This window comes from Luteimonas abyssi, from assembly GCF_001482195.1.
GTDB classification, from domain to species: Bacteria; Pseudomonadota; Gammaproteobacteria; order Xanthomonadales; family Xanthomonadaceae; genus Luteimonas; species Luteimonas abyssi.
Window position 1 is genome coordinate 2,359,268 of sequence record NZ_KQ759763.1, and the last position, 54,481, is coordinate 2,413,748.

General features: G+C 69.5%; 59 protein-coding genes and 1 pseudogene (1 of these 60 only partly in view). 12 read left to right on the plus strand and 48 right to left on the minus strand.

The genetic code is table 11. The features are described from left to right. Positions 1 to 14: 14 nt before the first annotated feature. The 10 genes from lolD to RG19_RS18370 all read right to left on the minus strand — a co-directional run bounded on the left by lolD (position 15) and on the right by RG19_RS18370 (position 7,340). Complete coding sequence (lolD, locus tag RG19_RS09960; RefSeq protein ID WP_058835141.1) at positions 15 to 791, minus strand: lipoprotein-releasing ABC transporter ATP-binding protein LolD; 777 nt, start codon at positions 789 to 791, stop codon at positions 15 to 17. A gap of 4 nt (positions 792 to 795) precedes the next feature. Beyond that, entirely contained in the window at positions 796 to 2,037 is a 1,242-nt protein-coding gene (locus tag RG19_RS09965) for a lipoprotein-releasing ABC transporter permease subunit (RefSeq protein ID WP_058835142.1), read from the minus strand. A gap of 44 nt (positions 2,038 to 2,081) precedes the next feature. Continuing rightward, entirely contained in the window at positions 2,082 to 2,498 is a 417-nt protein-coding gene (locus RG19_RS09970; RefSeq protein ID WP_238376618.1) for a hypothetical protein, read from the minus strand. Positions 2,499 to 2,636: 138 nt separating this feature from the next. Beyond that, positions 2,637 to 2,903: an FAD assembly factor SdhE gene (locus tag RG19_RS09975; protein ID WP_058835144.1), complete on the minus strand. Its 267-nt coding sequence runs from the start codon at positions 2,901 to 2,903 to the stop codon at positions 2,637 to 2,639. Then, on the minus strand, positions 2,896 to 3,330 hold the full coding sequence (locus RG19_RS09980) for an MAPEG family protein (RefSeq protein ID WP_082672600.1): 435 nt from the start codon (positions 3,328 to 3,330) through the stop codon (positions 2,896 to 2,898). Before RG19_RS09980 ends, RG19_RS09975 begins: the two co-directional genes overlap by 8 nt. A gap of 10 nt (positions 3,331 to 3,340) precedes the next feature. Next, positions 3,341 to 4,129, minus strand: a complete 789-nt coding sequence (locus RG19_RS09985) for a succinate dehydrogenase iron-sulfur subunit (protein ID WP_058835146.1) — start codon at positions 4,127 to 4,129, stop codon at positions 3,341 to 3,343. 63 nt (positions 4,130 to 4,192) lie between these two features. After that, positions 4,193 to 5,983 carry a succinate dehydrogenase flavoprotein subunit gene (gene sdhA / locus RG19_RS09990; protein WP_058835147.1) on the minus strand — a complete coding sequence of 597 codons (1,791 nt, stop codon included), beginning with the start codon at positions 5,981 to 5,983 and terminating at the stop codon, positions 4,193 to 4,195. A 301-nt stretch (positions 5,984 to 6,284) separates the two neighbouring features. After that, positions 6,285 to 6,701, minus strand: a complete 417-nt coding sequence (sdhD, locus tag RG19_RS09995; protein WP_058835148.1) for a succinate dehydrogenase, hydrophobic membrane anchor protein — start codon at positions 6,699 to 6,701, stop codon at positions 6,285 to 6,287. After that, positions 6,698 to 7,093 carry a succinate dehydrogenase, cytochrome b556 subunit gene (sdhC, locus tag RG19_RS10000; RefSeq protein ID WP_058835149.1) on the minus strand — a complete coding sequence of 132 codons (396 nt, stop codon included), beginning with the start codon at positions 7,091 to 7,093 and terminating at the stop codon, positions 6,698 to 6,700. Before sdhC ends, sdhD begins: the two co-directional genes overlap by 4 nt. Before the next feature lie 82 nt (positions 7,094 to 7,175). Further along, positions 7,176 to 7,340 (minus strand): DUF1674 domain-containing protein, encoded by a 165-nt coding sequence (locus RG19_RS18370; protein ID WP_082672601.1) that lies wholly within the window; start codon positions 7,338 to 7,340, stop codon positions 7,176 to 7,178. A gap of 39 nt (positions 7,341 to 7,379) precedes the next feature. Here RG19_RS18370 and ygfZ point away from each other — a divergent pair, with 39 nt between their 5' ends. Both ygfZ and RG19_RS10010 read left to right on the plus strand, forming a co-directional pair. Beyond that, entirely contained in the window at positions 7,380 to 8,237 is an 858-nt protein-coding gene (ygfZ, locus tag RG19_RS10005) for a CAF17-like 4Fe-4S cluster assembly/insertion protein YgfZ (protein ID WP_058835150.1), read from the plus strand. Between the two features lie 184 nt (positions 8,238 to 8,421). After that, a complete protein-coding gene (locus tag RG19_RS10010; protein ID WP_058835151.1) occupies positions 8,422 to 8,925 on the plus strand; it encodes an OmpA family protein in 504 nt (167 codons plus the stop codon). Between the two features lie 386 nt (positions 8,926 to 9,311). Here RG19_RS10010 and RG19_RS10015 read toward each other — a convergent pair whose 3' ends face one another. The 4 genes from RG19_RS10015 to RG19_RS10030 all read right to left on the minus strand — a co-directional run bounded on the left by RG19_RS10015 (position 9,312) and on the right by RG19_RS10030 (position 14,563). Further along, positions 9,312 to 11,621, minus strand: a complete 2,310-nt coding sequence (locus RG19_RS10015) for a thiamine pyrophosphate-dependent enzyme (RefSeq protein WP_058835152.1) — start codon at positions 11,619 to 11,621, stop codon at positions 9,312 to 9,314. Positions 11,622 to 11,799: 178 nt separating this feature from the next. Further along, positions 11,800 to 12,360, minus strand: coding sequence for a GNAT family N-acetyltransferase (locus RG19_RS10020; protein ID WP_058835153.1), 561 nt, complete (start codon positions 12,358 to 12,360; stop codon positions 11,800 to 11,802). 34 nt (positions 12,361 to 12,394) lie between these two features. Then, complete coding sequence (locus RG19_RS10025; protein ID WP_058835154.1) at positions 12,395 to 13,558, minus strand: acyl-CoA dehydrogenase family protein; 1,164 nt, start codon at positions 13,556 to 13,558, stop codon at positions 12,395 to 12,397. Positions 13,559 to 13,753: 195 nt separating this feature from the next. Beyond that, entirely contained in the window at positions 13,754 to 14,563 is an 810-nt protein-coding gene (locus RG19_RS10030) for a glycine zipper 2TM domain-containing protein (protein ID WP_058836539.1), read from the minus strand. Positions 14,564 to 14,824: 261 nt separating this feature from the next. Between RG19_RS10030 and RG19_RS10035 the strand changes: the two genes are divergently transcribed. Both RG19_RS10035 and RG19_RS10040 read left to right on the plus strand, forming a co-directional pair. Continuing rightward, a complete protein-coding gene (locus tag RG19_RS10035) occupies positions 14,825 to 15,073 on the plus strand; it encodes a DUF6116 family protein (protein ID WP_058836540.1) in 249 nt (82 codons plus the stop codon). Positions 15,074 to 15,077: 4 nt separating this feature from the next. Continuing rightward, a complete protein-coding gene (locus RG19_RS10040) occupies positions 15,078 to 15,839 on the plus strand; it encodes a TatD family hydrolase (RefSeq protein WP_157515232.1) in 762 nt (253 codons plus the stop codon). Between the two features lie 142 nt (positions 15,840 to 15,981). Here the strand turns inward: RG19_RS10040 and RG19_RS10045 are convergent, their stop codons facing one another. Then, positions 15,982 to 16,779: a tRNA threonylcarbamoyladenosine dehydratase gene (locus tag RG19_RS10045; RefSeq protein ID WP_058835155.1), complete on the minus strand. Its 798-nt coding sequence runs from the start codon at positions 16,777 to 16,779 to the stop codon at positions 15,982 to 15,984. Positions 16,780 to 16,920: 141 nt separating this feature from the next. On the opposite strand from RG19_RS10045, the gene RG19_RS10050 reads away from it, so the two are divergent. Both RG19_RS10050 and RG19_RS10055 read left to right on the plus strand, forming a co-directional pair. After that, complete coding sequence (locus RG19_RS10050; RefSeq protein WP_058835156.1) at positions 16,921 to 17,376, plus strand: hypothetical protein; 456 nt, start codon at positions 16,921 to 16,923, stop codon at positions 17,374 to 17,376. Between the two features lie 162 nt (positions 17,377 to 17,538). Continuing rightward, positions 17,539 to 18,015, plus strand: coding sequence for a glycine zipper 2TM domain-containing protein (locus tag RG19_RS10055; protein ID WP_058835157.1), 477 nt, complete (start codon positions 17,539 to 17,541; stop codon positions 18,013 to 18,015). A gap of 114 nt (positions 18,016 to 18,129) precedes the next feature. On the opposite strand, the gene RG19_RS10060 is transcribed toward RG19_RS10055, so the two are convergent. After that, positions 18,130 to 18,339, minus strand: coding sequence for a cold-shock protein (locus RG19_RS10060; protein ID WP_058835158.1), 210 nt, complete (start codon positions 18,337 to 18,339; stop codon positions 18,130 to 18,132). Between the two features lie 268 nt (positions 18,340 to 18,607). Here RG19_RS10060 and RG19_RS10065 point away from each other — a divergent pair, with 268 nt between their 5' ends. Then, the gene (locus RG19_RS10065) at positions 18,608 to 19,114 is read left to right on the plus strand and encodes a DUF456 domain-containing protein (protein WP_058835159.1); all 507 of its coding nucleotides are present in this window, start codon (positions 18,608 to 18,610) and stop codon (positions 19,112 to 19,114) included. 65 nt (positions 19,115 to 19,179) lie between these two features. Beyond that, a complete protein-coding gene (locus RG19_RS10070) occupies positions 19,180 to 20,331 on the plus strand; it encodes a phospholipase A (RefSeq protein WP_058835160.1) in 1,152 nt (383 codons plus the stop codon). A 40-nt stretch (positions 20,332 to 20,371) separates the two neighbouring features. On the opposite strand, the gene RG19_RS10075 is transcribed toward RG19_RS10070, so the two are convergent. From RG19_RS10075 to RG19_RS10115, 9 genes are all read right to left on the minus strand, one after another. Continuing rightward, a complete protein-coding gene (locus RG19_RS10075) occupies positions 20,372 to 21,661 on the minus strand; it encodes an FAD-dependent oxidoreductase (protein WP_082672603.1) in 1,290 nt (429 codons plus the stop codon). A 277-nt stretch (positions 21,662 to 21,938) separates the two neighbouring features. Then, the gene (locus RG19_RS10080; protein WP_058835161.1) at positions 21,939 to 22,145 is read right to left on the minus strand and encodes a cold-shock protein; all 207 of its coding nucleotides are present in this window, start codon (positions 22,143 to 22,145) and stop codon (positions 21,939 to 21,941) included. 90 nt (positions 22,146 to 22,235) lie between these two features. Continuing rightward, positions 22,236 to 23,009: an S-methyl-5'-thioinosine phosphorylase gene (locus RG19_RS10085; RefSeq protein WP_058835162.1), complete on the minus strand. Its 774-nt coding sequence runs from the start codon at positions 23,007 to 23,009 to the stop codon at positions 22,236 to 22,238. A 4-nt stretch (positions 23,010 to 23,013) separates the two neighbouring features. After that, positions 23,014 to 23,571, minus strand: a complete 558-nt coding sequence (locus RG19_RS10090; protein ID WP_058835163.1) for a hypoxanthine-guanine phosphoribosyltransferase — start codon at positions 23,569 to 23,571, stop codon at positions 23,014 to 23,016. Beyond that, a complete protein-coding gene (nagZ, locus tag RG19_RS10095; RefSeq protein WP_058835164.1) occupies positions 23,568 to 24,584 on the minus strand; it encodes a beta-N-acetylhexosaminidase in 1,017 nt (338 codons plus the stop codon). The genes RG19_RS10090 and nagZ overlap by 4 nt, the downstream gene beginning before the upstream one ends. 217 nt (positions 24,585 to 24,801) lie before the next feature. Next, entirely contained in the window at positions 24,802 to 25,320 is a 519-nt protein-coding gene (locus tag RG19_RS10100; RefSeq protein WP_058835165.1) for a CYTH domain-containing protein, read from the minus strand. A 35-nt stretch (positions 25,321 to 25,355) separates the two neighbouring features. Then, a complete protein-coding gene (gene rlmD / locus RG19_RS10105; protein ID WP_058835166.1) occupies positions 25,356 to 26,690 on the minus strand; it encodes a 23S rRNA (uracil(1939)-C(5))-methyltransferase RlmD in 1,335 nt (444 codons plus the stop codon). Positions 26,691 to 26,762: 72 nt separating this feature from the next. Beyond that, positions 26,763 to 27,347 carry a YdbL family probable chaperone protein gene (locus tag RG19_RS10110; RefSeq protein ID WP_058835167.1) on the minus strand — a complete coding sequence of 195 codons (585 nt, stop codon included), beginning with the start codon at positions 27,345 to 27,347 and terminating at the stop codon, positions 26,763 to 26,765. Positions 27,348 to 27,385: 38 nt separating this feature from the next. Continuing rightward, positions 27,386 to 29,329 (minus strand): translocation/assembly module TamB domain-containing protein, encoded by a 1,944-nt coding sequence (locus RG19_RS10115; protein WP_157515233.1) that lies wholly within the window; start codon positions 29,327 to 29,329, stop codon positions 27,386 to 27,388. A 96-nt stretch (positions 29,330 to 29,425) separates the two neighbouring features. On the opposite strand from RG19_RS10115, the gene RG19_RS10120 reads away from it, so the two are divergent. Next, a complete protein-coding gene (locus RG19_RS10120; protein ID WP_058835169.1) occupies positions 29,426 to 30,190 on the plus strand; it encodes a response regulator in 765 nt (254 codons plus the stop codon). Positions 30,191 to 30,330: 140 nt separating this feature from the next. On the opposite strand, the gene recO is transcribed toward RG19_RS10120, so the two are convergent. The 9 genes from recO to rpoE form a co-directional block, all read right to left on the minus strand. Further along, positions 30,331 to 31,080: a DNA repair protein RecO gene (recO, locus tag RG19_RS10125; protein WP_058835170.1), complete on the minus strand. Its 750-nt coding sequence runs from the start codon at positions 31,078 to 31,080 to the stop codon at positions 30,331 to 30,333. A gap of 68 nt (positions 31,081 to 31,148) precedes the next feature. Continuing rightward, positions 31,149 to 32,072, minus strand: coding sequence for a GTPase Era (gene era / locus RG19_RS10130; protein WP_058836542.1), 924 nt, complete (start codon positions 32,070 to 32,072; stop codon positions 31,149 to 31,151). A 156-nt stretch (positions 32,073 to 32,228) separates the two neighbouring features. Then, complete coding sequence (rnc, locus tag RG19_RS10135; RefSeq protein ID WP_058836543.1) at positions 32,229 to 32,897, minus strand: ribonuclease III; 669 nt, start codon at positions 32,895 to 32,897, stop codon at positions 32,229 to 32,231. A gap of 34 nt (positions 32,898 to 32,931) precedes the next feature. Then, a complete protein-coding gene (locus RG19_RS10140) occupies positions 32,932 to 33,312 on the minus strand; it encodes a DUF4845 domain-containing protein (RefSeq protein ID WP_058835171.1) in 381 nt (126 codons plus the stop codon). 111 nt (positions 33,313 to 33,423) lie between these two features. Further along, positions 33,424 to 34,215 carry a signal peptidase I gene (gene lepB, locus RG19_RS10145; protein WP_058835172.1) on the minus strand — a complete coding sequence of 264 codons (792 nt, stop codon included), beginning with the start codon at positions 34,213 to 34,215 and terminating at the stop codon, positions 33,424 to 33,426. Positions 34,216 to 34,322: 107 nt separating this feature from the next. After that, entirely contained in the window at positions 34,323 to 36,116 is a 1,794-nt protein-coding gene (gene lepA, locus RG19_RS10150) for a translation elongation factor 4 (RefSeq protein ID WP_058835173.1), read from the minus strand. Positions 36,117 to 36,260: 144 nt separating this feature from the next. Continuing rightward, positions 36,261 to 37,826 carry a Do family serine endopeptidase gene (locus RG19_RS10155; RefSeq protein ID WP_058835174.1) on the minus strand — a complete coding sequence of 522 codons (1,566 nt, stop codon included), beginning with the start codon at positions 37,824 to 37,826 and terminating at the stop codon, positions 36,261 to 36,263. Between the two features lie 70 nt (positions 37,827 to 37,896). Then, positions 37,897 to 38,952: a sigma-E factor negative regulatory protein gene (locus RG19_RS10160; protein WP_058835175.1), complete on the minus strand. Its 1,056-nt coding sequence runs from the start codon at positions 38,950 to 38,952 to the stop codon at positions 37,897 to 37,899. Then, entirely contained in the window at positions 38,949 to 39,563 is a 615-nt protein-coding gene (gene rpoE / locus RG19_RS10165) for an RNA polymerase sigma factor RpoE (RefSeq protein ID WP_058835176.1), read from the minus strand. The genes RG19_RS10160 and rpoE overlap by 4 nt, the downstream gene beginning before the upstream one ends. A gap of 232 nt (positions 39,564 to 39,795) precedes the next feature. Here rpoE and RG19_RS10170 point away from each other — a divergent pair, with 232 nt between their 5' ends. Next, on the plus strand, positions 39,796 to 41,850 hold the full coding sequence (locus RG19_RS10170; protein WP_058835177.1) for a 3-hydroxyacyl-CoA dehydrogenase NAD-binding domain-containing protein: 2,055 nt from the start codon (positions 39,796 to 39,798) through the stop codon (positions 41,848 to 41,850). Between the two features lie 51 nt (positions 41,851 to 41,901). Here RG19_RS10170 and RG19_RS10175 read toward each other — a convergent pair whose 3' ends face one another. Beyond that, positions 41,902 to 42,453 (minus strand): TetR/AcrR family transcriptional regulator, encoded by a 552-nt coding sequence (locus tag RG19_RS10175; protein WP_058835178.1) that lies wholly within the window; start codon positions 42,451 to 42,453, stop codon positions 41,902 to 41,904. A gap of 84 nt (positions 42,454 to 42,537) precedes the next feature. On the opposite strand from RG19_RS10175, the gene RG19_RS10180 reads away from it, so the two are divergent. Beyond that, entirely contained in the window at positions 42,538 to 42,801 is a 264-nt protein-coding gene (locus tag RG19_RS10180; protein ID WP_058835179.1) for a hypothetical protein, read from the plus strand. Positions 42,802 to 42,834: 33 nt separating this feature from the next. Here RG19_RS10180 and RG19_RS10185 read toward each other — a convergent pair whose 3' ends face one another. From RG19_RS10185 to RG19_RS10245, 13 genes and pseudogenes are all read right to left on the minus strand, one after another. After that, entirely contained in the window at positions 42,835 to 43,194 is a 360-nt protein-coding gene (locus tag RG19_RS10185) for a PilZ domain-containing protein (RefSeq protein WP_058835180.1), read from the minus strand. A 4-nt stretch (positions 43,195 to 43,198) separates the two neighbouring features. After that, a complete protein-coding gene (locus tag RG19_RS10190; protein ID WP_058836544.1) occupies positions 43,199 to 44,176 on the minus strand; it encodes a DNA polymerase III subunit delta' in 978 nt (325 codons plus the stop codon). Continuing rightward, positions 44,173 to 44,823 (minus strand): dTMP kinase, encoded by a 651-nt coding sequence (tmk, locus tag RG19_RS10195; protein ID WP_058835181.1) that lies wholly within the window; start codon positions 44,821 to 44,823, stop codon positions 44,173 to 44,175. Before tmk ends, RG19_RS10190 begins: the two co-directional genes overlap by 4 nt. Before the next feature lie 2 nt (positions 44,824 to 44,825). Beyond that, complete coding sequence (mltG, locus tag RG19_RS10200) at positions 44,826 to 45,878, minus strand: endolytic transglycosylase MltG (protein ID WP_058835182.1); 1,053 nt, start codon at positions 45,876 to 45,878, stop codon at positions 44,826 to 44,828. Positions 45,879 to 46,011: 133 nt separating this feature from the next. Next, positions 46,012 to 47,358: pseudogene (locus RG19_RS10205) on the minus strand (aminodeoxychorismate synthase component I); the annotation flags it as partial. Between the two features lie 252 nt (positions 47,359 to 47,610). Next, complete coding sequence (fabF, locus tag RG19_RS10210; protein WP_058835183.1) at positions 47,611 to 48,849, minus strand: beta-ketoacyl-ACP synthase II; 1,239 nt, start codon at positions 48,847 to 48,849, stop codon at positions 47,611 to 47,613. Between the two features lie 130 nt (positions 48,850 to 48,979). Further along, the gene (gene acpP, locus RG19_RS10215) at positions 48,980 to 49,219 is read right to left on the minus strand and encodes an acyl carrier protein (RefSeq protein ID WP_058835184.1); all 240 of its coding nucleotides are present in this window, start codon (positions 49,217 to 49,219) and stop codon (positions 48,980 to 48,982) included. Between the two features lie 131 nt (positions 49,220 to 49,350). After that, positions 49,351 to 50,094 carry a 3-oxoacyl-ACP reductase FabG gene (gene fabG, locus RG19_RS10220; protein ID WP_058835185.1) on the minus strand — a complete coding sequence of 248 codons (744 nt, stop codon included), beginning with the start codon at positions 50,092 to 50,094 and terminating at the stop codon, positions 49,351 to 49,353. Between the two features lie 134 nt (positions 50,095 to 50,228). Next, positions 50,229 to 51,176, minus strand: coding sequence for an ACP S-malonyltransferase (gene fabD, locus RG19_RS10225; RefSeq protein WP_157515235.1), 948 nt, complete (start codon positions 51,174 to 51,176; stop codon positions 50,229 to 50,231). A 209-nt stretch (positions 51,177 to 51,385) separates the two neighbouring features. Next, positions 51,386 to 52,183, minus strand: coding sequence for a BUD32 family EKC/KEOPS complex subunit (locus tag RG19_RS10230; protein ID WP_058835187.1), 798 nt, complete (start codon positions 52,181 to 52,183; stop codon positions 51,386 to 51,388). Positions 52,184 to 52,228: 45 nt separating this feature from the next. Continuing rightward, positions 52,229 to 53,227: a beta-ketoacyl-ACP synthase III gene (locus RG19_RS10235; protein ID WP_058835188.1), complete on the minus strand. Its 999-nt coding sequence runs from the start codon at positions 53,225 to 53,227 to the stop codon at positions 52,229 to 52,231. 131 nt (positions 53,228 to 53,358) lie between these two features. After that, on the minus strand, positions 53,359 to 53,553 hold the full coding sequence (gene rpmF, locus RG19_RS10240; RefSeq protein ID WP_058835189.1) for a 50S ribosomal protein L32: 195 nt from the start codon (positions 53,551 to 53,553) through the stop codon (positions 53,359 to 53,361). 66 nt (positions 53,554 to 53,619) lie between these two features. Continuing rightward, positions 53,620 to 54,129: a YceD family protein gene (locus tag RG19_RS10245; protein ID WP_058835190.1), complete on the minus strand. Its 510-nt coding sequence runs from the start codon at positions 54,127 to 54,129 to the stop codon at positions 53,620 to 53,622. A 145-nt stretch (positions 54,130 to 54,274) separates the two neighbouring features. Here RG19_RS10245 and RG19_RS10250 point away from each other — a divergent pair, with 145 nt between their 5' ends. Further along, positions 54,275 to 54,481, plus strand: the 5' portion of a protein-coding gene (locus RG19_RS10250) for a hypothetical protein (RefSeq protein WP_058835191.1). The gene runs 153 nt beyond the window's last position; the window shows 207 of its 360 coding nt (coding positions 1–207); the start codon lies at positions 54,275 to 54,277; its stop codon lies beyond the right edge, outside the window.

The window sequence follows — 54,481 nt, forward strand, 5'->3', positions numbered from 1 at the left end:
GACCTCAAGCTCCCTCAAACCGCCGAAGGCGCCATTTCCCGCAACTTCCCCTCGTGCAGCTCCAGCACCCGGTCCAGCCGACGGGCGAGGTCGCGGTCGTGGGTCACCAGCACGAGGCTGGTGCGCTGGGCGCGGTTGAGGTCGAGCATGAGGTCGAAGACGGTGCCGGCGGTGCGGTCGTCGAGGTTGCCGGTGGGTTCGTCGCCCAGCACGCAGGCGGGCTGGTTGACCAGGGCGCGGGCGACGGCGGCGCGCTGGCGTTCGCCGCCGGAGAGTTCGCCGGGCTTGTGCTGCAGGCGGTGGCCCAGCCCGACCGATTCCAACAGGGCGCGGGCCTTGGGTTCCACCTCGGCCACGGTGGGGGCCTTGGCGTGGCTGCCGCCGCCCACGGGCTGGCCGGCCAGCAGGGCGGGCAGCATCACGTTCTCCAGCGCGGTGAACTCAGGCAGCAGGTGGTGGAACTGGTAGACGAAGCCGAGCGCGCGGTTGCGCAGGGCGCCGCGGGCGCGGTCGGAGAGCGCGCTCATGCGGTGACCGTCGACGTACACCTCGCCACTGGTGGGCACGTCCAGGCCGCCCAGCAGGTGCAGGAGGGTGCTCTTGCCCGCGCCGGAGGCGCCGATGATCGCGACGGTCTCGCCCGGGTACACGTCCAGGTCGAGGCCGGCGAAGACGGGGGTGTTGAGCTTGCCTTCGCGATAGGTCTTGCCGAGGCCCTCGGCGCGGATGACGCTGTCGGCCGCCTTGGCGGCGGTGACCCCGGTATCGGGCCGGGGGGTGACGGTCGGCATCGGGTCACTCATAACGCAGGGCCTCCGCCGGTGCGGTGCGCGAGGCGCGCCAGGCCGGGTAGATGGTGGCGAGGAAGGCCATCACCAGGGCGACGAAGGCGATCAGGGTGATGTCGTCGGCGCGCAGCTCGGTGGGCAGGCCGGTGATGTAGTAGACGTCCGGCGGGATCAGCACCACGTTGAAGGTGGTCTCGATGGCGCGCAGGATGTGTTCGAGGTTGAGGGTGAGGGTGATGCCGGCCACCACGCCGATCACCGTGCCGATCACGCCGATCAGCGTGCCCTGCACCATGAACACCCGCAGGATGCCGCCCGGCGGCATGCCCAGCGTGCGCATGATGGCGATGTCGGCCTGCTTGTCGGTCACCAGCATGACTTGCGACGAGACCAGGTTGAACGCACCCATGGCGATGATCAGCGACAGCAGGATCGCGATCATGGTCTTCTCCAGGCGCAGCGCCCGGAACATGTTGGCGTTCTCCTGGCTCCAGTCGCTGACGCGGTACGGGCCCTGCAGCGCGATGGCGAGGTCGCGCGCGACCTCCCACGAGCGGTTCATGTCGTGCAGGCGCAGGCGTACGCCGGTCACGCCCTCGCCGATGCGCTGCACGCGCTGCAGGTCCTGCATGTTGACCAGGGCGAGGTTGCGGTCGAACTGCTGGTGGCCGGCTTCGAACAGGCCGCTCACGGTGTAGCGCTTGAGCTGCGGCACCGCGCCCATGGGCGTGGACTGGAAGTCGGTGGTCACCACCACGCGATCGCCCACGCGCACGCCCAGCCACAGCGCGAGTTCGCGGCCGAGGATGATGTTGAAGGCGCCGGCCTCGAGCGAGTCGAACTCGCCTTCCACCATGCGGTCCGCGATCACCGAGACGTGCTGCTCCTGCTCGGGCAGCACGCCCTGCAACAGCGCGGGCTGGCGGTTGGGGCCGGCGATGAGCGCCTCGCTCTGCACGTAGGGCGCGGCGCCGGCCACGCGCGGGTCGCGCTCGGCGATGTCCACGGCGTGGCGCCAGTCGTCCATGGTGCCGCTGTCGGCGCTCACCGTGGCGTGCGCGGACATCTGCAGCAGGCGGTCGCGGATCTCGCGCTGGAAACCGGTCATCACCGCGAGGGTGGTGATCAGCGCGGCCACGCCGATGGCGATGCCGAGGATCGAGGCGAGCGAGATGAAGGAGATGAAGCCGTTGCGGCGTTTGGCGCGCAGGTAGCGCAGGCCGATGGCGGCGGACAGGGGTTTGAACATGCGGCTCGCGCTGGGACGCCGGCACCGGGCGCCGGCCGAGGCGCCTATGGTGCCACCGAAGAGCCCCGCCGCGCAGCGCGCGGGGCCGGCGCGGCCAGTCGCAGTTCACGCCGTGCCACCGACGGCAGCGTGTCCGGCCACCAGACGCGGCGCACGCAGCGCCCCGCCCCGTCGCGCCAGCGGGCGAAGGCCAGCGGACCGCGCCAGACCAAACGGAAGCCGGCGACGGGCACACCGTCCACCTCGACGCGCTCGCCGTGGATGCGCAGCGCCAGCGACGGACGGCGCATCTCCCACCAGGCCGCGATCAGGCCGTAGGCCAGCGCGCCGCCGGCCAGCGGCCAGGCGGCGATGCGCGGCATTTCCGACACCAGCACCGCGACCGGCGCCGACGCGGCCATGCCGAGCAAGCAGACCAGCAGCCAACGCGACGGGCGCCAGTGGATGACGCCGGGCGACACGGCATCGACTTCGCGTCCGGGTCGCACCCGCGAAGCAGCGACAGATGCCGCGGAGGCCTTCATGTCGGCGTACCCGCACGAGCCCGCAGCGCATGCCGACCGGCTCCGCTGCCCGGCGGCGAAACGCCGCGCGCGCACTCAGCCGCGGACGATGTCCGACTGCAACTGCCGCATCCGTTCGACGAGCGCGCCGAGTGCGCCATCGGGCAGGTCCTCGTAGCCCATGCACCAGCGCCAGACCTTATCGTCTTCGCAATCGAGCAGCTGTAGGAAAACCGCCCGCTCGGCCTCGGAAGCAGTAGGCCACACGCGGTCGAGCCAGGCGTTGAACAGCACGTCCAGTTCGCGCATGCCACGGCGACAGCGCCAGCGCAGGCGCTTGAGTTCGATGGCGTCGTCAACCATGCAGCCACACACCCCAGGCAAGCCGGCCCCACAACGACAGCAACACGGCCGCGCCGGCGATGAAAGACAGGAACCGCGGCACCACCCGGTTGCCCAGGCACTGAAACCCGCTGTGCAGCACGCGCGTGGCGACGAACGCCCAGGCGAGCGCCACCACGGCCGTACCGCCCTGCCCCGCCGCCACTGCGGTCAGCAGGGCGACGTAGAACAGCAGCGGCAGTTCCAGCAGGTTGCGGAAGTTGTCGGCAGCGGCGCTGTCTGTGAGCAGGCGCGCGGACTGCGCCGAAGTGGCGACCGCCTGCGGGGCGATCGCGTCGCGCCGCATCTGCGCGAAGCGGCGCGCGTACATGACGGCCATCACCGCGAAGGTCAGCGCGACCAGGGCGAAGCCCGGCGCCAGCACCGCCATCGTCGATGGCGCAGGCATCGCCACGGGATCAGCCGTGGCGCGCCAGCATCAGCTGCTTGATCTGGCCGATGGCCTTGGCGGGGTTCAAGCCCTTCGGGCATGTCCGCGCGCAGTTCATGATGGTGTGGCAGCGGTAGAGCTTGAACGGATCCTCGAGGTCGTCCAGGCGCGCGCCGGTGTCCTCGTCGCGGCTGTCGATGATCCAGCGGTAGGCCTGCAGCAGGATCGCCGGCCCCAGGTAACGGTCGCCGTTCCACCAGTAGCTCGGGCACGAGGTCGTACAGCATGCGCACAGGATGCATTCGTAGAGACCATCGAGCTTGGCGCGGTCTTCCTTCGATTGCAGACGCTCGCGGTCCGGCGGCGCCGCACTCTGGGTCCGCAGCCACGGCTTGATCGACGCGTACTGGGCGTAGAAGTGGGTCAGGTCCGGCACCAAGTCCTTGATGACGGACATATGCGGCAGCGGATAGACCGGCACGTCCTTGTCGGCCTTGCCGCAGTCGTCGATCGCCTTGGTGCACGCCAGCGTGTTGGTGCCGTCGATGTTCATCGCGCACGAACCGCAGATGCCTTCGCGGCAGGAACGACGGAAGGTGAGCGTCGGATCGATCTCGTTCTTGATCTTGATCAGCGCGTCCAGAACCATCGGCCCGCACTTGTCGAGATCGATCTCGTAGGTGTCGGTGCTCGGGTTGCGCCCGTCGTCCGGGTTCCAGCGGTAGACCTTGAAGGTCCGGGTGCGCGTGGCACCGGTGGCCGGGAAGTGGCGACCCGGCTGGATCTTCGAGTTCTTGGGGAGGGAAAATTCGGCCATGGCTGTTCTCGTTGGCTCAGGCGGCGCTCGGGCGGAGCCCGACCGGTGCGATGGGGTCCCGACTCAGTACACGCGCGCCTTCGGCGGCACGACCTCGACTTCGTCGTCGAGCGTGTACATGTGCACCGGGCGGTAGTCGATCGCGGTCTCGCCGTTCTCGCCCACCCAGCACAGGGTGTGCTTGTGCCAGTTCTCGTCGTCGCGCTCGCTGAAGTCCTCGCGGGCGTGGGCGCCACGCGATTCGGTCCGGTTCTCGGCCGAGACGATCGTGGTCAGCGCCTGGCCCAGCAGGTTCTGCAGTTCCAGGGTCTCGATCAGGTCGGAGTTCCACACCAGCGACCGGTCGCTGACCTTAACGTCGGCGAACGAGGCGTGGATCTCGCGGATCTTCTTCACGCCTTCGGCCAGCGTCTCGCCGGTGCGGAACACCGCAGCGTCCTGCTGCATGGTGCGCTGCATGTTGTCGCGGATCTCGGACGTGGGCGTGCTGCCGTTGGCGTTGCGCGCGCGGTCGAGATTGGCGAGCGCCTTGTCGCAGGCGTCGTCGGCCAGGCGCTTGTGCGACTGGCCCGGCTTGATGGTCTCGGCACAGCGGTTGGCCACCGCACGGCCGAAGACGACCAGGTCGAGCAGCGAATTGGAGCCCAGGCGGTTGGCGCCGTGCACCGACACGCAGGCGGCCTCGCCGATCGCGTACAGGCCGGGGACCACCGCATCCGGGTTGCCGTCCTTCAGCTGCACCACTTCGCCGTGGTAGTTGGTGGGGATGCCGCCCATGTTGTAGTGCACGGTCGGGATCACCGGGATCGGCTGCTTCTCCACGTCGACGCCGGCGAAGATCCGCGCGCTCTCGGCGATGCCGGGCAGCTTCTCGTGGATGTCCTTCGGGTCGAGGTGGGTGAGGTCGAGGTGGATGTGGTCCTTGTGCTCGCCCACGCCGCGGCCTTCGCGGATCTCGATGGTCATCGAACGGCTGACCACGTCGCGCGAGGCGAGGTCCTTGGCGTTGGGCGCGTAGCGCTCCATGAAGCGCTCGCCGTTGCTGTTGCGCAGGATGCCGCCTTCGCCACGCACGCCCTCGGTGATCAGGCAGCCCGCGCCGTAGATGCCGGTCGGGTGGAACTGCACGAACTCCATGTCCTGCAGGCCGAGGCCGGCGCGCAGCGCCATGCCGCCGCCGTCGCCGGTGCAGGTGTGGGCCGAGGTGGCGGAGAAGTACGCGCGGCCGTAGCCGCCGGTGGCCAGCACCACGCCATGGGCGCGGAACAGGTGCAGGGTGCCCTCGGCCATGTCCAGCGCGAGCACGCCGCGGCAGGCGCCGTCGGCGTCCATGATCAGGTCGAGCGCGAAGTACTCGATGAAGAAGCGCGCGTCGTGCGCCAGCGACTGCTGGTAGAGCGTGTGCAGGATGGCGTGGCCGGTGCGGTCGGCCGCGGCGCAGGTGCGCTGGGCGATGCCCTTGCCGTAGTGCGTGGTCATGCCGCCGAACGGGCGCTGGTAGATCTTGCCTTCCTCGGTACGCGAGAACGGCACGCCCTGGTGCTCGAGCTCGACGATCGCCGGGATCGCCTCGCGGCACATGTACTGGATGGCGTCCTGGTCGCCCAGCCAGTCGGAGCCCTTGATGGTGTCGTAGAAGTGGTAGCGCCAGTCGTCCTCGCCCATGTTGCCGAGCGCGGCGGAAATGCCGCCCTGCGCGGCCACGGTGTGCGAGCGGGTCGGGAACACCTTGGTCAGGCACGCCGTCTGCAGCCCCTTGGCCGCGAGGCCGAAGGTGGCGCGCAGGCCGGCGCCGCCGGCGCCGACGACGATCATGTCGTACTTGTGTTCGGTGATCTTGTAGGTGGAGGTCATGGGGACTCTCTGGGTTGTGCGTGGGGAGGGCGGAGCGAGCGTGTCGCTTGCTGCCCTCACCCCATCCCCTCTCCCGCGGGAGGAGGAGACGAATCGAAAGGTACGGACGTCGACATCAACCCTTCTCCCGCAGAGCGGGAGAAGGTGGCGCGCAGCGCCGGATGAGGGCGCTCTGTCGCGACGAACCGGCCCTCAGCCCATCCCCTCTCCCGCAAGCGGGAGAGGGGCGATCGCGTCGGCGGGAGCCGCCGCCGGTCGCAGCGTCGCAGGCACGTTGCGCCGGCTCCGGAGGCGACGGAACTCATAGGAGCGCGATGCGCCCGATCGCGTACAGCGACGCCAGCGCGCCCAACGCGCAGGCCACGGTGATCAGGAACTGCAGCGCGAGTTCGAGCGCACGCTGGTGGATGTAGTCCTCGATCACCACCTGAAGCCCCAGCTTGGCGTGCCAGAACATGGCGATCAGGAACAGCGCCAGGATGATCGCGTTCCACGGCCGCGCGATGGTCTCGCGCACGGTGACGAGATCGGCACCGACCATCGACACCAGCAGGCCGACCAGCCACGGCACCAGCAGCGCCAGCAGCACCGCGGTCATGCGCTGCCACCAGAAGTGGCCGGTGCCGGACTTCGCCGAGCCCAGGCCGCGCGCACGCGCGATCGGGGAGCGCAGGTCGCGCCGCGCGGACGTCTCGCTCACGGACTTGGTCTCGCTCATGCCGCACCCCACAGGGCGACGAACCAGATCGCCGCGGTCAGCACCAGGGTCAGGCCGACCACGGCGTAGCCGGAGCGGTAGACCTCGGGAATCTCGAAGCCCCAGCCGGCGTCCCACAGCAGGTGGCGGATGCCGTTGAGCAGGTGATAGACCAGGCCCAGCGAGAACAGGAACAGGGCGATCCGGCCCACCGGCGAGGCGAGGCAGGCCGCGGCGCGGGCGTAGGCGTCACCGCCTTCGGCCACGGCCAGCAGCCACCACACCAGCACGAACGCGCCGACGGACAGCCCGATGCCGGCAATGCGGAACAGGATCGAGAGGAGGGAGGTGATCTGGAATCGGTAGGCCTGCCCGAGCATGAATGGGGACAGGGGGCGTTCGCGGTTCGCCATCGCTGGCAGGACTCCTCGCTGGGCGGCGTGGCGCCGCGTGGCTGTAACAGTGGCTGGACTGCCGTGAGGCGGATGCGACCGGTCAGAAATCGATGCAGCGGCCGTTCTTTTCCCAGTCGCCGTAGCGGGTCGGATCCGGGCCGTCGCGGCCTCCGAACTCCTCTGGCTGCGGCTGCGCCGGGGGTGGGTCTGGCGTGGTTCCGGCGTCCTGCCCGCGATCCGGGTCGGGAGCGCTTTCGCCTATCATGGGCGGAGTAATCACCACCGAATTCTAAATCCCACGTTCATGCACGACAAGTCGGACGCTTCTGCAGACGCCCTGTTCGCGCTGGCCGACATCCGCATCGTCGGCCTGGACGGCCGCGATGCGGTCGCCTTCGCGCAGGCCCAGTTCACCAATGACATGGCCGCCCTGCCCGATGGACACTGGCATTGGAGCGCCTGGCTGACGCCCAAAGGTCGCGTGCTGGCACTGTTCGCGCTGGTGCGCCTGGATGCGGAACGGCTGCGGCTGGTGTTGATGGACGCCGACCCCGAGGCCTTCGCCGCACGACTGCGCGGATTCGTGTTCCGGAGCAAGGTGGTCGTCGGCGTGGGTTCGGCGCCTGTCGGTGCGTTCGCATCGCCCCGCTCGGCTCAGGGCGCCGTTGTCGCCGAACTCTCCGAGGGCGGCTTCGAACTCGACCTGTCCGGTGCCGGAGGCGCGCGCCGACTGGTGTTCGACGCCGCATCCAGTGCTTCGGCGCCGGAGGACGACACGAGATTGGCGGCCTGGCGCGCCTTCGACCTCGCCCACGGTCTGCCGCGGCTGGAACCGTCGCAGGTCGAGCAGTGGACCCCGCAACAACTCTCGCTCGACCGCCTGCGCGCCTACAGCGTGCGCAAGGGCTGCTACCCGGGCCAGGAGATCGTCGCCCGCACGCATTTCCTCGGGCAGGCCAAGCGTGGCCTGGCGCGATTGCGCATCGCCGCTGCCGTTGCTGCGGGCGACGAGGTCGGCGGCGAAGGCGTCAGTGGACGCGTGGTCGCGGCCGTCGGGCCCGAGGCCCTGGCGGTGCTGCCGCTGCCGACGCCCGACGCGACACTGCGTGTGAACGATCGGGACGCGGCCATCCTGCCGCTCTGTGACGGCCTGCTCCGCTGAGCGTTTCCGAGCCTGCTGCGGCCCGGAAACGCTTGATTCCGACCCTGTAGACAGCCCATATTCACGCTTCGGACGAATCCGCAGGGGGATCGGGCCCGTGCCGTCGACATCAATGGCCAGGGATGCCAGCCCGGTTGCGTGCATTCGCTTGACCGACGCCGTATCCAGAGGAAGGAAAGACATCATGCGCTTCACGCTCCCCGCTGCTTCCGCGGTGCTGTCCGCAGCCCTGCTCGCCGCCTGCGCCCCCCAGCCCGCCTCTCCGCCGCCCCCGCCGCCGGCGGAGCAGGAAGTCCCCCAGTTGCCCTCGTCGTTCCTGGAGCGGCTGTCCGCCGACGGCCTGTTCGCCTTCGGTCGCGCCAGCATCGACGACTTCAGCCCGGCCGGTCGTCAGGCGCTCGACGACCTCGCCACGCGGCTGAGCGCGCGGCAGCTCGAAATCGTCCACGTCATCGGCCACAGCGACCGCATCGGCAACGACCGCGCGAACCTGCGCCTGTCCGAACAGCGTGCCGACGCGGTTCGCGAGTACCTGATCGAACGTGGCGTCCCGGCCGATGCCATCACCGCTGTGGGTCGCGGCAGTGTCGAGCCGGTGGTCGAGTGCGACAGCCTGCGCGGCGCTGCCCTGCAGGATTGCCTCGCGCCGAACCGCCGGGTCGAGGTGCGGGTCCAGTTCGCCGACTGATCCGCGCCCGACGGTACCCGCACGAAACGCGCCGGACGCTTGTCGTCCGGCGCGTTTTCTTGAGTCCTTCTTCAGCCGGGCGACGATGAGCGGGAACGCGACCGGCAATCGACGTCCAAACGCCGCGGCGAGCCGACTGGCGCGACGGTGACGCGTGGGGTCCCGCCCCCGGCTTCGAACGCCCCACCCCATCTACGACGGCTTCGTCCTCCTCGATTTCGCATTCGGAGGCCGCCGCCGCGCTTACGGCGGCCGGGGACATTCGCGCGAGCAGGCTGCCGGCCGCGTTGGGGCCCATCAGGTCGCGGTGCGAGAAGAACGAAGCGGGCAGCCGAATGTCCGCCTCCCCGCCACTACCGGACGCAGCCTCCGTCACCCGTCACCCGTCACCCGTCACCCGTCACCAGATCCGCCGCGGCCGCCACGATCTCCGCCTCGGACGGCAGCACCAGCAGCGCCGCACCGGCCAGCGGCGTGAACGTGTCCGCGCCGACCACCCGCCGCAACGGCCGCGCGCCGAATCCGGCCTCGACGATCGCGGTGATGATGCCCTCGCCCACGCCGGCACTGCGTCGCCCCTCGTCGACCACCAGCACCCGCGCGCATTCGCCCACGTGGTGCGCGATCGCATCGGTGTTGAGCGGCACCAGCCAGCGCAGGTCCACCACCCGCACCGACCAGCCGTGTTCGGCCTGGATCTCGCGCGCGGCGCGCAGGCTCATCGGCACGCCGTTGCCGAAGGTGAGGATCACCAGATCGCGGGCGTCCGTGTCGTAGACCCGCGCCTCGCCGAGCGTCAGCGCGCGGCCGGGCGCCGGGTACTCGGTCGACCAGCCGCCGTCGCCCGGGTACAGGTCCTTGGTCATGTACAGCGCGATCGGCTCAAGGAACGCGCACACGCGTCCGTCCACCGCCGCCAGCGCCATCAGCGTGCGCAGCATCATCGCCGCGTCGTCGCCGCGCGACGGGCAGCCGACCACCAGCCCGGGGATGTCGCGCAACGCGGTGATCGAATTGTCGTTGTGGAAATGCCCGCCGAACCCTCGCTGATATCCCAGCGAGGCGATGCGCATCACCATCGGGTTGCGGTACTGGCCGTTGCTGAAGAACTGCAGGCTGGCCGCCTCGCCGCGGATCTGGTCGCAGGCGTTGTGGAAGTACGCCAGGTACTGGATCTCGGGCAACGGCAGCAGGCCCATATTGGCGCACCCCTGCGCCAGGCCCAGGATCATCGTCTCGTCGAGCAGCGTGTTGAACACGCGCCGCCCGCCGAAGGCTTTCTCCAGCCCCTTGGTCACGGTGTAGACACCGCCCTTCCGGGCCACGTCCTCGCCGAACAGCAGGGCCTGCGGATGGGCCAGCAACAGATCGTGCAGGGCGGCGTTGATCTGTACCGCCATGTGCCGCGGCGGCTGCCGCTCGGGCAGGCGCGCCTCGCCGCCGAAGGCCGCCACGCGCGTCGCGTGATCGGCGCCACGCGCGGCCTCGCGCCGCACCGCATCGGGCGAGTACGGCGCCAGCGGCGCCATCACCGCATCCAGCGAGGCCAGCCGCGGACGCGCGTCGGCCGCCTCCGCGGCGGCGAAACAGCGCGCGCGCACCGCCTCGTACAGCGCCAGCACGCCCGCCTTCGTCATCAACCCCGACGACAGCGCGATCGCCGCACTGCGCAGCAGCGGGTCGCCGGCCTCCACCGCGCACAGCTCGGCGAGATCGCGCCACTCGATCTCGAAGTCGGTACCGGCATGTCCCATGAGCCGCGTCGTGCGCAGGTGCAGGAAGGTCGGGCGCCGGGTACGCCGGCAATGCGCCACCGCACGCTGCACATCGCCGTAGCCGGCGGCGAGGTCGAGCCCGTCGGCCGCGAAGTAATCCAGCCCGGCACGCTGCGCGAAATTGCGTGCAACCCAGCCCTCGGGCGTCTTCACCGAGATGCCGATACCGTTGTCCTCGCACACGAACAGCACCGGTGCCGGCAAGCCCTGGTAGGCCGTCCACGCCGCGGCGTTGAACGCGGTCTGCGCGGTGGCGTGATTGCTCGATGCATCGCCGAACGAACACACCACGATGCTGTCGTCCGGCACCGGCAACGCGTGGCCGATGCGCGGTGCATGGGCGATCGCGATCGCCGTGCCCAGCGCCTTGGGCAGGTGCGAAGCGATCGTCGAGGTCTGCGGCAATACCCACAACGGCTTGCTTCCCCAGACCTTGTGGCGGCCGCCGCTGGCGGGGTCGTCCTGGCTGGCGGCGAAACTCAGCGCCGAATCCATCACCGGGTCGCGCGCCGCACCGTCGTCAGCGGGCAGCTGACGGAACCGTTCGGCCATGAAGGCACCACTGCGGTAATGCAGGAACGCGGGATCGGTGTGCCTCGTCAGACGCGCCACCATCGCGTTGCCTTCGTGGCCGCTGGAGCCGATGGTGTAGAAGACCTTGTTCTGCACGCGCAGCACGCGCGCCATCAGGTCGAGGTGGCGGCTGATCAGTTGCGACTCGAACAGTTCGAGAAACCCGCGCGCATCCAGTGTGCTCCCCTCCAGTACGCTCCCGTCCAGGGCCTGCGCGTCCGCGGCGGCAGGCGCACCGGCCGTGTCCGGCCACCCGTGCACGAACTCCTGGAAATTGACGTCGCAGATCTCCGCGCGGTTGAGACCCTTCATGCGGGCGGGGATCGGATCGGGCACGGATGCGAACATGCGGTCTCCTCAGTCGATGACGTCCCACATTGGTGTGGAACGTGGAGCGAATACGCGCCACCGCGGCGCGGCGATCGCCGATGGCACGCGCCTGGACGCCCGAGTGCGCACGCACGCGGCTCCGCGCACGCATCCGGTGTCGATGCGATCGGGCGTGTCCGCCGTCACCGGCCGGCGCTCAAGCGTCCGTCGCGTCGCGCGCCCGCCACTGCGCGCGGGTCTGTCCCCATACCTCGACCTCGTCGTCCTCGAACGGAGCCGGCAATCGCGCCCTGCGCAGCCGGCGCGAACCGAGCCGGTGCGCCAGCGCCTGCGACGCGGCGTTGTCCGGGTCGATGCAGTGGATCACCTCGTCCCAGCCCAGGTGGTCGAACGCCCAGTCGATCGCGGCCGTGGCGGCCTCGGACGCATAGCCCTGGCCCCAGGCGTCCGGGTGGAACGTGTAGCCCACCTCGGCACCGGGCCAGCCGTCGGGTTGCCATGGGCCGGCCTGCCCGAGCCACCGCCCGCTCGCGGCCTCGATGACCGAGAACATGCCGAACCCCTGCACCATCCACGCGCCGGGCATCTGCAGGAACCGGCGCCAGGCGGCGGCGCGCGGTTGGTGACCGCCGATGTAGCGAGCGGCGTCGGGATTGCCGATGACCTCGGCGTAGCGCTCGAAGTCCTCCATCCGTGGCACCCGCAGCAGCAGCCGCTCGGTCCGCAGCTCCGGCCAGGTCGCGTCGTGACGGGTCATGCGCAGGGCTCCTTCGCTGCGGCGGGGTTCGGGATCAGAAGGCGTTGATGCCGGTGAGCTCGCGGCCCACCACCAGTTGATGCACGGTCTCGGTGCCCTCGTAGGTGATCACCGATTCCAGGTTCAGCGCATGCCGGATCGGGCAGTGCTCGGTGGTGATGCCGGCGCCGCCGAGCAGGTCGCGCGCCTCGCGCGCGATGTCGATCGCCATGCGGCAGTTGTTCCACTTGGCCAGCGACACCTGGGTCGGCTGCATGCTGCCGGCGTCCTTCAGTCGGCCGAGCTGCAGCGACAGCAACTGCGCGGCGGTGATGCGGCGCGCCCAGTCGGCCATCTTGATCTGCGCGCTCTGCGTGGCCGCCACCGGGCGCCCGAACAGCATGCGCTCCTTCGAATAGCGCAGCGCCTCGTCCAGGCAGGCGACGGCCGCGCCGATCGGCCCCCAGGTGATGCCGTAACGGGCCTGGGTCAGGCAGCCCAGCGGTCCCTTCAGGCCCTTCACGTTCGGCAGCCTGTTCGCCTCGGGCACGCGCACGCCGTCGAAGAACAGCGCGCTGGTCACCGAGGCGCGCAGGCTCATCTTGTGCTTGATGACCTGCGCGGTGAAGCCGGCGAAGTCCTTTTCCACCAGAAAGCCCTGGATGCCGTCGTCGGTTTGCGCCCAGACGATGGCGATGTGGGCCAGGTTGCCATTGGTGATCCACATCTTCGAGCCATCGAGGATCCAGTCGTCGCCGTCGCGCCGGGCATGGGTCTTCATGTTGGCGGGATCGGAGCCGCCATGCGCCTCGGTCAGGCCGAAGCAGCCGATCGCGCGGCCGGCGGCCATCTCCGGCAGCCAGCGGCGCTTCTGCTCCTCGCTGCCGTACGCGTGGATCGGATACATGCACAGCGAGGATTGCACGCTGGCGAAACTGCGCAGACCGGAGTCGCCGCGTTCGAGCTCCTGGCAGATCAACCCGTAGCTGACGCCGTTGAGGCCGGCGCAGCCGTACGCTTCCGGCAGGGTCGCGCCGAGTACGCCGAGCGCGGCGATCTCGGGGATCAACTCATCGGGGAAACGCCCCTGGTCGAAGCATTCCCCGATGATGGGCAGCACGCGCTCGTCGGTGAACCGCGCCACCGAGTCCTGGACCGCCCGCTCCTCGTCGCTGAGCAGGGCACGGACATCGAAAAGATCGTACGGATGCAAGGACATGGGCGGCCGACGCGATGAAAGCGCCGATTGTAGCGTCGCGCCCGGACCCGCCATGCCGCAGGACAGCATGCGCGTACCCGCCTCGCCCTCCGCCGTGGGGCGAATACGAAGCAGGGCCGGCAATGCCGGCCCTGCGGGTGGTCGCGTGTCGCCGCCGTGCCAGGTGGCGGCGACCGGACCATCGCCTACCGGCGCTTACTGGCGATCGCCGGTGTGCATGGATGCGGTCTGGGTGACCACCTGACCATCGAGGACCGGCAGACGGTCGGCGGCGGGGCGCTGGTCCATGCGCACGGTGCGCTCGTTGCCGTCGAAACGGTAGGTCACGTCGTACGCCACCGGCACATCTTCCGTCCCGAGGCGAATGCGCTCACCCGGGCTGCTGTCCGTCCGCATGGTGCCGGTGGTGCCGTCCGGGTTGCGGTAGGTCACGTTGTAGGCGACCACGCGCGAGGACTGCGACGAATCCTGGACGGTGTGGCACTGGCGGTCAACCCGTTCGACCACGCGTCCGCCGACATGATTGCGGTCGACCCGGTTGCCGATGAAGCCGCCCGCGGTGGCGCCCGCGGCGGTGGCCAGTTTGCGGCCATTGCCGCTGCCGATCTGGTTGCCCACCAGGCCGCCGACCACGGCACCGACGACGGTCCCGCCGACGTTGCCGTCGCGCTCGGGCAGACGCTCCTGCACCACCACGTCTTCGCAGACCTGCCGCGGCGTGGTCTGGGTGGTGGTCTCGCGCACCGGCTCGCTGCCGATGACGGTGGCGAACAGATCCTGACGCTCGGTCACCGGATCGACGCGCAGCACATCGGCGTACTCGAGTCGGCCGCCGACCGGGATCGCATCTTCGTTCGCCACATCCTCGAACATGCCCGGCGCGGTCGCTTCGCCGGCTGCGCGCTCCGGCGTCGCCGGCGCATCGCGGTTGCTCTGGAACGCCGCCACGGCAACACCGCCCACCAGAAGGGACGCCAGTGCGATCGCCAAGGTGTTGTTCTTCATCGACATGCTCTCCGTGTTCTAGGACACTTTGGGTCCGTGGGTGACGCATTGCGTCAGGGCTCGGGACGGATTCCAACACGGTGTACCTGAACGCCCCCATTAAGAAAACGTTTACGGCTACAAAAAATGTGAATCGGGCACGCATTCGACCCGTGCTAGCGTGGATCGCCCTCTGATCCAATCGCCGACGTGCGCGACATCGTCGCCGTCGGCACCGACGCCGGGCCGCCGTCGTTCGCAAGCGTCCCTTGGAGACCCGAGATGATCCGGACACGCCATCTGATGCTCGGCCCCGCCCTGCGCTGGCTGGGTCGCCTGAGCTACCCCCGCCTCTTCGCGGTGACCGCAGCCCTGTTCGTGCTGTCGTTGATCGTGCCCGATCCGATCCCGTTGATCGACGAACTGCTGCTCGGCCTCGGCACGCTCCTGCTCGCACGGTTGAAGCGCCCGAAGGAGAGCGACGCCGACCCGCGTCCGCCCCTCGACGGCGAGGCCGGGCGCCGGCGCTGATCCGATGCTGTTCGACACCCACTGCCACCTGGATGCCGAGGCATTCGATGCCGACCGCGGCGAAATCGTCGCCCGCGCCCGCCGGGCCGGCGTCGGTTGGCAGGTGCTGCCGGCCACCCACGCCGAGGGTTGGCCGGGTCTGCGCGCGGCAGCGGGCCTGGATGCGGGGCTGTTCCCGGCCTACGGCCTGCACCCCACATTCCTGCGCCATCACCTGCCCGACCATCTCGACGATCTCGCCCGGTGGATCGAGCGCGAGCGCCCGGTCGCGGTCGGCGAATGCGGCCTCGATTTCTATCTGGAGGATCTGGACCGCGACGCCCAGCAGCATTACTTCGACGGCCAGCTCGAGCTGGCCCGCGACCACGACCTGCCGGTGATCGTGCACGCGCGGCGTGCGGTGGACGCCGTGATCCAGAGCATCCGGCGCGTCGGCCGCCTGCGCGGCGTGGTGCACAGCTATGCCGGCAGCAAGGAGCAGGCCGCGCAGCTGTGGGATCTCGGCTTTCTGATCGGCATCGGCGGACCGGTGACCTATGAGCGTGCCCGCCGCATGCACCGCGTCGTGACCGAGGTCCCGCTCGAGCAGTTGTTGCTCGAAACCGATGCACCGGACCAACCCGACAGCACGCATCGCGGCCAGCGCAACGAGCCGGGGCGCATCGTGGGCGTACGGGATGCGGTCGCACGCCTGCGCGGCATGGCGCCCGACGCCGTCGCCGACGCCACCACCCGCAACGCGCACGCCTTGTTCGGAACGGCCTGACAGACGTCCTGATGCATGCGGCGACAGGATAGCCGTCGCGCCGTCGGCGCTCGATCACGCTCCCCCACGATCCGACACGGCCGACGAACGGACGGTGCCTGCGTCGTCCGACCGACTGCCCTCGACGCATCCGTCTCTCGCGTCAGGCGTGCCCGGCGCGCTTGAGCAGCATCTGCAGCGCCTTGCCGGCCGCGACGAACGCGAACGCGCCGGTGATGTGGGTGGCGGCGCCCAGCCCGGCGCCGCAATCGAGCTTCAACGCGGCATCGGCATCGAGCTTCGGCCGCACGCCGCAGACCGAGCCGTCGCCCTGCGGATAGCGCACATTCTCCAGCGAATACACCGCGGGCACGCCGAAGTAGCGCTGCGCGCCGCGTGGGAAATTGAAGTCCGCGCGCAGTTTCTTGCGCACCAGCGCCAGCATGGCGTCATGCTCGGTGCGCGAGAGATCGCGTACACGGACCAGGGTGGGATCGATGCGCCCCCCGGCCGAGCCGACCGTGAGCACCGGCTGCTTGTGCCGACGACACCAGGCGATGGCCTCGAGCTTGGCGCGGAAACTGTCGAACGCATCGAGCACGAGGTCGTACCCGGGACCGAGCAACGTGTCGAGGTTGCCGGGCGTCAGATAACTCGCGACCGCGGCGACCTCGATCGCCGGATTGATCGCCCGGCAGCGCTCGGCCATCGCTTCGGCCTTGCTCCTGCCGTATTGGCCCTGGATCGCCGGCAGCTGTCGATTGGTGTTGGAGACGCAAAGGTCGTCGGCATCGATCAGGGTCAACCGGCCCACACCGCTGCGAGCGAGGGCCTCCGCCGACCACGAGCCGACGCCGCCCAGTCCCACCACGGCGACATGCATGCGCGAAAACGCCTGCAGAGCGCCGCGGCCGTAGAGCCGGTCGATACCGGCGAATCGATCTGTCCAGATGGCATCCATGCGGCATTTTAAGGGCTGGCGGGATCCTCAAGGCAGGCGTTGCGCTGCGCGGACCCGTCGGCACATGCGCGACCGGGGCCGACGTACCGCCATGCGATCCACGGTGCTATGTTCGCGCCAGCGTCCAGACCGGAACACCCGATGTCCACACCGTCCTCCCTGCCGTCCAAGACGTCGCGCGCGCCCTCGGCCGCCCAGCGCTATCTGTTCGTGTTGATCGTCGGCCTGGTCATCGGCATCGTCGCCACGGTGATGCTGGTGCGCGCCCTACAGGCCCGCGCCGATCACTTCCCCTCCAGCGTCATGCACGTGCAGCAATGGCATCTCGAGCAGTTGCGCACGAAGCTGGACGGCAATCGCTGCGCGGCAACCGATGCGCTGCCGCATCTGCGTACGCTGCGGACGCTGGCCGACGACCTGGAACCGGCATTTCCGCGCCTGCGCGACGACAGGCGTTTCGCCCAGGCGGCCAGCCAGATGCGCCGTACGCTCGATGCGCAACTCGGCTCGCCACCGCTCAATTGCGCCGGACTGGGCACCGCCGTGACCGACATCGCCAACGGCTGTCGCGCCTGTCATCAGGATTTCCGGGGCTGAGCGACGTGCCGTGACGTGCCCACCACGCTCGTGAACGGTGTCCGTGCCCGTTCGGGCCGGCACGTCCGGGTTGTCGACCCGTTCACGGGTTTCGTCCTACGGTCTGATCGCAGCCGCGCCACCGGGCACGGCACCACCCCAAGCGTAGAGGGAGACACCACCATGAAGACCCCGTTGCTCGCAACCACGGCTGCGGCCGCGATGATCGCACTGGCAGGCTGCGCGACCTCCCCCGGCGGCTACAGCTCGGGTTATGGCTCCGGCTACGGCACCGGCGGTTACAACGCACCCAACTGCCGCGACTGCGGCGTGGTCACACGCATCGAACGTCGCCCCGACAGCAATCCGAACGTGGCCGGCCCGTTGATCGGCGGCATCGTCGGCGCGGCCGCCGGTCGCGAGATCGCCCGGCGCAACACCGACAGCGATGGCCGTCGCAACGTGGCCACGGGTGCGGGCGCGGTCGCCGGCGCCGTGGCCGGCAACGCCGTCCAGAACAGGACCGGCAGTGGCGGCATGTACGACGTGCACGTGCGTCTCAACGACGGCCGCACGGTGGTGATGGTGCAGCAGGATGTGGGCGGCTTGCGCGAAGGTTCGTCGGTGCAGGTCCGCGAGGGTCGCGCCTGGGCGCTCTGACCCGAGCGCCCGGCCGTCCGGCGGCACAGCGCACAGACGACGGACAGCGCACGCAAGACGAAGAAACCCGGCCGCGAGGCCGGGTTTCTTGTTGTCCGGAACAGTCGGTACGCGCTAGGCGGGCTGGACCGCGTCGGCCTGGAGGCCCTTCTGCCCCTCGACCACGGTGAAGCTCACCTTCTGCCCTTCCTGGAGACTCTTGAATCCCTGCATCTGAATGGCGCGGAAGTGAACGAAGACATCCTCGCCGCTCTCGCGACTGATGAATCCGAATCCCTTCGCATCGTTGAACCACTTCACGGTACCGATTTCACGATCAGACATCGCCTTGCTCCCTCGTACGGACTGGCCTGTAACTGCCTTGAGATAGGGTGATACACCGTCGCCGGCGGCTGGTCGCAAGGGAGGAAGCGCAGGTCCTTCGGCACCGGCCCGACCTGCGGATTCGCCCGAGGGTCCAGCCGATCTCCGGCCACGGTTCACGGTGACCTTGACAAACACAGCGAACGGAACTTAACGCGGGTTCAGGAAGAATGCAATCTAGTTTCCGCCCTTGCTGATCTCAGCCCCGCCCGACCTCACTGGAGCCGCCATGCAGGCCGAAACCCTGTTCTACGTGATCGCCGCACTGCTGGTGGTGGTCGGCCTGCTGGGCACGATCCTGCCCGCGATCCCCGGCATTCCCCTCATCTTCGGCGGCATGTTGCTGGCGGCCTGGGCCGACGGCTTCACCCACGTCGGCGGCCTGACGCTTGGTCTGCTGGCGCTGCTCACAGCGCTGTCGTTCGTGGTCGATTTCTGGGCCACGGCGATGGGCGCGCGCCGGGTCGGGGCCAGCCGGACGGCGTTGGTCGGCGCGGTGATCGGCACGTTCGTCGGCATCTTCTTCGGCATTCCCGGCATCTTCGTCGGCCCGTTCGTGGGTGCGGTGGCTGGCGAACTCTGGCATCGGCGCCGCCTGGGCACCGACGATCTCGGTGCCGCCGCCCGGGTCGGCGTCGGCACCTGGCTCGGCGTGGTGGTGGCGATCGCGTTGAAGCTGATGCTGGCCTTCGCCATGATCGGTACGTTCGCGCTGTCCTGGTGGACCACGCGCTGAGTTTTCACTTCGCGCGCACGTTCCTGTCCAGCACCCTTCCCTCCATTCCCCGACCCGACCTCCCGATGCGACATCCCCATCTTCCGCTCGCCTGCGCCCTCGCCGCCTCGCTCGTCAGTTCCGCGGTGCTGGCACAGGAGGTCTCCTCGCCTTCCACCGTCGCCGCCTGTGCCAGCCTGGAGAGCGATGCCCTTCGCCTGCAGTGCTACGACCAGGCGGCGGGCCGCAGCATCGGCAGTCCGCAGGACGCCGATGCCGCCGCCGCACAGGCGCGCGCCGCCGAGCGCGACCGTCCGCGCGACGCCCAGGAACTCGACGGCATGTCGCCGCGAGGCGACGTCTTCCAGGCGCAGGACGACCGCCAACATGGGGACGCCCTGGCCAACGTCGGCCGGGGCTCGTTGCTCGACACCCGCTGGGAACTGGCCCGCGACTCCAAGCTCGGCCTGTTCAACTTCCGCGTGTACAAGCCGCTTTACCTGCTGCCGGCGTTCTGGACCAGCAAGACCAATCCCACACCGTCGTCGCCCAACCCCAACAACGTGGTGACCACACCGCAGAATCTCGACAGCCTGGAAGCCAAGTTCCAGCTGAGCTTCAAGACCAAGGCGGTCGAGAACCTGTTCGGCGACAACGGCGACATCTGGATGGGCTACACCCAGAGCTCGCGCTGGCAGGTCTACAACGGCGAGGACTCGCGTCCGTTCCGCGAGACCAACTACGAGCCCGAGATCCTGCTGGTGTTCCGCAACGGTTACAGCCTGCCCTTCGGCTGGCGCGGGCGGATGAGTGCGATCGGCATCAATCACCAGTCCAACGGTCGCGGCGACCCGCTGTCGCGCAGCTGGAACCGAGTGATGTTCAATTTCGGCTTCGACCGCGAGAACTGGGCACTGGTCGCCCGCCCGTGGATCCACATCGACGACGGCAGCGACAGCGACAACCCCGACATCGCCGATTACATGGGCCGCGGCGACCTCTCGCTCATGCATGTGCGCGGCGACCACCGGCTCACGTTCACCGGGCGCCATTCGCTGCGCGGTGGCGACCGCTCGCACGGCGCGCTGCAGTTCGACTGGGGGTTTCCGATCCACCCCAGCCTGCGCAACTTCCGCGGCCATCTGCAGATGTTCCACGGCTACGGCGAGAGCATGATCGACTACAACCACAAGGCGACCTACATCGGTCTCGGCATCTCGCTGCAGGACTGGTTCTAGCCCGAAGCCGCCGCCATACCGGCAGCCAGGTTGCGGCGGCTCATCCTGGCGGCGTCTCCGCCAGGGCGGCCGCCGACCGCGCCGGGCGCCACCCCTGGCCACGTGTCCGCGCCGCGTCGAGCGCCTCGAGAAACGCCGCGTCCGGCTGCAACGCGCCGAACCAGCCGTACCGGGTGCCCGTCAGCACACGCAGGCTCTGGTTGCGCAGGCCGGGAATGCGGGTGAGCGGATGGAAGCCCCAGTCGCGTACGTGCGCGACGAGGTCCCGTTCCGACTGGAACAACGGCGTCAGCCAGCGGCTCCACGCCTGATAGGCACGCACATGCGCGCGACGTCGCTGGACGTACCGCGGCAACGCCTGCGCCGGCGGCGCCTCACGCAGCGCGTCGCGCAACGCGCGCGCATCCAGCAGCGCCATGTTGACGCCCTGTCCCAACTGCGGACTCATGGCATGCGCGGCATCTCCGAGCAGGACCGCGCGCCCGGCATGCCAACGGCTGTGGACGGCATCGCGATAACGGGCTGCGGCGAGCCCTTCCGGCACGCAGGTCGCGCCCAGCGCCTGCGCGGCCTCCGGCCAGACGGCATCGAGCCCGGCGCGCCAGGCCGGCTCGCCGCACCAGGCTGACGGCTCGAGTTCGGCCGTCGGCACGCTCCAGAAAAAGCTGGCACGCGGGGTCGGATCGTCCGGATGCGTGCCCACCGGAAGCATCCCGGCCATCGCACGTGCCTGCCGGTAACGCTGGCGCAACTCGGCCGGCCACGCCCAGGCACCGGCCTCGACCAGACACCATTGCGCGCCCCATGGATACGGACGGTCCAGGTGCGCGGGCGCCACCTGTCCGCGCAGTTGCGACGCCGCGCCATCGGCGACGACGACCAGATCGAACGGTCCGTACCGTCGCCCACGCGCATCCGTCAACGTGCCCCGATCCGTGTCGACGGCGGCCACGCTGCAACCGGCCTGGACGGCCGGCGTCCATGCGCGATCGAGCAGGCTGAACAGTGTGCCGCGCTGCAGCCCGAGCCCGAACAGGCGCGGGTCGAGCTCGCGATACCGCATGTCCATGACCGGGCGGCCGCCGATGGTTTCTCCGTACAGACGCTCCACCGGCGCGCCGTAGGCGAGCGCCCGCTCGAGCAGGCCCAGCGACCACAGCGCTTCCAGCCCGGTGGGTTGCAGCAGGAATCCCGCACCGATCGGACGCGGCGACGGGGCGCGCTCGAAGACCTGCACGTTGTGTCCGTCGCGCGACAGAAACACCGCGGCGGCCTGCCCACCCGTGCCATAGCCGACGATGGCGATATCCAGACGCCCCGCAGTGGACATCGAACCCCCGATCGCTCTGGAAAGTGTCCACTTTGCCAAAAGCCGGCGTGGCGGTGATGGCCGGCATGCGCATCGAGAGGGGTTTCGTCGCCGCAGCCGCTGACCGGAACGAAAACCGGAACAAAATGAAAATCGCGATCCCGCCTCGCTTCGTACCGTGACCAGACGGGAGCTTCGCGCATGGAGCGCACGGGCCGCCGCGCGCTCGCCCGGCGGAGAACACCCAAGAAAAAGCCCCGCAGACGCGGGGCTTTCCGATTACACAGGGTGGTGGCGATCAGACGACCGGGGCCACACCCGACGCCTGCGCGCCCTTGGGGCCCTGGGTCACCTCGTAGCTCACACGCTGGCCTTCCTGCAGGCTGCGAAAGCCCTTCGAATCGATGGCCGAATAGTGGACGAATACGTCCGAACCGCCGTCCTCGGGTGCGATGAACCCGAACCCCTTGGCGTCGTTGAACCACTTCACTGTGCCGTATTGCATAACCTTCCACCTTGTCTGGATGCGATAGCGTGTGCCGGATACCCGACGCACGGCGCCGAGTATCGAAGCAAAACTGGACACTTGCAATCGTCAGGGTGTCAGGAATCGCCGCAGAATGGCCGGAATTGACGCCGAAACCGCCGCGACGTTGTCCAGTACCTCCTGAAGCGTGATCTCGCTCTCATCTCCGCATCCCGCCGCCCAGTTGGCGACGATGGCCAGGCTGGCGTACTCCAGCCCGAGTTCCCGCGCCAGGCCGGCTTCCGGCATGCCGGTCATGCCGACCAGATCGCAACCGTCGCGCCGCAACCGCGCGATCTCGGCGCGGGTTTCCAGCCGCGGTCCCTGCGTGGCGCCGTAGCACCCCTCCGCGACCACGGGCACATCGGCGGCACGCGCCGCCGCCAACAACGCAGTGCGCAGGGATGGCGTGTAGGGATCGCTGAAGTCCACGTGCAGGACCTCGGTGCCCTCTTCCTCGCAGAACGTCGAGATCCGGCCCCAGGTGTAATCGATCAACTGGTCCGGACACGCCAGCACCCGCGGACCGAAGCGCTCGGTGATGCCGCCCACGGTGTTGAGCGCGATCACCCGCCGTGCGCCGAGCGCCTGCAACGCCGAGAGGTTGGCGCGGTAATTGACCTTGTGCGGCGGCACCGAATGCCCTTCGCCATGCCGCGCCAGAAACGCGACACGGCGCCCGGCCAGCATGCCCACGCGGATCGGGCCCGACAACGCGCCGTAGCGCGTCGGCGGCTGGTGCGTTTCCACGTTCTCCAGCTCGGCGATCCGGTACAGGCCGGTGCCGCCGATGACGGCGAGATCGATCGGGTCGGCCGCCACGATCGCAGGCGCAGTGCTCATCGGGTCATGCTCCGAGCGCATAGATCGCGGGCAGGTTGCGCCCCTGTTCGTGGTAGTCCATGCCGTAGCCGAACACGTACCGATCCGGCACGTCGACGCCGACGTAGTCGGCCGCGATGCCGTCGACGCAGCGGTCGTGACGCTTGACCGCCAGCACCGCGATACGCACGTCGGCCGCACTCTGGTCGTCACACCAGCGCTTCACCGCCAACAGCGTGTGGCCCTCGTCGAGAATGTCGTCCACCAGCAGCACACGACGACCGCGCATCGGCGTCGCGGGACGGTGCAGCCACGCCAGGCCCGAGCCACTGGTCTGGCCGCGGTAGCGCGTGGCGTGCAGATAATCGAATTCGAGATCCAGCCCACGCTCGCCGAGCGCGAAGGCCAGCGACGCCGCGAACGGCAGACCGCCGTGCATGATCGTCACGAACAACGGGGGCGGACCCTCCGGGTCGAAATCGGCCACGATCGCATCGGCCATGCGGGCGATCGCGGTATCGAGCACGTCGCGATCGTGGATCAGCTCTGCGCTGCGCAGCGCGTCGGCGAGTGTTGGGGTCATGCGATGAAACCTCCGGGCATGTCGCCGCGTGCGGTGTGATACCGGGTGTCGGCGAGCAGGCCGTCCCAGCCGAGCGCGCCGCGGCCGATCAGCCCGGTCAACGCCATGGTGTTGAGCGTGCGGCCCTTTACCGCGTCGAGCGACTCCTGCACGAGCTCCGGATGGCAGACCAGCACCACATCGCAGCCCGCATCCAGATGCGCGTCGACCCGCGCCTTCACACCACCCGCCGAATGCGCGGCCGCCATGCCGATATCGTCGGAGAACACCACGCCACGGAAACCCATGCCGCCGCTGGCGACATCGCCGCGCAGGATCTCGCCGATCCAGCGGGACGAATAGCCGGCCGGCTCCGGCGCGACCTGCGGATAGGTGATGTGGGCCAGCATCACCGCATCGGCACCTGCTTCGATGCCGGCGGCGAACGGGACCAGATCCTCGGCGCGGATCGTCTCCAGCGAGCGGTCGTCGACCGCCGTATCGAAATGAGTGTCCTCGCGCACCGAGCCATGGCCCGGGAAGTGCTTGAGCGTGGCCCCCATGCCGGCGCTGTGCATGCCCTCGACATAGGCGCGGGTGAATGCCGCGACGATGTCGGGATCGGCGTCGAACGCGCGGTCGCCGATGGCGAGATTGCCGCGATGCAGGTCGACCACCGGCGCGAAGCTGAGATCCACGCCGCTGGCGAGCACCTCGCTCGCCATCAGCCAGGCGTGCTCGCGCGCGGCATTCAACGCGGCATCGGGCTCTTCACGATAGCGGCGTCCGAACACCTCCAGCGGCGGCAGTTCGCTGTAGCCTTCGCGGAAGCGCTGCACGCGCCCGCCCTCCTGGTCGACACAGATCAGCTGCGGCCGCGGGGCGGCCTCACGGATCGCCGTGGACAGTTCGAGCACCTGATCGCGCGAGGCGAAATTGCGCTTGAACAGGATCACGCCGGCGCAGGCGTCGTGCTGCAGCCAGTCGCGTTCCTGGGCATTGAGTTCGGTGCCGGCGACGCCGATCACGAGCATGCGGATCACTCCTTCATCGCGGTGGCGCGGATGCGCCGACCGGGCATTGTCGCAGATGGCCGGGACGCGAATGTTGCGTCGGCACCACGCCGATGAACACGGCCATATCCGGCCTCCGCATCGGTCGATGTGCGAGCTCCGGCCCCATCGCCCGCCCGCGGTGTCGATCCCGGCCAGACGATCCTGCTACCTCGGTCGGCGTCCGCGACCCGAGCGGTCAGCCCGCGGCGGGGACATCCCGCTCGGCCACGGTCCACGCCGCATAGGGATGTGCGGCCAGGGCGAGGTTGTAGTAGCGGGTCAGATGGGTGACCTCCGCGCCGAGCCAGTCCGGGCGCTCGAACGCCTGACCGACCGTCTCCAGTTCGACCTCGGCCACGACCAGGCCGGCGTTGTCGTCGGCGAATTCGTCGATCTCCCACAGGTGCGCGCCATGCCGAACCAGGTGGCGCAGCTTCTCGATGCGCCCCCCGACGCACAACGCCAGCAGCGCACGCGCCTCGTCCACTGGAATCGCGTACTCGAACTCCTGCCGCGACGGGCCGGCCTCGCGCGACTTGATGTTGAGCGCGGCGACGTCGCCTTCCAGCCGCACCCGCACCGACGTCAGCTGCGCACCGGAAGCGACCTCCGCATGACCATTGAGGTAGCCCTGTGCCATCAGTACCGTGCGTTCGATCTGCGCACGCCACGCATCGGACCGCAGCAGGAATTTGCGTTCGATCTCCACGCCCATGGCGGCGGCCTCGTATCGGTGGATGGACGTCGAGATCAGGGTTCGAACAGCGCGATCGATTCCACGTGGGCGGTGTGCGGAAACATGTCCATCACCCCGGCCGCGCGCAGTTTCCAGCCCAGTTCGTTGACCAGATAGCCCGCGTCCCGGGCGAGCGAGCCCGGATGGCAGCTGACGTAGACGATGCGCTTGAGCCCCTTGAGCGGCAGTTGCTTGAGCACCGCATCGGCGCCGGAGCGCGGCGGGTCGAGCAACAGGCGGTCGAAGCCCTGCCGCGCCCACGGCTGGCCGGCCAGCGGCTGCGCCAGGTCGGCGGCGTGGAACTCGGCGTTGGTCAGTCCGTTGTGCACCGCGTTCTCGCGTGCCCGCGCGACCAGCCCGGCATCGCCTTCCACGCCGACCACGTGCGCGCTGCCGCGCGCCAGCGGCAGGGTGAAGTTGCCCAGCCCGCAGAACAGGTCGAGCACGCGCTCGCCGGCCTGCGCGTCGAGCAGTTCCAGCGCGCGCGCGATCATCTTCTCGTTGAGACCCTGGTTGACCTGGATGAAGTCCAGCGGCCGGAACGTCAGCTCCACGTCCCAAGGCGCCAGGCGGAACGCCAAGGACGGCGCCTGCGGCCACAACGCATGCACCGTATCCAGGCCGCCGGGCTGCAGGAAGATCGCGAACCCGTGCGTCTGCGCGAAGGCGACCAGGCGCTCGCGGTCGGTCTCCGACAGCGGCGCCAGGTGACGGAACACCAACGCGATGGTGTCGTCGCCGGCGATGAATTCGATCTGCGGGATCTCGCGGCGCGCGTCCATGCCGTCGACCAGCTGCGACAGCGCCTCGACCCGCTCGCCGATCTCGGGGATCACGGTGTGGCAGATCTGCAGGTCGGCGACGAAACGCGGATCGCGCTCGCGGAAGCCCACCAGCGTCTTGTCCTTCTTCTCGACCCGCCGCACCGAGAACCGGCCCTTGCGGCGGTAGCCCCATTGGCGATCGGTCAGCGCCGGCAGCACCGACTCCGGCGTGACATGGCCGATACGCTCGAAGTTCTCCAGCAGCACGCGCTGCTTGGCGAGGATCTGCTTCGATTCCTCGAGGTGCTGCAGCGCGCAGCCACCGCAGGTGCCGAAATGGGGGCAGCGTGGCTCGACGCGATCCGGCGAGGCACGTTCGACGTCCAGCGTCACCGCCTCGTCGAAACTGCGCGAGCGCCCGGTCTGCTTGACCAGCACCCGCTCGCCGGGCAGCGCACCGGCCACGAACACTGTTTTACCGCTTTCGCGGGCGGTCTTGCCGCCTTCGCGGCGGGCCACGCCTCGGCCGTCGTGGCTGAGGTCGAGGATGTCGAGCAGAAACGGAGTTTGGTCGATGCGGGCCACGTGGCGTCAGGCTGCGGGCGGAAAGCCGGCTATTGTCTCAGACTTCCGCCGCGCAAGCCCCCCGGCGCCGGCTTACTTCTGCTGCCAGTTGCCGGCCCGGTCCTGGTACCACCAGCCGCTGCGCGCGCGCTGCTGCCATTGCTGCGCGAACACGTCGCGGATCTGGCCTTCCCACTCCGGACGCCCGTTGGCGACCGCGATCTCGCGGTAGACCGCACGCGCATCGCGGTTCTGGTCGGCCACCGCCTGGTTGACCTGGGCGCGTTGCGGCATCGGAATGCTGCCCGCGTCGCGCACGCTGACCTCGCCCGCGTTGGTGAATCCCAACGCGCCGGACTCGAAGTGCGGGGCCAGGGTGCCGCGGAAGCGCTCGATCATCCGCGAACGGATGGCCTCGATGGCCGGGGTGCGGATGGTGATGTCCGGGCTCTGCGCGTGCGCGCTGCCGATGCCGAGCAGCATCAGCGGATGGAAGCCGCCCTGCCGCGCCATGCCGCCGTCGGCCGGCGGCAGCAACCCCGCGTCGTCGGGCCCGATCACGTCGTCGACGAACTCGCGCGCGGCCTCGCGGGCCTCCGCGGCCGGGAAGTACACGTTGATGGTGACGCAGGCGGTCAGGACGAGCGCGGCGGCGATCGAGGCGAACCAGCGGGTCATGGACAGTCTCCTGGGATACGTGAAGCGGGTAATGGCGCTCATTCGACGACCGGCGACACATCGCCCTCCACCGCCGCCCCGATCCGCTCGACCAGGGTCGGCCAGTCGACACTGCGATTGTGGCCGACGACGTCCAGCCGCGGCAGACCCGAACCTTCGACGATAGTAAAGGCGTTACCCGCTGAACGCAGTCCCCCCATCTCGCACACCGCATTGCGCAGGCGACAGCTGATGCCGATGCGGCGATAGCCGAAATCGTCGAAGAAACCGATCAGTTGCGCCTGCAACGTGCCCGCGAACGACGCGTCGCCGACGCTCGAGATGTCCTGCACCGCGCGCTGACTGATCCGCTGGCGGGTGCCGCGTCGGCGCTCGGTATGCAGCTCGGCGTCGAAAGCCGCCAGTTGCCAGTCGACCAGGCGCAGATCGCGGAAGCCGCCGTACAGGCGCCCGCTGATCTGCCCCAGGTCGAAGACCTCGGTGAGCGTGGTCAGGTCGAGGCCTTCCAGCGCGATGTCGGCCGACAGCGACGGCGCCACGCCGAACGGGCGCTCCAGGGCCAGGGAGGCCACGCGGATCTCGCCATCGAAGGCGTGCATCTGCAGGCCGCCGTCGAAATCGAGCCGCTGATCGGCGTAGCGCATCCGCGGAATCTCCCCGCTCAGGCTGCCACCGAACGCGGGCCAGTCGAACGCGCTGGCGAGTTCGCCCAGCCGCAGCCCATCCACCGCCAGCGCGGATTCGATCCGCATGCCCTGCCCGGCCTGCGGCAAATGCAACGAGAAACCGCTGAAACGCAGCTGGCCGCCGAGCAGATCGACCGCCACGTCCTCGCGCAGGTCGAGCCGGCCCGTGGTACTGCGGAACGGCAACCGCGCCGGGCCGAACCCGATCGTCTGCAGGCCGCCGCCACGCCAGCGCAGCTCGCTGTCCACCGAGGCGCCCTCGGAAATCCTCAGGTCGCCGTCGAGTCCCTCGAACCGGAAGCGCTTCCGGCCGTCGGTGATCTCGACATCGCGCAACCCGAGATCCATGCCGCTGGGCGCGCCGCCCGCCATGCGCAGGTGCGCATCGAGCGTGCCGGTCAGGGTCATGCCCGACAGCCCCGCCACGCCCAGCCAGCCCGACAGGTAACGCGCCGGCAACGACGCCGTGTCCTCACTGTGCAGACGCAGGTCGAGCGCGCGCACCGCGGCGCCGGCATCGAGCGCGAGCGCGCCGTCGGCACGCAATGTGTCGCCGTCGTTCCAATGCAGACGGTCGAAACGCCAGCCGACAGCCGGGGCGTCGCGCACGGCGTCGAGCGAGACGGCGATCGGCGTCTCGGGCAGATCCAGATACGCGGTGTCGAACAGGAGACGTGCGCCGTGCAGCGTCGCCTGCAGCCCCACCTGCTGCGCTTCGCCGGGCAGGCGGTAATCGAGGTCGACATCGAGACCGATTCCCTCGCCGGCGAGGCTGCCGTCGCTGGAGTCGAACGCGAGTCCGCGTCCGCGCAAGTCGGCGCGGACGCGCAGCGCATCCGGGTCCCGGGTGTCGATCCGCACCTCGCCGTCCAACCCACCCTGCTGCATCTGCAGCGCCGGCATGGCCTGCCGGACCAGCGCATCCGCCCAGAGCAGCGGGACGCGTTCGAGCAGAACCCGGGTCAGCTCCGGATCGGCGGCATCGCGCAGCAGCGCCAGCCGTGCATCTCCGCCCTGCAGATCGACTCGGGTCAGGGCTTCGGTGAGATCCAGGGTCAACGCCATCGGCGCCTGCCGCCCGGAGCGGACCTCGCCATCGCATCGCCACGCCCCGATCTCGGGACGCCGCAAGGGGCATGTCCAGAGCAGATCCCGGAACCGATAGCCGAGCGCCGGCGCCTCCGCCTGTGCGCTGTGCAGTCTCAGCGCACCCGTCTCGGCCCCCTGCGGCCACTCCAGCCGCACCTGGACATCGTGCAGGACTGCGACGGCGGTCTCGATCCGTTCGATCCGCATGTCACCGACCCGGGCCGCCGCACCCGGGAAGGGGGTCGACGCCAGCGCCGTGAGGAGTACGATGGCCGGGAACCGGATCATCCAGGAAGGATACCCATGGACCGTAACGGAACCGTCGTCCCCCGGTTGCTGCTGGTCGAGGACGAACCCACCAGCCGCCTGTTCCTCCAGGCCGCGGCCGCGGCGCTGCCGGCCGAGGTCGATATCGCCGAGCGCCTGTCCGATGCCTATGCCCTCGCGACCCGACACGACTACGCCCTGTGGCTGGTCGACGCCAATCTCCCCGACGGCGATGGCGGCACCCTGCTGCGCCAGTTGCGCGACCAGGGGCTGAGCACGCCCGCGATCGCGCACACCGCCGCCTGCGACGCGGCCGAGCGCAAGCGACTGCTCGGCCACGGCTTCGTCGACGTGGCGGTCAAGCCGCTGAGCGCTGCGGACTGGCAGGCCGCGATCCGTGCGGCGCTCGTGCGCGGCAACCCGACCGGAACGGCGGCGCCGGTCGCATCTGCGGATCGTGAGCGCGCCCCGGCCCCCTCCACCCCCGACACTCCGGTCTGGGACGACCTCGCCGCGACCCGCGCACTCGGAGGCAACCCCACCCACGTCGGCGCGTTGCGCGACCTGTTTCTGGCCGAGTTGCCGACCGCGCGCGAGCAGGTGATGGCGGCCGCCCGCGACGGCAATCTCGACGCCTTGCGCGCAGCCCTGCACAAACTGCGCGCGAGCGCCGGCTTCGTCGGCGCGGCGCGGCTCGATCTCGCCGTGCGGGCCCTGCAGGGCGAGCCCGACGACTCCCTGGCCCTGCGCCACTTCGTCGAAGCCACGGACCAGACCTTCGCGGCCGCACCGTCGCGCTGACCGCGACCGGCAGCCGATCACCCCGGCATCCTCACCCCGGCATCCGGGCGCTCCACGCGACACGCCGGCGCCATCGCGTCGCTCTCGTCGCGCCGAAGCCTGCGCCGCGAGGGGCCGTCTCCGGCGGACACCGCGACCGCCTAGCCATCCGTCTCCTCGCGCGGCGCCCCGGCCACGCCGATCCGCCCGAGCGCGCTCATCATTTCCCACGACTTCAGACCACGCGGGCCCAGGTGATGGGCCAGCACCGTGCGCAGCACCCGGCGCAGACCCGGCATGTCCTCCGCGACCGGCATGCGGTCGGCCGCCAGCGCCAGCAGCGCCCGGCCGGTCGCCGCCTGCGCACGTTCGCCGCTCCGCTCGCTCAGCACCCGGCGCGGCCCGTGTTCCGGATCGAGGGTGTAGCGCATCGCCGGATCGATCGCCGCCCCGTCGCCATCGGTATCGAAGCCCAGCCCGAATCCCAGCGCGTCCAGCAGGTCGCGTTCGAAGCGCCGCAACGTCCAGGCCAGACCGTCGCCCGCCAGACGGCCACGAACGGCGCCGTACAGGTCGAACAACTCGGGGTGCGGGTCCTGTCGCGGCACCAGCCGCAGCACCAGTTCGTTGACGTAGAAACCGGCCAGCATCGCGTCGCCGGTCAGCAGCGGCGCCACGTCTACCGCCTCGGCCGTCGACAGCGTCGCCAATTCCCCCCGCTGCACCGCGCTGAAGCGGATGTGCTGCAACGGCAGCAGCGCCGCGCGCAGCACCTGGCGCCGCGGCCCCTGCGCGCCGCGCACGACCAGTCCCATCCGCCCGTGGGATTCGCTCAACACGTCCACCAGCAGGCTGGTCTCGCGCCAGCGGCGCGCGTGCAGGACGTAGGCGGGTTCGGCTTCGAGGCGCATGGGCGATCCGGAAAAGTCCTGCCGACCGCACCACTCCGGGCGCTGAGCAAGCCGGCCCGGCCTGGACGTTACGGCGAACGCGATTCGTCGTAGCCGAACGCGCGCAGCGCTGCTTCGTCGTCCGACCAGCCCTCACGCACCCGCACCCAGGTCTCCAGGAACACCTTGCGGTCGAACAGGCGCTCCATCTGCAGGCGGGCCTTGGCGCCGATCTCCTTCAGCCGTGCCCCGCCCTTGCCGATCACGATGGCCTTCTGGCCGTCGCGCTCGACCCAGATGACCGCCGCGATCCGCGACATGCCGCCATCGTCGACGAAGCCCTCGATCTCGACCGTGGTCGCGTACGGCAACTCCGCGCCGAGCTGACGCATCAACTGTTCGCGCAGCAATTCGGCGGCGAGAAAGCGTTCGCTGCGATCGGTGATGGTGTCCTCGTCGTAGAGCGCCGGCTGCGTCGGCAGCAGGGGCAGCACCGCCGCGACCAGACCGTCCAGCCCCTTGCGCTTGAGCGCGGAAACCGGATGCACGCTGGCGAACGTGCGTCCCTCGGCCACCTTGGCGAGGTACGGCAGCAGCGCCGCCTTGTCCTTGATGCGATCGACCTGATTGACCACCAGCACCACCGGCACACCGCTGGCATGCAGCAGCTCGTAGGCCGCGCCATCCTCGTCGTCCCAGCGCCCGGCTTCCACCACCAGCAACGCGGCATCCACGCCTTCCACCGCACCGCGCGCGGACCGGTTCATCCAGCGATGCATCGCGCTCGCGGTGGCCTTGCCCTGCTCCCGGTGCAACCCGGGCGTATCGACCAGCACGATCTGCCCTTCCGGCCAGCTCGCCACGCCCAGCAGGCGATGCCGGGTGGTCTGCGGGCGGTTGGACACGATGCTGACCTTGGCACCCACGAGTGCGTTGATCAGGGTCGATTTGCCCACGTTGGGGCGGCCGATCACGGCGACATGGCCGGCGCGGAAGGAGGCGTTTTCAGTCATGCCGGCATTGTAAGCCGCACCGCCACGTCGCCGGGCGCCGTTTTCCCGCCGTGGCTGAACGCGAAGGTTGCGGATCGACCGCGGGAACAGGGTCACGAACGGGTAGACCGCCATCCGGCTCGGCCCGCCCCCACGCGCAGCGAACCGCCTGCGGCCTCAGCGGGCTGCAGGTTCCAGTTGCTCGAGCACCGCTGCCGCCGCGGCCTGCTCGGCGGCACGGCGGGAGCCGCCCTCGCCTTCGCAGACCAGTGCCGGCTCGGCGATCCGGCATTCGACCCGGAACACTCGGGCGTGTTCGTCGCCGGTCTCGGCCAGCAGGCTGTACTGCGGCAGGGCGCGCTGCCGGCCCTGCAGCCATTCCTGCAGGCGGGTCTTGGCATCCTTGCCGACCTTGTCGACGCGGAAGCCCTCGAACTCGGGTTCGAGCCAGGCCAACACCGCAGCCCGGCAGGCATCGAAGCCGGCATCGAGGTAGATCGCGGCGATCACCGCTTCCACCGCATCCGACAGGATCGAATCGCGACGGTGCCCGCCGGATTTCATTTCTCCCGGGCCGAGCATCAGCTTCGGCCCCACATCCAGCCGGCGTGCGATCCGCGCCAGCGTCGATTCGCGCACGAGTTCGGCGCGCGCACGGGTCAGCGCGCCTTCGTCGGCCCGCGGAAAGCGTTGATAGAGCGCTTCGGCGGCGATCAGGTCGAGCAGCGCATCGCCCAGGAACTCCAGCCGCTCGTTGTGCGGCGCCCCGGCACTGCGGTGGGTCAAGGCCTGCGCCAGCAGGCCCGGGTCGGCGAAGCGATGCCCGAACGGTCCGGCGGACGCCATCAGCGCGGCCGCCCGCAGGCGCAACCACCGCCCATCAGTTCGCGGCCCTGCCCCGGGTCAGACGCTGCGTGGTGTCGAACCGGCCGACCACGTCGATGTTCCCGACCAGCGGCCGCCGCACCTCGTAGCTCACGTCCATCTCGTAGCCGTCGTCGACACGGCGGAGCTTCACATGCTCCTTCTTCACGTTCTCCGAGTAGCTGATGTACAGCCGGCGGAAGAACAGATCCTGGATGCGCGCCGGTGTCTGGTCGGCGATGCCCGGTTCCTGCGACAACCCCTTCAGCGCCGAGCGCACGCTGTAGTACTCGGAGTACATCGGAAACAGCCGCATCGCGCAGTAGGCGAAGAACCCCACCACCGCCAGCACGATGACGAACCCCAGCAGGGTCATCCCCTCTTGCTTGTGCCTCATTGCCCTTCTCCCCGAAAGGTGCATGGTCCGGCCGCGATCTTAGAGCCTGCCGCGGCCGCGCAGGTAGTCCGGGACCGCGCGCCGCTCCACAGCGCGGCCTGCGTCACATCGTCAGCGGATGCTGCGGCCGATCCGGTCGAAGCCGACACCGCCGGCGGCGCCGTCCCAGTTCATCCAGATCAGGAAGGCCTTGCCGCGCAGCTGCGTCTCCGGCAGTTCGCCCCAGAACCGCGAATCGTCGCTGCGGTCGCGGTTGTCGCCCATGACGAAGTAGTGACCCGGACGCACCACCCACTCGCCCTCGCCCGGATCGCGGAACGGAAGACCGGTGATCTCCAGCACTTCGTGACCTCGGCCGGGCATCTCCTCGCGCAGCAGGCTCGCACCGGTCATCTCCGCACCGCGACCGCGGCCCTCGTAGGGGCCGATGTCCTGGTAGCCGAGCGGCTCGCCGTTCACGAAGACCTGGTTGTCGCGGTAGGCGATGGTGTCGCCCGGCAGGCCGATCACACGCTTGATCCAGTCCTGGTCGGGATGGTGCGGGGGCCGGAACACGACCACGTCGCCGCGCTCGGGCTCGCCGATGGCGATGACCTTGTGGTTGTTGATCGGTAGACGCAACCCGCAGGAGAACTTGTTGACCAGGATGAAGTCGCCGATCAGCAGGGTCGGCATCATCGAGCTGGACGGAATGCGGAAAGGCTCGGCGATGAAGCTGCGCAGGATCAGCACTGCGGCCAGCACCGGGAAGAACGTCCGCGCGTAATCGACGGCGACCGGTTCCTTCTCCTCCAGCAGCCCACCGCGCTCGGCGCGCTGCCGGGCCAGGAACAGCCGGTCGAGCAGCCAGATGAACCCGCTGAGCAGGGTCAGCGCCACCAGAATGATTTCAAACCACTTCATCGAAGCTCCTCACGCCGCGATGGGCCGCCCGTGCCGGCGAGCGGACACACGCGCGATCGTCGTCGCCGCATGTCGCCTGCCGCACCGGTCGTGCGCCCCGGCTCCAGTTAGTCCCGGCTCGTACTCAACACGGCGAGGAAGGCCTCCTGCGGAATCTCCACACGTCCGACCTGCTTCATCCGCTTCTTGCCTTCCTTCTGCTTCTCCAGCAGCTTCTTCTTGCGCGAAATGTCGCCACCATAGCACTTGGCCAACACGTTCTTGCGCAGCGCCTTGACCGTGGTGCGGGCGATGATCTGCGAGCCGATCGCGGCCTGGATGGCCACGTCGAACTGCTGCCGGGGGATCAACTCCTTCATCTTCTCGGTCAGCTCGCGGCCGCGCCGGTCGGCGTGGCTGCGGTGCACGATCAGCGACAGCGCATCGACCTTGTCGCCGTTGATCAGCACGTCAACGCGCACGAACGGGCCGGCGTCGAAGCGGAGGAAGTGGTAGTCCAGCGAGGCGTAGCCGCGGCTGACCGACTTCAGCTTGTCGAAGAAGTCCAGCACCACTTCGGCCATCGGCAACTCGTAGCTCACCTGCACCTGGCCACCGAGATACTGGATGCCGATCTGCGAGCCGCGCTTCTCCTCGCACAAGGTGATCACCGCGCCGACGTAGTCGGGCGGAGTCAGGATGTTGGCGCGGATGATCGGCTCGCGGATCTCGTCGATCTGGTTGACCGGCGGCAGTTGGGCCGGGTTGTCCAGCGGCACGGTGGCGCCGTCGGTGCGCAGGATCTCGTAGATCACCGTCGGCGCGGTGGAGATCAGGTTGAGGTTGTACTCGCGCTCCAGCCGCTCCTGCACGATTTCCATGTGCAGCATGCCCAGGAAGCCGCAGCGGAAACCGAAACCCATCGCTTCCGAGCTCTCGGGCTCGAAGCGCAGCGCGGCGTCGTTGAGCCGCAGCTTGTCGAGCGCCTCGCGCAGGTCCGGATAGTCCTCGGCGTCCACCGGGAACAGACCCGCGAACACGCGCGGCTGCATCTCCTGGAAGCCCGGCAGCGGCTTGGCGGCGGGATCGCCGGCCAGGGTCAACGTGTCGCCGACCGGCGCGCCGTGGACGTCCTTGATGCTGGCGGTGATCCAGCCCACCTCGCCGGCCTTGAGCGCCGGCAGCTCCTTGCGCTTGGGGGTGAACACGCCGACCTTGTCCACATCGTGGGCGCGCCCGGTCGACATCACCAGGATCTTGCTCCTGGGCTTGATTTCGCCCTGCATGACGCGCACCAGCGACACCACGCCGAGGTAGTTGTCGAACCAGGAGTCGATGATCAGCGCCTGCAGCTTGTCGGTGTCGCGTGGCACCGGCGCCGGGATGCGATGGACGATGGCTTCCAGCACATCCTGCACATTGAGTCCGGTCTTGGCGCTGACCGGGATCGCATCCGCGGCATCGATGCCGATCACCGCCTCGATCTCGCCCTTGGCGCGATCGATGTCGGCGGTGGGCAGATCGATCTTGTTGAGCACAGGCACCACTTCCAGGCCCTGCTCCACCGCGGTGTAGCAGTTGGCGACCGACTGCGCCTCGACACCCTGTGCGGCGTCGACCACCAGCAGCGCGCCCTCGCAGGCGGCCAGCGAACGGCTGACCTCGTAGGAGAAGTCGACGTGGCCGGGGGTGTCGATGAAGTTCAGGTGGTAGACCTGCCCGTCCTTCGCGGTGTACGGCAGCGACACCGACTGCGCCTTGATGGTGATCCCGCGCTCGCGCTCGATCGGATTGTTGTCGAGCACCTGCGCTTCCATCTCGCGCTCGGACAGGCCGCCGCACAGCTGGATGATGCGATCGGCGAGCGTCGACTTGCCGTGGTCGACGTGGGCGATGATGGAGAAGTTGCGGATGTTCCGCATTGGATCGGTCATGAGGAGCTGCGCGGGCACGGGTGAGGGCAATCGAACGCGACATTGTCGCACAAGGCGACGCCCGCCCCGGCGTCCGGAGCGGGCGTCGCGCGGCCGCGGAAGCCGGCGCGACGCCGGCCCCACGGAATGCGATCACTCGGCGTCGGCCTCCCGGGGCGTGACCGCGACGAACTGGCTGCCGCGGGCATTGCGCACCAGCAGCATCACGGTGTCGCCCGGACTCACCCCGCGCAGCGCGCGGTCGAGTTCGGCCGGTGCATTGACCTCGTCGCGCCCGACCCGCATCACCACGTCGCCCGGCTGGATCCCGGCACGGCGCGCCGCCAGCCCCTCGACCCGGGCGATGCGCACGCCCTTGCCGTCCTCGACGCCCAGTTGGCGCCGCTGATCGGCACCGAGCGCCTGGCCGACCAGGCCCAGTGGGTTGGACGCCGACGACGGCGCCGCCTCGGGCTGGGCCGGCGAGGCACCGCCCCGTGCCGCGGCCATCGCATCGCGATCGAGCGGCGCCAGGGTCACATCGAAGTTGCGCTCGCGTCCCTCGCGGAACACGGTCAGCTGCACCCGGGTACCGGGCGCCTTGTTGCCGATCAGCGGCGGCAGGTCGCTGGGCTGATGGATGCGGCTGCCGTCCACCGCGCGGATCACGTCGCCCGGCTCGATCCCGGCCTTCTGCGCCGGGCTGCCTGGCACGACCTCGTTGACCAGCGCGCCCAGCGTGTCCGGCAGGCCGAAGCCCTGCGCTTCCTCGCGGGTCAGCGGACGCGCGTTGAACTGCACGCCGACCTGCCCGCGCTGCACCGAGCCGGTGTCCTTGATCTGCTCGGCGACGTTCATCGCCATGTCGATCGGGATCGCGAAGCTCACGCCCTGGAAGCCGCCGGTGTTGCTGAAGATCTGCGAATTGATGCCGATGACCTCGCCGCGCGTGTTGAGCAGCGGGCCGCCGGAGTTGCCGCGGTTGATCGCCACGTCGGTCTGGATGAAGGGCACGTACTGCTGGTTGGCGTACGGATTGGAGCGGCCGGTGGCGCTGACGATGCCGGCAGTGACCGATTGCTCGAGGCCGAACGGCGAACCGATCGCCACCGCCCACTGGCCGGGCTTGATCTGGCGTGCGTCGCCGGCGCGCAGCGCAGTCAGGCCGCTGGCGTCGATCTTGAGCACGGCCACGTCGGACTCCTGGTCGCTGCCGACCACCTCGGCCTCGAACTGGCGGCGATCCTGCAGGCGCACGGTGACCGTCTGCGCATTGTCGACCACGTGGTGATTGGTCAGCACGTAGCCGTCGCTGGAAATCACGAACCCCGTACCCATCGAAGTCGCCCCCGGCATGCCGCCGCCATCCGGCGCGTCGGGCATTCCGGGCGCACCCGGGAAGGGCATGTCGAAGAAGCGCCGGAAGATCTCCGGCATCATGTCGTCGCCCGGCGCCGGGCCGCGGCTGCGCGGCCCGCGCTGCGCGGTGCGCGGTGCGTTCACCGCGACCTCGATGCTGACAACGCCGGGGGCGACCTGCTCGACCAGACCGGTGAAATCCGGCAGGCCGGTGACCAGTTGTTGCGGCGACGTCGTCGGCGCGGCCTGCGCGCCCGCAGTGGACGACTGGGGCTCGGCGGTCGCCGAGGGCAGGATCACGGATGCCGTGGCAGCCGCGGTGACGACCACCAGGACGGCGGCAGGCAGGACGTTCTTCATCGGGGACGGCTCCTCGATCGATTCGAAGGCTGAAGGGAAGGCGCGCCCGGAACATGCCAGGCGCGCGGGGTCATTCGGTGGCGGGCGCGAACGGTCCGGCCGACACGTCTGCGGAAGACGGCGCGGCGGGAGGTGGCGCCTCGAACCGCAGGGGCCCGATGGCGGTCTCCGACACGCCCGGTGCGCCGGCAACCTGCAAAGTTCGGGACGACGCGTCCTCGATCCTGGGCTCGAAGGGATGGAACGACATCGCGCCTTCGTTGGCAGCGCCACCGGCCGCACCGTAGCTGGCTGCGAACGGATTGGTGCTGCCGAGGCCGGCCCGCGGCCATGGGCGGGGCGACGCGACGGATGATTCCGACGCCAGCGCCGGCAACGCGAAGGCGACCGCTTCTTCCGCTGGCGCACTGGGGGAAACGCGCACGGGGGCGCTGGCCGCGATCCGGGTCGGCTCGGCGTGTCGCTGCTCGCGAGTGGCCGCGGCCCGCTGGCTCTGCCCGCGCGAGCGCCGCTCGTCGCGACGCGGAACTTCGGCGATGGCGAGCGCACTGGCACCGGCCAGGGCCACGACCCCGGCGTCGATGGCGCCGGATGGCGCCTCGCCGGACCCGTTCGCCGCCGGCGTCGAAGAAGCCGGCGGCGCGGTCGCCGCGCCGGTCACCGCCACCTGCCCGGCCCCGGGCTCGACACCCTGGAGCGTCGATGTCTGACGACCGACCAGCAGGGCAACCATCGCCACGGATGCGACCAGGGCCGCGCCACCGCCCCAGCGCAGGATGCCGGCGCGCCGCCCCACGCTGCGACGATCTGCGGACGGTGCCGCAGCCGCCGCGTCGTCCGGCAATCGCGCGCCGTCCGCCACCGCACGCGCCACGCCCGCAGCGAAATCCGCCGGCAGCAACGCATGGTGGCGGCCACGCAGCACATCGCCGCAGACCTGCCAGCGTGCCCAGCAGTCGGCCAGTTCGGTATCGTGATCCAGCCGCCGCAGCATGAAGCGCGCCTGGTCCGGCGACAGCTCGCCGTCGAGCATCGCCGACAACTGCTGGCGGTGGTAGCGGAAGAGCTTGTCGGGATCGGGCTGCAACTGCAGCGCGTCGCCGTCATCTGGGTGGGAAGGCATCATCGGGTCGCACGCTTGGCAGGTGTGTCGGTATCCATCAACGGCTTGAGTTCCTCGTCGATCGCCTCGCGGGCACGGAAGATGCGCGACCGGACCGTGCCGATCGGGCAGCCCATGCGCTGGGCGATGTCCTCGTAGCTCAGGCCGTCGACCTCGCGCAGCGTGATCGCGACCCGAAGCTCTTCGGGCAATGCTTCGACCGCGCGCATCACCGTTTGTTCCATCTGCTGGCGCATCAGTTCACGTTCCGGCGTATCGCTGTCGCGCAGGCGGATTCCGGAATCGAACTGCTCGGCGTCGGCGACGTCGATGTCGTCGCCCGGCGGGCGGCGATTGTGCGCGATGAGATGGTTCTTGGCGGTGTTCACGGCGATCCGGTGCAACCATGTATAGAACTGGGCGTCGCCGCGGAAGCTGCCGATCGCCCGATACGCCCGGATGAAGGTCTCCTGGGCGATGTCCTGGCACTCGCTCCAGTCCGACACGTAACGGCCGATCAGCGCCGCGATGCGGTGCTGGTACTTGCGCACCAGCAGGTCGAACGCGGCGGTGTCGCCCTTCTGCACGCGACGGACCAGCTCCTGGTCCAGTTGTTCGGTCTCGATATCGGCCATCGGCCGGGAACTCCATGTGGCCCGGCCTGCGGCTGGGCGTTGTGACCCGCGAAACGGCGGAAAGTTCCCGCCATGCTGAATGCAACGTGGGGCCGCGGGCACCCGCCACAAGGCCCGGCCGAATGCGCGGTCGCCCGGTCGGGACCGGCGCCGGTCGCACGGACCATTTGACGCCGGCAAAACAACCTCTGGATCATAAGGGGTTCTCCCGTACCCTATCGGATGGTGCCGCATGGTTGCAGGTCTCGACGGACTGCGCTTCAGCCACTGGAAAGCCGAGCAACGCGATGACGGCGTGCTGGTGCTGGCCTTCGACCGCGCAGACGAATCGGTCAACACGTTCGCGCAGGACGTGCTGATCGAACTCGACACCCTGCTCGAGCGACTGGCGCTGGAGCCGCCCAAGGCGGTGGTGATCCGCTCGGCCAAGGACAAGGGCTTCGTGGCCGGCGCGGATATCCGCGAGTTCGCGGAGTTCGATGCCAAGGGCACGATCGGCGATTCGATCCGCCGCGGCCAGCAGGTGTTCCAGCGCCTGGCGGAACTGCCCTGCCCCACGGTCGCGGCCATCCACGGCTTCTGCATGGGGGGCGGCACCGAGATCGCGCTGGCCTGCGACTATCGCGTCGCCAGCGACGACGACTCGACCCGCATCGGCCTGCCGGAGGTGAAGCTGGGCATCTACCCGGGCTGGGGCGGCAGCGTGCGCCTGCCCCGGCTGGTCGGCGCACCGGCGGCGTTCGACATGATGCTCACCGGGCGCGCGCTGTCGGCCAAGGCCGCGCGCAATATCGGTCTGGTCGACAAGGTGGTGCAGCCTCCGTTGCTGATCGACGCTGCCGCGGCGCTCGCGTTGAAGGGAACCCAGCGTCCGTTCAAGCAGCGCGCGCTGGGCTGGCTCACCAATACGTGGCCCGCGCGGCAGGTGCTGGCGCCGCAGATGGTCAAGCAGGTCTCGCGCAAGGCGCGCAAGGATCACTACCCGGCCCCGTACGCGTTGATCGAGACCTGGCGCCGCACCGGCGGCGGCATCCAGCAGCGGCTGGCCGCCGAGCGCACGTCGGTGGTCAAGCTGGCGGGCACGCCGACCGCGCGCAACCTGACCCGGGTGTTCTTCCTGCAGGAGCGCCTCAAGGGCCTGGGCGGCAAGGACCACGGCATCACCCGCGTCCACGTGGTCGGCGCCGGCGTGATGGGCGGCGACATCGCGGCCTGGTCGGCCTACAAGGGCTTCGAGGTGACGCTGCAGGACCGCGAACAACCCTTCATCGACAAGGCGCTGGCGCGCGCGCAGGAGCTGTTCCAGAAGAAGGTCAAGGACGATGCCAAGCGTCCCGCCGTGTCCGCGCGCCTCCGGTCCGATCTGTCGGGTGAAGGGGTGGCATCGGCCGATCTGGTCATCGAGGCGATCGTCGAGAATGCCGAGGCCAAGCGCGGCCTGTACGCGCAGGTCGAGCCTCGTCTTCAGGGGGACGCGCTGCTGACGTCCAACACCTCGTCGATCCCGCTCGACGAACTCACCCGCGACCTACGCCGACCCGCGCAATTCGCAGGCCTGCACTACTTCAATCCGGTCGCCCTGATGCCGCTGGTCGAAATCGTGCGCCACGAGGGCATGGACGAAGCGACCCAGGCGCGCTTGGCCGCGTTCTGCAAGGCGATCGGCAAGCTGCCGGTGCCGGTGGCCGGCAGTCCCGGTTTCCTGGTGAACCGCCTGCTGTTCCCGTACATGCTGGAGGCGGCCACCGCCTACTCGGAAGGCATACCGGGCCCGGTGATCGACAAGGCGGCGGTGAAGTTCGGCATGCCGATGGGGCCGATCGAGCTCATCGACACGGTCGGCCTGGATGTGGCGTCGGGCGTGGGCCAGGAGCTGGCGCCCTTCCTCGGCTTGAGCATCCCCGCAGCGCTGGCGACGCCTCCCGAGACGGGGCGGCGCGGCAAGAAGGACGGCCAGGGCCTCTACACCTGGGAAGACGGCAAGCCGAAGAAGCCCGAGGTGCCCAAGGACTACCAGACGCCGGACGATCTGGAGGACCGACTGGTCCTGCCGATGGTCAACGAGGCGGTGGCCGCCCTGCACGAGGGCGTGGTGGCTGACGCCGACCTCCTCGATGCCGGCGTGATCTTCGGAACCGGCTTCGCCCCGTTCCGCGGTGGCCCGATCCAATACGTCCGCACGACCGGTGTCGACGCCCTGCTCGCGCGTCTGAGCGCCCTGCAGGCGCGCCATGGCGATCGTTTCGCGGCACGCCCGGGCTGGGACAACCCCGCACTGAGGGGCTGATGACCGGCACCCCGTCGCCACCATGGCGGCGGGGCCGACGGCTCACGCGATCTAGAGCGCGCTCGCACGCGCCTGCAGCGCCTCCAGCAACGCCTTCCGCTCGGCGGGATCGAGATCCAGCAATTCGAAGGCCTCGCCGAAGAACAATCCATCGAGGACCAACGAGATCAGCAGGGCATCGATGAAGCGTGGGCCGGCTGCGCGCAGTCGGGTCAGGTGTTCGAGCTCGAGCTGTCGTGGCTGCTCGAGCAGGCTGGGCGTATTCACTGCTGCGGCGATGAACGAGCGTACCGCGTGAGGTTCGTGCAGACGATGGTGCTGCTCGTCCATCTGTGCTTCGAGATACGCGCACATGTAGCCCGCCGGTGAATCCGGGTGACGCGCACGCGCCGCCTCCAGGCTGCGCCGGTGCTGCTCCATGTGATGCTCGACCATGCCGCCCAACAGCGCTTCCTTGCTGGGGAAGTGATAGAGCAGACCGCCCTTGCTCACGCCCGCTTCTGCAGCGACCGCGTCGAGGGTGAGATGGGCGGCACCCATGCGCTGCGACAGGCTCTCCGCCGCTTCCAGGATCCGCTTTCGGGTATCGGAACGGCCGCTCATCCGCCCTTCCCGGCACATTCAAACATCATTCAGCTCCAAAAACTGTACCATCCAGACGGTAAAGTCAGCCGGAAGGATACCACTGTGCTCATCGACCTCCCCACGACGACGTTCCAGTCCGTCTACCGCGCACCACAAACGGATGCGATCCAGACGCTGGCCTGGATCGAGGAATTCTCGAACCTCGCACGCCATGCGATCGAGGAGGAGGACGACGAGGAACTGCGCCGGCAGTACGAAGACGAACTGCTCCGTCGCGCCAAATGGCTGCGCGCCGCCGGCTTGTTCGACATCATGCACATCCGTCACCCGGCCCTCCGGGCGATGGTGGACGACGCCATCGGCTGAGCCACGCACCGGTCGAGGCCGGCCTGTCAGGCGTCACATGGTGTGGGTGGACTTTTCCGCGTTCAGCGTGCCCGCGAGCAAGGTCTCGATCTTCCCTTTCACGTTCTCGCCCTCGTGGGTGTCCGCGAACTGCACCCCGATGCCGGCCATCCGGTTGCCCTGCGCGCCCGGCGGCGTCACCCAGATCACCTTCCCGGCCACGGGCAGGCGCTCGCTGGACTCCGGCAGGATCAGGAGCAGGAACACCTCGTCGCCGATGAAGTAACGCTTGGGCGTCGGCACGAAGATGCCGCCGTACTTCAAATAGGGCATGTAGGCGCTGTAGAGCTGCGCCTTGTCCTTGACCGCCAGCGACAGGATGCCCTGCCGCGCGCCACTGCCGGTTGCCGCCATCGCGTTATCTCCTCGTCGTTCCGGTTCCGGTGCCTCGCCCGTGCGGCTGCCCCTCGCGGACGCCGACGGTGGTACGCCAAGCTAACAGCAATGCCGTGACCGCGAGGTCCGCGCGTACGGTGGTGCGCAACAGGTCGCGGGTCCGGTTGGCCTCCGCGAACCAGGCGGTGAGCCCACGCATCTGATGAGGGTCGGTCGCCCCGGCGGCGCGTGCAGCCGCCAGATCCGACGCATGCCGCAACCGCATGCCGGCGTGTTCGTCCGTCGTCCAGGCCTTGGCCACCTCGGATGGCGCGCGCCGGCCGTCGGCCAGCGCGGCCAGGTCATCGGCGACGGCCGCCCGCAGGGCCATCCCGCCGCTGCTCAGCCACTGCGCGGCCAGGCCGGGATGACCACGTGCAGCCTGCAGGGCGGCCTCGGCATCGCGTGCCGGCACGCCCTGGGCTTCCAGCCAGGCCAGCGCTTCGTCGGCAGGCGGCAGGCGGAACTCCAGGCGCTGGCAACGGCTGCGGATGGTGGCGGGCAAGCGCATCGGCTCGGCGGCCACCAGCCAGAGATAGCGGCCCGGTTGTGGCTCCTCGAGCGTTTTCAGCAATGCGTTCGCGGCCGCGTGGTTGATCGCGTCGGCGGGGTCCAGGATGGCCACGCGCGCACCGCCGTACTGGGCGGTGAGCGACAGCTTCTCGGTGAGCGTACGGATCTGCTCGATGACGATCTCGGTGCGCAGCCGGGTGCCGTCGCGGTTCGGCTCCAGACCGACCGTCAACAGGTCGGGATGGGTGCCCGCAGCGATCAGCGACGCCGCGCGGGTGTCGCGGTCGGCTCGGAGCACGTGTGCGGCGAGCCGATCGGCGACCGCGCGCTTGCCGAGCAGCGCAGGTCCGCACAGCACCATCGCATGACCCATGCGACCCTCGTCGAGCGCGGTCACCGCACGCAGATACGCACGCTCCTGCCAGGGCGACATCGGCACGGCGCTCATGCCGTCTTCCATGCGCGCCAGGCGGCGACCGCCGCGGCCGCCACGGCCTCGGCCGAGGGTGCGGCATCGATCACCCGGAATCGTGCCGGCTCCGCGGCCGCGCGCGCGAGGTAGGTCCGGCGCACCCGTTCGAAGAACTCATCGCGCTCGCGCTCGATGCGGTCCGGCGCGGCGTCCCGGCCGCGTGCCCGCGCCCTGCCTTCGGCGACGTCCACGTCGAGCAGCAGGGTCAACCCGGGGCGCAGGCCGACGAAGTCGCGTTCCAGGGCCTCGATCCTCGCGGGGTCGAGGCCGCGACCACCGCCCTGGTAGGCATAGCTGGAATCGGTGAAGCGGTCGCACAGCACCCAGGCCCCGCGCGCCAGCGCCGGGCGGATCCGTTCCTGCACGTGCTGCACCCGAGCGGCGAACACCAGCAACAGCTCGGTCTCGTCCGTCGCCGGCGCCTGCCCGGGATCGAGCACCAGTTCTCGGATGCGCTCCGACAGCGGCGTCCCGCCGGGCTCGCGCGTGCAGACGACGTCGGCGCCGTCGGCGCCGAAGGCCTCCCGCAGCGCGTTCAGGACGGTGGTCTTGCCGGCCCCCTCGCCGCCTTCGAGGGTCACGAAACGCGGATGGCGCACGATGTCGATGCGGTCGTCGATCATGGTCACCGCGGCCCGAACCGTTCGCGGTAACGGCGCACGTACTCGCGAACCGCCACGTTGTGCTCGGCATAGGTCCGGGAGAAGACATGGCGTCCGCTGCCGTCGCCGACCGCGACGAAGAACAGCGCGTCGCCATCCGCCGGACGCGTCGCCGCGCGGAGCGCATCGGCGCCGACCATCGCGATCGGCGTCGGCGGCAGGCCGTCGCGGGTGTAGGTGTTGTACGGCGTGTCGGTCTGCAGGTCGCGGCGGCGGATGTTGCCGTCGAAGGCTTCGCCCATGCCGTAGATCACCGTGGGATCGGTCTGCAGGCGCATCCCCAACTGGAGGCGGCGCACGAACACGCCGGCGATCGCCGGACGCTCCTCGGGAATTCCGGTTTCCTTCTCCACGATCGAGGCCAGCACCAGTGCGTCCTCGCGGGTCTGCAGCGGCAGATCGTCGGCACGGGTGGACCAGGCTTCGTCGAGCGCGCGCTCGAGCGCGCTGCTGGCGCGGCGCAGGATGTCGAGATCGCTGTCGCCGCGGGTGAACAGATAGGTTTCGGGCAGGAAGCGGCCTTCCGGATGCACGCCGGGCTGTTCGAGCGTCGCCATCAGCGCGGCATCGTCGAGTTCGGCGCTGTCGTGCTGCAACAGCGGCTCGCGGGCCAGCGCGGCACGCAGCTCACGGATGTTCCAGCCTTCGACCAGGGTGAAGCGGTGCCGCACCACGCGGCCGTCGCGCATGTTCGTCAGCACGTCGCGCGCGCTCATCCCCGGCGCCAGTGCGTACTCGCCCACGTGCAGACGGCCGGCGGCTCCCAGTTGCCGGGCCAGGACCTGCCATTCGAGATCCGTGCCGGTGTGGACGCCGGCCTCGCGCAGTTTGCCCAGCACGCGCAGAAAGGAATCGCCCTGCGCGACGACGTAACCGTCGCCGGCCTGGAGGCCGGGCAGCGGATCCTGCTGGAACCCCTGCCAGCGATCCCAGGCCCAGTACGCGACGCCACCGGCGAGCAGCGCCAGCAGGGCGAGAACCAACACCAACCCGGAGCGGCGACGTGGGGCGGCCATTACAGGCCCCCGCGGGGAATGCAGAAGGACACGATCATCCGCGCAAGGATACCTGCGCGCCGCCTGCGCCGCCCTCACCCGGGTCGTCCGCGCCCGAGGCCTTCGCGTCGCGCACGCCGTCCGATGCATCCGCATCCGCCGCCAGCGCGCGCAGCATGCCGCGCGCCTTGGTCCGGGTCTCGTCGAGCTCGCGCTCCGGATCGGAGTCGGCGACGATGCCGGCACCGGTGCGGAAGCGTACGCGGTCGCCCGCCACCTCGGCGCTGCGGATCAGGATGTTGAGATCCAGGTCGCCATCGCGGTTGAGCCAACCCATGGCACCGGTGTACGCACCGCGCCCGCCCCCCTCGAGTTCGGCGACGATCTGCATGCAGCGCACTTTCGGGCAACCGGTGATCGTCCCGCCCGGATGCACCGCGGCGATCACCTCGCCCGGCGTGGTGCCGGCGCGCAGCCGCCCGCGCACGTTGCTGACGATGTGGTGGACCTGCGCGTAGCTTTCCACCGTCATCAGTTCGTCGACCTCGACCGTCCCCGGCTGGCTGATCCGCCCCAGATCGTTGCGCTCCAGGTCCACCAGCATCACGTGTTCGGCGCGCTCCTTGGGATGGCCGATCAGCTCGCGCACCCGTGCCGCATCGTCGTCGCCGGGCAGGCGCGGCCGGGTACCGGCGATCGGCCGGGTCTCGACCTGCTCGCCGCGCACCGACACCAGCCGCTCGGGCGACGCGCTGACCACCGCGGCCTCGTCGGCGGCGAACAGCCCCGCGAACGGCGCAGGACTGATGTCGCGCAGCCGCGCATACAGCCGAGCCGGATCGAGCGGCGCATCGAAACGCGCCTCCCAGCCGCGCGAAAGATTCACCTGGAATACGTCGCCGGCCGCGAGGTAGTCGAGGATCCGACGCACACCGTCGGTGAAGCGGGCATCGGGCGCTTCATCCAGTGCGGCCGGACCGCGCCATGCGGGCCACACCGCAGGCGCAGGGGCCTGGAGATCGGTTTCGAGCCGATCGAGCAGCGCCGCCTCGCCCTGCTCCGCCACCGCCACGCACTCCCCGGTGGCGGGGTCGCGCAGGATCCCCGCCGGGCAGCGCAGCGCCAGCGCAACCGGCAGCGCGCCGGCTGCGGCTGGAAGCCGCAGGACCGGTTCGATCTCGGCACCGAGTTCGTATGCCAGCAACAGCGCCCAGCCGCCACGAAACGGCCAGCGCGGTTCCTCTCGAGGAAGGCGAAGCGCCTGCCACCACGCGTCGAGCGCCTGCAGGAAACCGCCGGCGCGCAACGTGCCGTGGGCATCGCGCACATCGCCGTCGCCGGCCAGCGTCAATCGCTCGCCATTGCTCATCAACAGCATGTCCCAGCGCGCCTGCCCGGTGCCGTGCGCGACCGATTCGAGCAGCACGGGATAACGTGCGGGATCGCGCCGATGCAGGGCGAGCAGATCGGTGTCGGGCGCGAGCGGGCGGGTGATCAGCACGGGGACCAGGGCGGGCGGCGCGACGGGAGGGCGATTCTAAGGGAGCCGCCGCCCGGGCGCGATGCGGTGGGCTCGCATGGCCCGGCGTGCCGGCCATGCTCGACGCCATCGCCGCCGCCATCGCGCCGGGCCGATCGAGGTCGCCCTGGCCCGGACCATGCGTCGCCCTGGCGAGAAATGATCAAAAAAGGACGCCAGCAGTCCGCTGGCGTCCCTTCTCCAGTCCCGCAATCGCCGATGCAGCGTCGCCGGTCAGACCTTCGCGAACACCAGGGTGCCGTTGGTCCCGCCGAAGCCGAACGAGTTCGACAGCGCCACGTCCACCTGCACCTCGCGCGCGGTGTGCGGCACGTAATCCAGATCGCAACCCTCGGACGGATTGTCGAGGTTGATCGTCGGCGGCAGCACGCCGGTGTGCACGGCCATCGCCGAGTACACCGCCTCGATGCCGCCGGCCGCGCCCAGCAGATGCCCGGTCATCGACTTGGTCGAACTCACCGCGATCTCCGCCGCACGCGCGCCCAGCACGCTCTTGACCGCCATCGTCTCGGCCAGGTCGCCGGCCGGGGTCGAGGTACCGTGCGCGTTGATGTAGCCGATCCGCGCCAGGTCGATGCCCGCGTCCGCGATGGCGGCCCGCATGCAGCGCGCCGCACCCTCGCCGCTCTCGCTCGGCGCGGTCATGTGGAACGCGTCGCCGCTCATGCCGAAGCCGACCACCTCGGCGTAGATCCGCGCACCACGCGCCTTCGCGCGCTCGTATTCCTCCAGCACCAGGATGCCGGCGCCGTCGCCCATGACGAAGCCGTCGCGGCCGGCGTCCCACGGACGCGAGGCCTGCTCGGGCGCGTCGTTGCGGGTCGACAGCGCCTTCATCGCCGAGAACCCGCCGAGCGAGGTCGGCGTGGTCGCGTACTCGGCGCCACCGGCGATCATCGCGTCGGCATCGCCGTACTGGATCATCCGCATCGCCAGGCCGATGTTGTGGGTGGCCGTGGTGCACGCGGTGACCGCGGCGATGTTCGGCCCCTTGGCGCCGGTCATGATCGAGACCTGGCCGGCGATCATGTTGATGATCGTGCTGGGCACATAGAACGGCGACACCTTGCGCGGGCCGCCCTCGTGATACTTGATCGTGGTGTCCTCGATGCCCTTCAGGCCACCGATGCCGGCGCCGATGGCCACACCGATGCGCTCGGGATCGGATCCGGCCACGTCCAGGCCGGCATCCTCGATCGCCATCATCGACGCGGCGACCCCGTAGTGGACGAAGGTGTCCATCTTCTTGATGTCCTTCGGCGCGATCCAGCGGCTGGCGTCGAAGTCCTTCACCTCGCCGGCGATCCGGGTCGGAAAGGCGGAGACGTCGAAGTGGGTGATCGGCCCGATGCCCGAACGGCCGGCGGTGATCGCCTCCCAGTTCGAGGCGAGATCGTTGCCGACCGGGGACAGGATGCCCATCCCGGTGATGACCACGCGTCGCTTGGACATGAAGTACTCCTCAATCGTCTGTCATGGGCGTACGGCAGCGTACGCACGCCTGAAACGCACGAGGCCGCATCAGCGGCCCCGGGCATCGTCACGGTTCCGGCCGGGCACTCACGGCCCCGGCCGCGGCAGGTCAGCTCTTGACGTGCGCCTTGACGTAGTCGATCGCCTGCTGGACCGAGGTGATCTTCTCCGCCTCTTCGTCCGGGATCTCGCACTCGAACTCTTCTTCCAGCGCCATCACCAGCTCGACGGTGTCGAGCGAGTCCGCGCCCAGGTCGTCGACGAACGACGCACTCGGATTGACTTCCTCTTCCTTCACGCCGAGTTGCTCGACGACGATCTTCTTGACGCGCTCTTCGATGGTGCTCATAGGGGTGTGCTCCGCTGGGGGCCTCTGATCGGCCGATAGTGTAAGGGAAAGGCTGCCGGGCGGCGACGCGCGCCGGCAACCGTTCGGGTCGGGGGCTCACGCCCCCCGATTCTGGCGACGGCGCGCCCGGGTCACGGCATGTACATGCCGCCGTTGACGTGCAGGGTCTCGCCGGTGATGTAGGCCGCGTGCGGGCCGGCCAGGAATGCCACCGCATTGGCGATGTCGGCCGGCTCGCCGAGGCGGCCCAGTGCGATCTGGCCGATCAGCCCGGTCTTGGCCTCCTCGGGGAGGGCCCGGGTCATGTCGGTGTCGATGAAGCCGGGCGCCACGACGTTCACCGTGATCCCCCGCGAACCGATCTCCTTGGCCAGCGACTTGCTGAAACCGATGATGCCCGCCTTGGCCGCGGCGTAGTTGGCCTGGCCGGCATTGCCGGTCACGCCGATCACCGAGGCGATGTTGACGATGCGGCCCTTGCGCGCCTTCATCATCCCGCGCATCACCGCCTTGGACATCCGGTAGACGCTGGAGAGATTGGTATCGAGGATGGCCTGCCAGTCCTCGTCCTTCATCCGCATCAGCAGATTGTCCCGGGTGATGCCGGCGTTGTTGACCAGGATCGACGGCGTGCCGAACGCCTTCGCGACCTCATCGACCAGCGCCTCGACCGAAGCCGGATCGCTCACGTCGAGCACGCGACCGTGACCGCCGGCCGCCTCGAGACGGGCGCCGATGGCCTGCGCGCCCGCTTCACTGGTGGCGGTGCCGATCACGGTCGCGCCCTGCGCGGCCAGCGTGTCGGCGATGGCCGCGCCGATACCGCGGCTGGCGCCGGTGACGAGTGCGATCTCGCCGGAAAGGGGTTGGGTCATGGTCTGCTCCAGACGGGGTTGGTGCCTGCCGCGGATGTTCGCGGACGGACACGGAGGGGGCCCACGCGGGCCGGCGACGACGCCGTCTTATCCCTGCGGTGTCGCGCCCGGGGGCCGTTTCAGAACCGGGCCCGTCATCGGGCGCGCCATTCGGCCAGGGCTGCGTCGAAGTCGTCGGGCGTGCCCAGCGCGCGGGCCTCGAAGCCTTTGTCGATCCGTTTCGCCAGACCGGCCAGGACCTTGCCCGGTCCGCATTCGGCGAAACGGACCGCGCCGCGCGCGCCCAGCGCGCGCATGCAATCGGTCCAGCGCACGGGCTGGTAAAGCTGCTTCACCAGCGCATCCCGGATCGCCTCGACGCCGTCATGGACGGCACCGTCGACGTTCTGTACCACCGGCAGCGACGGCGTGCGCCAGTCGAGATCGGCCATCGCCTCGCCGAGCCGACCGGCCGCATCGCGCATCAGCGGCGTGTGCGACGGCACGCTGACAGCCAGCTTGACCGCCTTGCGCACCCCCTGCTCGGACAGCGCGCCGAGCGCACGATCGACCGCTTCGGCATGCCCGCCGATCACGATCTGGCCGGGCGAGTTGTAGTTCGCGGGCACCACGACCAGACCATCGGACACGTCCGTGCAGACCTGCTCGACCAGCGCGTCCTCGGCACCGAGCACCGCCGCCATCGCGCCGGTCCCGGCCGGCACCGCGGCCTGCATCAACTGGCCGCGCAAGCGCACCAGCCGTGCGGCATCGGCCAGAGACAATGCATCGGCAGCCACCAGGGCGCTGTACTCGCCCAGGCTGTGCCCGGCCAGGGACGCCGGCTGTGCGCCACCTTCGGCACGCCAGAGACGCCACAGCGCCACACTGGCGGCCAGCAACGCGGGCTGGGTGAATTCGGTGGTGTTGAGACGCGCTTCCGGACCCGACTGGGCCAGCGACCAGAGGTCCACATCGGCACCCTCGGACGCTTCCGCGAAATCGTTGCGGATCGACGGATGACGCTCGGCGAGCGCACCGAGCATGCCCAGCGACTGCGAGCCCTGGCCAGGGAAAACGAAAGCGAGCTGGGGGTCGGTCACGCAGGACATCCGGCTTCAGAAAGCGAAGCGCGAAATGATACGGGCATGGACGCCACCCTGTCTGTACGAGGGCGTATGTCTACCTGTTCGCCGATGTTGGCGCCCATCACGCGTTGTCGCCGATCCAGCGCCCGTTTCCGGCCGGCCGCCGCCGCTCGAACCCGGAGCCGGCTGCGTCTCGAGCCATTCCGGCCCGCCCGACCGCCTGCTCAGAACAACAGGTCGGCGAAGAAATCGATCTCGCCATCGTGGATCAGATCGATCCCCAGCAACACGGCGATCGCCAGCAGCAGCGGCGCAGCCGCACGCAGCACCGAAATCGCACGTGCCACGGTCCGCGTATCGCGATGCCGCAGTTGCCGCGCGAAACGGCCCAGCGGCGCCAGCCTGGCGCCGACGCGACCGGCGGCTTCCGCCACTTCGGTAGGCGCCTGGGCCAGCGCATCGCCGATCATGCCCGACAGCACGTCCTGACGGCCGCCGTAATACCGCGCGGTGCCGTAGGCGAACAGCACCCAGTCGCGGGCCTGGGCGTCGTCGAGCGGCATCACCTCGAGCGGATCTTCCTCGAAGTCGATGAAACCGACGCCCCGCTCGTCGACGGTGAGGTTGCGCGGCCAGGGCTGACCGAAATGGGCGCCGCGCGCATGACCGTCGCCGATCGCCGCGATCGCCTCTTCGGTGAGCGCATCGAGACGCGCCGGCTCGCCAGCGACCTCGCGCATGCGTGACGCCAGGGTCGGGCCGATGTCGCTGAGCACCAGCGCCCCGTCGCCGACCCCGAGAATCTGCGGCACCCGGACCCCGGCATCCTGCAGTTCCAGAATCCGCCGTTGTTCGACATCGCGCGCATCCCGACCGGCATGATGCGGCGGCGGGCGCAATGGCCCCAGACCGAGTTTGCGGGCGAGCAGGTCCAGCGCGGCGAGGCGATAACGCCGTCCGCTGCCGTTGTCGTAATGCTTGAGCCAGGCGGCCTCGCCTGCAATCTGGATCGGCTCGATCATGCCGGACGCCTCTGCCCGGTCGACAGGACCGGCCTTAACCGGTCTTTAATAACGCAGCAGGGCCGAACCCCAGGTGAAGCCGCCCCCGAAGGCCTCCAGAAGCAGCAACTGGCCCCGCTGCACCCGTCCCGACCGGACCGCAGCATCCAGCGCCAACGGGACCGAGCCCGAGGACGTGTTGCCGTGCTGGTCGACGGTCACCACCACCCGCTCCATCGGCATCTCCAACCGCTTCGCGGTGGCCTCGATGATGCGCAGGTTGGCCTGATGCGGAATCAGCCAGTCGATGTCGTGACGATCCAGGCCGTTCGCCGCCAACGTTTCCTCGACCACGGAGTCGAGCGCCTTGACGGCGTGCTTGAAGACTTCGTTGCCGGTCATGTTGATACGCACACCGGCGTTGGGCTCGTCGTCCTTGAAACCCACCGACACCCCGACCGGGTTCCACAGCAGCTCCTTCTTGCCGCCATCGGCGTGCAGGTGGGTACTGAGGATGCCGGTCTCGCTGTCGGCCTTGAGCACCACCGCGCCGGCACCGTCGCCGAACAGCACGCAGGTGGCGCGGTCGTTCCAGTCGATCATGCGGGTGAGGGTCTCGGCACCGACCACGAGCACCGTGCGCGCCGCACCCGCGCGGATGAACTTCTCGGCCACAGACAGCGCGTACACGAAGCCCGAGCAGGCGGCGTTGACGTCGAACGCACCGCAGCCGGCCACACCCAGACGATGCTGGAGCAGACAGGCGGTGGAGGGGAAGATCAGATCGGGCGTCGTGGTCCCGAGCACGATCAGGTCGAGCTCGGACGCCTCGACACCGGCCGCCTCGAGCGCTCGGACCGAGGCGTGATACGCCAGGTCGCACGTGGTCTCGCCTTCGGCGGCCATGTGACGCTGGCGGATGCCCGTACGCGAGGCGATCCATTCGTCACTGGTATCGACGCGCTTGGCGAGCTCGTCGTTGCTGACCACATTGGCCGGCAGATAGCTGCCGGTCCCGGCAATCCGCGCATACACGCGGGGAATCGTCTGACCCGTTTCGCTCATCGTTGACCGCTGTCCTTCCGCTGCCGGGGGGCAGCTGCCAGAGGCGCGACGCGACGTGCGGAACCTGGCGGGACCCGACTGCGGTCGCGGAGCGCCGGAAGCCGCCGTCGCTGCGACGGCGGCGGGTGGGATCAGTCTTCGTCGACGATCCGGACCTTCGGCTGGATCACCTGCTTGCCGCGGTAGTAACCGTCGGCGGTGATGTGATGACGCACATGCGTCTCGCCGGTGGTCGGATCGGTGGACAACTGCTTGGCCTGCAGCTTGTCGTGCGCGCGGCGCATGCCACGGCGGGAGGGGGTGACGCGGGATTTCTGCACAGCCATGGGATTGCTCCAGCAATGGATCTTGAACGGATCTGGTTTTTCAGGAACGAGGCGCCCGGAGGCCCCTCAGGGATTCTTCTTCAACGCTGCCAGCGCCGAGAACGGATTGGCTCGCGCCTCCTCGTCCGCCGCCACCGGCCAGTCGCGCTCGACGGCTTCCGACCCGGGCGCCGTCGGCACCAGCGGCACGGCGAGGAGAAGCTCGTCCTCGACCACGTCGGCCGGCCGCAGCATGCCGTCCTCCGCCAGCAACAACGCCTCGTACCCGGGTGGGAGCGCGGCTTCGTCGGCTTCGTCGCGGATCAGGCCGAAGCGCTGTTCCACCTGCACCGGCTGCACGAACGTCTGCAGGGTGCGCTGGCACTGCAGCGGCAGCCCGGCTTCGGCCCGGATCGCCACGAACGGCACCTGGAACGCGTCACGGCCGAACTCCATGGCGAAGACGGCGTCGCCGTCCACCGACTGCAGTGCTTCGCCCAGACGAGGCATCGCCGACAGCGGCAGGCGTCCTTCGAACACCCGCTGCGCGGCGATCATGCGCCAGGCATCGACGACTTCGGGCAGATCGGTGGACATAAGAGGCGGAATGTTAGAGCCTGCCGAGCCAGCGTGTCAAATACGCACGCCGCCGGAACTGGGCTGCAACCCCTTGTCCCGTGGGGAGATTTGCCCGCACCCCGACACGGGGGCAGACTGCGCTTCGTATTTCCCGGGGGGCGGCGTGACCATCATCGCAAGTCTGATCGCCGTGGCTGCGTGCGTGACGGCCCTCGCCTGGGCCTTGCGCCGTGGCGGGCAGCGCAAGCAGCGCGCATTCACCGGGGTTCTCGATGCCGCCGACGCGTTCGAGGACCGGCTGCGCACCGCGCGCGCCGAACTCGAGGCGATCACCGGCAACGAAGACAATCCGGTCCGCGAGGCGATGCAG

What these genes read in the sequence shown, in the direction of transcription:
- lolD (WP_058835141.1), bottom strand. Translation starts at nt 791, where the DNA reads ATGCCGACCGTCACCCCCCGGCCCGATACCGGGGTCACCGCCGCCAAG.
- RG19_RS09965 (WP_058835142.1), bottom strand. Translation starts at nt 2,037, where the DNA reads ATGTTCAAACCCCTGTCCGCCGCCATCGGCCTGCGCTACCTGCGCGCC.
- RG19_RS09975 (WP_058835144.1), bottom strand. Translation starts at nt 2,903, where the DNA reads ATGGTTGACGACGCCATCGAACTCAAGCGCCTGCGCTGGCGCTGTCGC.
- RG19_RS09980 (WP_082672600.1), bottom strand. Translation starts at nt 3,330, where the DNA reads ATGCCTGCGCCATCGACGATGGCGGTGCTGGCGCCGGGCTTCGCCCTG.
- RG19_RS09985 (WP_058835146.1), bottom strand. Translation starts at nt 4,129, where the DNA reads ATGGCCGAATTTTCCCTCCCCAAGAACTCGAAGATCCAGCCGGGTCGC.
- sdhA (WP_058835147.1), bottom strand. Translation starts at nt 5,983, where the DNA reads ATGACCTCCACCTACAAGATCACCGAACACAAGTACGACATGATCGTC.
- sdhD (WP_058835148.1), bottom strand. Translation starts at nt 6,701, where the DNA reads ATGAGCGAGACCAAGTCCGTGAGCGAGACGTCCGCGCGGCGCGACCTG.
- sdhC (WP_058835149.1), bottom strand. Translation starts at nt 7,093, where the DNA reads ATGGCGAACCGCGAACGCCCCCTGTCCCCATTCATGCTCGGGCAGGCC.
- RG19_RS18370 (WP_082672601.1), bottom strand. Translation starts at nt 7,340, where the DNA reads ATGATAGGCGAAAGCGCTCCCGACCCGGATCGCGGGCAGGACGCCGGA.
- ygfZ (WP_058835150.1), top strand. Translation starts at nt 7,380, where the DNA reads ATGCACGACAAGTCGGACGCTTCTGCAGACGCCCTGTTCGCGCTGGCC.
- RG19_RS10010 (WP_058835151.1), top strand. Translation starts at nt 8,422, where the DNA reads ATGCGCTTCACGCTCCCCGCTGCTTCCGCGGTGCTGTCCGCAGCCCTG.
- RG19_RS10015 (WP_058835152.1), bottom strand. Translation starts at nt 11,621, where the DNA reads ATGTTCGCATCCGTGCCCGATCCGATCCCCGCCCGCATGAAGGGTCTC.
- RG19_RS10020 (WP_058835153.1), bottom strand. Translation starts at nt 12,360, where the DNA reads ATGACCCGTCACGACGCGACCTGGCCGGAGCTGCGGACCGAGCGGCTG.
- RG19_RS10025 (WP_058835154.1), bottom strand. Translation starts at nt 13,558, where the DNA reads ATGTCCTTGCATCCGTACGATCTTTTCGATGTCCGTGCCCTGCTCAGC.
- RG19_RS10030 (WP_058836539.1), bottom strand. Translation starts at nt 14,563, where the DNA reads ATGAAGAACAACACCTTGGCGATCGCACTGGCGTCCCTTCTGGTGGGC.
- RG19_RS10035 (WP_058836540.1), top strand. Translation starts at nt 14,825, where the DNA reads ATGATCCGGACACGCCATCTGATGCTCGGCCCCGCCCTGCGCTGGCTG.
- RG19_RS10040 (WP_157515232.1), top strand. Translation starts at nt 15,078, where the DNA reads ATGCTGTTCGACACCCACTGCCACCTGGATGCCGAGGCATTCGATGCC.
- RG19_RS10045 (WP_058835155.1), bottom strand. Translation starts at nt 16,779, where the DNA reads ATGGATGCCATCTGGACAGATCGATTCGCCGGTATCGACCGGCTCTAC.
- RG19_RS10050 (WP_058835156.1), top strand. Translation starts at nt 16,921, where the DNA reads ATGTCCACACCGTCCTCCCTGCCGTCCAAGACGTCGCGCGCGCCCTCG.
- RG19_RS10055 (WP_058835157.1), top strand. Translation starts at nt 17,539, where the DNA reads ATGAAGACCCCGTTGCTCGCAACCACGGCTGCGGCCGCGATGATCGCA.
- RG19_RS10060 (WP_058835158.1), bottom strand. Translation starts at nt 18,339, where the DNA reads ATGTCTGATCGTGAAATCGGTACCGTGAAGTGGTTCAACGATGCGAAG.
- RG19_RS10065 (WP_058835159.1), top strand. Translation starts at nt 18,608, where the DNA reads ATGCAGGCCGAAACCCTGTTCTACGTGATCGCCGCACTGCTGGTGGTG.
- RG19_RS10070 (WP_058835160.1), top strand. Translation starts at nt 19,180, where the DNA reads ATGCGACATCCCCATCTTCCGCTCGCCTGCGCCCTCGCCGCCTCGCTC.
- RG19_RS10075 (WP_082672603.1), bottom strand. Translation starts at nt 21,661, where the DNA reads ATGTCCACTGCGGGGCGTCTGGATATCGCCATCGTCGGCTATGGCACG.
- RG19_RS10080 (WP_058835161.1), bottom strand. Translation starts at nt 22,145, where the DNA reads ATGCAATACGGCACAGTGAAGTGGTTCAACGACGCCAAGGGGTTCGGG.
- RG19_RS10085 (WP_058835162.1), bottom strand. Translation starts at nt 23,009, where the DNA reads ATGAGCACTGCGCCTGCGATCGTGGCGGCCGACCCGATCGATCTCGCC.
- RG19_RS10090 (WP_058835163.1), bottom strand. Translation starts at nt 23,571, where the DNA reads ATGACCCCAACACTCGCCGACGCGCTGCGCAGCGCAGAGCTGATCCAC.
- nagZ (WP_058835164.1), bottom strand. Translation starts at nt 24,584, where the DNA reads ATGCTCGTGATCGGCGTCGCCGGCACCGAACTCAATGCCCAGGAACGC.
- RG19_RS10100 (WP_058835165.1), bottom strand. Translation starts at nt 25,320, where the DNA reads ATGGGCGTGGAGATCGAACGCAAATTCCTGCTGCGGTCCGATGCGTGG.
- RG19_RS10110 (WP_058835167.1), bottom strand. Translation starts at nt 27,347, where the DNA reads ATGACCCGCTGGTTCGCCTCGATCGCCGCCGCGCTCGTCCTGACCGCC.
- RG19_RS10115 (WP_157515233.1), bottom strand. Translation starts at nt 29,329, where the DNA reads ATGCGGATCGAACGGATCGAGACCGCCGTCGCAGTCCTGCACGATGTC.
- RG19_RS10120 (WP_058835169.1), top strand. Translation starts at nt 29,426, where the DNA reads ATGGACCGTAACGGAACCGTCGTCCCCCGGTTGCTGCTGGTCGAGGAC.
- recO (WP_058835170.1), bottom strand. Translation starts at nt 31,080, where the DNA reads ATGCGCCTCGAAGCCGAACCCGCCTACGTCCTGCACGCGCGCCGCTGG.
- era (WP_058836542.1), bottom strand. Translation starts at nt 32,072, where the DNA reads ATGACTGAAAACGCCTCCTTCCGCGCCGGCCATGTCGCCGTGATCGGC.
- rnc (WP_058836543.1), bottom strand. Translation starts at nt 32,897, where the DNA reads ATGGCGTCCGCCGGACCGTTCGGGCATCGCTTCGCCGACCCGGGCCTG.
- RG19_RS10140 (WP_058835171.1), bottom strand. Translation starts at nt 33,312, where the DNA reads ATGAGGCACAAGCAAGAGGGGATGACCCTGCTGGGGTTCGTCATCGTG.
- lepB (WP_058835172.1), bottom strand. Translation starts at nt 34,215, where the DNA reads ATGAAGTGGTTTGAAATCATTCTGGTGGCGCTGACCCTGCTCAGCGGG.
- lepA (WP_058835173.1), bottom strand. Translation starts at nt 36,116, where the DNA reads ATGCGGAACATCCGCAACTTCTCCATCATCGCCCACGTCGACCACGGC.
- RG19_RS10155 (WP_058835174.1), bottom strand. Translation starts at nt 37,826, where the DNA reads ATGAAGAACGTCCTGCCTGCCGCCGTCCTGGTGGTCGTCACCGCGGCT.
- RG19_RS10160 (WP_058835175.1), bottom strand. Translation starts at nt 38,952, where the DNA reads ATGATGCCTTCCCACCCAGATGACGGCGACGCGCTGCAGTTGCAGCCC.
- rpoE (WP_058835176.1), bottom strand. Translation starts at nt 39,563, where the DNA reads ATGGCCGATATCGAGACCGAACAACTGGACCAGGAGCTGGTCCGTCGC.
- RG19_RS10170 (WP_058835177.1), top strand. Translation starts at nt 39,796, where the DNA reads ATGGTTGCAGGTCTCGACGGACTGCGCTTCAGCCACTGGAAAGCCGAG.
- RG19_RS10175 (WP_058835178.1), bottom strand. Translation starts at nt 42,453, where the DNA reads ATGAGCGGCCGTTCCGATACCCGAAAGCGGATCCTGGAAGCGGCGGAG.
- RG19_RS10185 (WP_058835180.1), bottom strand. Translation starts at nt 43,194, where the DNA reads ATGGCGGCAACCGGCAGTGGCGCGCGGCAGGGCATCCTGTCGCTGGCG.
- RG19_RS10190 (WP_058836544.1), bottom strand. Translation starts at nt 44,176, where the DNA reads ATGAGCGCCGTGCCGATGTCGCCCTGGCAGGAGCGTGCGTATCTGCGT.
- tmk (WP_058835181.1), bottom strand. Translation starts at nt 44,823, where the DNA reads ATGATCGACGACCGCATCGACATCGTGCGCCATCCGCGTTTCGTGACC.
- mltG (WP_058835182.1), bottom strand. Translation starts at nt 45,878, where the DNA reads ATGGCCGCCCCACGTCGCCGCTCCGGGTTGGTGTTGGTTCTCGCCCTG.
- fabF (WP_058835183.1), bottom strand. Translation starts at nt 48,849, where the DNA reads ATGTCCAAGCGACGCGTGGTCATCACCGGGATGGGCATCCTGTCCCCG.
- acpP (WP_058835184.1), bottom strand. Translation starts at nt 49,219, where the DNA reads ATGAGCACCATCGAAGAGCGCGTCAAGAAGATCGTCGTCGAGCAACTC.
- fabG (WP_058835185.1), bottom strand. Translation starts at nt 50,094, where the DNA reads ATGACCCAACCCCTTTCCGGCGAGATCGCACTCGTCACCGGCGCCAGC.
- RG19_RS10230 (WP_058835187.1), bottom strand. Translation starts at nt 52,183, where the DNA reads ATGATCGAGCCGATCCAGATTGCAGGCGAGGCCGCCTGGCTCAAGCAT.
- RG19_RS10235 (WP_058835188.1), bottom strand. Translation starts at nt 53,227, where the DNA reads ATGAGCGAAACGGGTCAGACGATTCCCCGCGTGTATGCGCGGATTGCC.
- rpmF (WP_058835189.1), bottom strand. Translation starts at nt 53,553, where the DNA reads ATGGCTGTGCAGAAATCCCGCGTCACCCCCTCCCGCCGTGGCATGCGC.
- RG19_RS10245 (WP_058835190.1), bottom strand. Translation starts at nt 54,129, where the DNA reads ATGTCCACCGATCTGCCCGAAGTCGTCGATGCCTGGCGCATGATCGCC.